Origin of the sequence: Streptomyces sp. NPDC090741 (genome assembly GCF_044769045.1) — a bacterium.
In the GTDB taxonomy this organism is placed as follows: Bacteria; Actinomycetota; Actinomycetes; order Streptomycetales; family Streptomycetaceae; genus Streptomyces.
Genome location: NZ_JBIVXF010000009.1, coordinates 56778 through 112913 on the forward strand (window position 1 = coordinate 56778; position 56136 = coordinate 112913).

At 73.0% G+C, this 56136-nt stretch carries 54 protein-coding genes, 1 pseudogene and 1 riboswitch (2 of these 56 running past the window's edge); of the genes and pseudogenes, 34 read left to right on the forward strand and 21 right to left on the reverse strand.

The window, feature by feature from the left end; genetic code table 11:
• Positions 1-676: the 5' portion of a rhomboid family intramembrane serine protease gene (locus ACIQU4_RS23925; protein WP_403734194.1), read on the reverse strand. 47 nt of this gene lie to the left of the window's left edge; 676 of the gene's 723 nt are visible here — the first part of the coding sequence; it begins with the start codon at positions 674-676; its stop codon lies off the left edge, out of view.
• Positions 677-803: 127 nt separating this feature from the next.
• On the opposite strand from ACIQU4_RS23925, the gene ACIQU4_RS23930 reads away from it, so the two are divergent.
• The 8 genes from ACIQU4_RS23930 to ACIQU4_RS23965 all read left to right on the forward strand — a co-directional run bounded on the left by ACIQU4_RS23930 (position 804) and on the right by ACIQU4_RS23965 (position 10085).
• Positions 804-1043 carry a hypothetical protein gene (locus ACIQU4_RS23930; protein ID WP_008738811.1) on the forward strand — a complete coding sequence of 80 codons (240 nt, stop codon included), beginning with the start codon at positions 804-806 and terminating at the stop codon, positions 1041-1043.
• 40 nt (positions 1044-1083) lie between these two features.
• On the forward strand, positions 1084-2448 hold the full coding sequence (locus tag ACIQU4_RS23935) for an NYN domain-containing protein (RefSeq protein ID WP_403734930.1): 1365 nt from the start codon (positions 1084-1086) through the stop codon (positions 2446-2448).
• 258 nt (positions 2449-2706) lie between these two features.
• Positions 2707-3741 carry an NlpC/P60 family protein gene (locus ACIQU4_RS23940; protein WP_403734197.1) on the forward strand — a complete coding sequence of 345 codons (1035 nt, stop codon included), beginning with the start codon at positions 2707-2709 and terminating at the stop codon, positions 3739-3741.
• A gap of 250 nt (positions 3742-3991) precedes the next feature.
• Positions 3992-5032 (forward strand): NlpC/P60 family protein, encoded by a 1041-nt coding sequence (locus ACIQU4_RS23945; protein WP_403734200.1) that lies wholly within the window; start codon positions 3992-3994, stop codon positions 5030-5032.
• Between the two features lie 57 nt (positions 5033-5089).
• On the forward strand, positions 5090-6220 hold the full coding sequence (locus ACIQU4_RS23950) for a hypothetical protein (RefSeq protein WP_403734202.1): 1131 nt from the start codon (positions 5090-5092) through the stop codon (positions 6218-6220).
• Between the two features lie 58 nt (positions 6221-6278).
• Entirely contained in the window at positions 6279-7421 is a 1143-nt protein-coding gene (locus ACIQU4_RS23955; protein WP_403734205.1) for a glycosyltransferase family 4 protein, read from the forward strand.
• A gap of 188 nt (positions 7422-7609) precedes the next feature.
• Positions 7610-8371, forward strand: a complete 762-nt coding sequence (locus ACIQU4_RS23960; protein WP_403734933.1) for an SDR family NAD(P)-dependent oxidoreductase — start codon at positions 7610-7612, stop codon at positions 8369-8371.
• Positions 8372-8468: 97 nt separating this feature from the next.
• Complete coding sequence (locus tag ACIQU4_RS23965; protein ID WP_403734208.1) at positions 8469-10085, forward strand: GMC oxidoreductase; 1617 nt, start codon at positions 8469-8471, stop codon at positions 10083-10085.
• Between the two features lie 12 nt (positions 10086-10097).
• On the opposite strand, the gene ACIQU4_RS23970 is transcribed toward ACIQU4_RS23965, so the two are convergent.
• Positions 10098-11894 (reverse strand): AMP-dependent synthetase/ligase, encoded by a 1797-nt coding sequence (locus ACIQU4_RS23970; RefSeq protein ID WP_403734210.1) that lies wholly within the window; start codon positions 11892-11894, stop codon positions 10098-10100.
• Between the two features lie 229 nt (positions 11895-12123).
• Here ACIQU4_RS23970 and ACIQU4_RS23975 point away from each other — a divergent pair, with 229 nt between their 5' ends.
• The 6 genes from ACIQU4_RS23975 to ACIQU4_RS24000 all read left to right on the forward strand — a co-directional run bounded on the left by ACIQU4_RS23975 (position 12124) and on the right by ACIQU4_RS24000 (position 17102).
• Positions 12124-12906, forward strand: coding sequence for a metallophosphoesterase (locus ACIQU4_RS23975; protein ID WP_403734213.1), 783 nt, complete (start codon positions 12124-12126; stop codon positions 12904-12906).
• A gap of 100 nt (positions 12907-13006) precedes the next feature.
• Positions 13007-13447 (forward strand): SRPBCC family protein, encoded by a 441-nt coding sequence (locus ACIQU4_RS23980; RefSeq protein WP_403734215.1) that lies wholly within the window; start codon positions 13007-13009, stop codon positions 13445-13447.
• A gap of 3 nt (positions 13448-13450) precedes the next feature.
• A complete protein-coding gene (locus tag ACIQU4_RS23985) occupies positions 13451-14707 on the forward strand; it encodes an ArsA family ATPase (protein WP_403734217.1) in 1257 nt (418 codons plus the stop codon).
• A gap of 91 nt (positions 14708-14798) precedes the next feature.
• Complete coding sequence (locus ACIQU4_RS23990) at positions 14799-15284, forward strand: DUF5304 domain-containing protein (protein WP_403734220.1); 486 nt, start codon at positions 14799-14801, stop codon at positions 15282-15284.
• 61 nt (positions 15285-15345) lie between these two features.
• Entirely contained in the window at positions 15346-16287 is a 942-nt protein-coding gene (locus tag ACIQU4_RS23995) for an ROK family glucokinase (RefSeq protein ID WP_403734222.1), read from the forward strand.
• A 59-nt stretch (positions 16288-16346) separates the two neighbouring features.
• The gene (locus ACIQU4_RS24000; RefSeq protein ID WP_403734225.1) at positions 16347-17102 is read left to right on the forward strand and encodes an endonuclease/exonuclease/phosphatase family protein; all 756 of its coding nucleotides are present in this window, start codon (positions 16347-16349) and stop codon (positions 17100-17102) included.
• A 168-nt stretch (positions 17103-17270) separates the two neighbouring features.
• Here the strand turns inward: ACIQU4_RS24000 and ACIQU4_RS24005 are convergent, their stop codons facing one another.
• Positions 17271-17855 (reverse strand): hypothetical protein, encoded by a 585-nt coding sequence (locus tag ACIQU4_RS24005; protein ID WP_403734228.1) that lies wholly within the window; start codon positions 17853-17855, stop codon positions 17271-17273.
• Positions 17848-18627: an alpha/beta hydrolase gene (locus ACIQU4_RS24010; RefSeq protein WP_403734230.1), complete on the reverse strand. Its 780-nt coding sequence runs from the start codon at positions 18625-18627 to the stop codon at positions 17848-17850. Before ACIQU4_RS24010 ends, ACIQU4_RS24005 begins: the two co-directional genes overlap by 8 nt.
• A 160-nt stretch (positions 18628-18787) precedes the next feature.
• Here ACIQU4_RS24010 and ACIQU4_RS24015 point away from each other — a divergent pair, with 160 nt between their 5' ends.
• The 6 genes from ACIQU4_RS24015 to ACIQU4_RS24040 all read left to right on the forward strand — a co-directional run bounded on the left by ACIQU4_RS24015 (position 18788) and on the right by ACIQU4_RS24040 (position 24132).
• Positions 18788-19516, forward strand: coding sequence for a lysophospholipid acyltransferase family protein (locus tag ACIQU4_RS24015; RefSeq protein WP_403734935.1), 729 nt, complete (start codon positions 18788-18790; stop codon positions 19514-19516).
• Between the two features lie 35 nt (positions 19517-19551).
• Entirely contained in the window at positions 19552-20763 is a 1212-nt protein-coding gene (gene macS / locus ACIQU4_RS24020; RefSeq protein WP_403734232.1) for a MacS family sensor histidine kinase, read from the forward strand.
• Between the two features lie 44 nt (positions 20764-20807).
• Positions 20808-21452: a response regulator gene (locus ACIQU4_RS24025; protein WP_403734938.1), complete on the forward strand. Its 645-nt coding sequence runs from the start codon at positions 20808-20810 to the stop codon at positions 21450-21452.
• Between the two features lie 177 nt (positions 21453-21629).
• Entirely contained in the window at positions 21630-22658 is a 1029-nt protein-coding gene (locus ACIQU4_RS24030; protein ID WP_403734235.1) for a 6-phosphofructokinase, read from the forward strand.
• Between the two features lie 121 nt (positions 22659-22779).
• Positions 22780-23778, forward strand: coding sequence for a 2-hydroxyacid dehydrogenase (locus tag ACIQU4_RS24035; protein WP_403734238.1), 999 nt, complete (start codon positions 22780-22782; stop codon positions 23776-23778).
• A 69-nt stretch (positions 23779-23847) separates the two neighbouring features.
• Positions 23848-24132, forward strand: coding sequence for a hypothetical protein (locus ACIQU4_RS24040; RefSeq protein WP_403734252.1), 285 nt, complete (start codon positions 23848-23850; stop codon positions 24130-24132).
• A 53-nt stretch (positions 24133-24185) separates the two neighbouring features.
• Here ACIQU4_RS24040 and ACIQU4_RS24045 read toward each other — a convergent pair whose 3' ends face one another.
• Positions 24186-26093: an anthranilate synthase family protein gene (locus tag ACIQU4_RS24045; protein ID WP_403734258.1), complete on the reverse strand. Its 1908-nt coding sequence runs from the start codon at positions 26091-26093 to the stop codon at positions 24186-24188.
• 291 nt (positions 26094-26384) lie between these two features.
• On the opposite strand from ACIQU4_RS24045, the gene ACIQU4_RS24050 reads away from it, so the two are divergent.
• Positions 26385-27749 (forward strand): class II 3-deoxy-7-phosphoheptulonate synthase, encoded by a 1365-nt coding sequence (locus ACIQU4_RS24050; RefSeq protein ID WP_384706323.1) that lies wholly within the window; start codon positions 26385-26387, stop codon positions 27747-27749.
• Positions 27750-27934: 185 nt separating this feature from the next.
• Positions 27935-28174, forward strand: coding sequence for a bacterioferritin-associated ferredoxin (locus ACIQU4_RS24055; RefSeq protein ID WP_030863597.1), 240 nt, complete (start codon positions 27935-27937; stop codon positions 28172-28174).
• A 39-nt stretch (positions 28175-28213) separates the two neighbouring features.
• On the opposite strand, the gene bfr is transcribed toward ACIQU4_RS24055, so the two are convergent.
• Positions 28214-28693, reverse strand: coding sequence for a bacterioferritin (bfr, locus tag ACIQU4_RS24060; RefSeq protein WP_030156056.1), 480 nt, complete (start codon positions 28691-28693; stop codon positions 28214-28216).
• A 202-nt stretch (positions 28694-28895) separates the two neighbouring features.
• Here bfr and ACIQU4_RS24065 point away from each other — a divergent pair, with 202 nt between their 5' ends.
• A complete protein-coding gene (locus tag ACIQU4_RS24065; protein WP_403734263.1) occupies positions 28896-29528 on the forward strand; it encodes a sulfite oxidase-like oxidoreductase in 633 nt (210 codons plus the stop codon).
• A gap of 22 nt (positions 29529-29550) precedes the next feature.
• Here ACIQU4_RS24065 and ACIQU4_RS24070 read toward each other — a convergent pair whose 3' ends face one another.
• The 6 genes from ACIQU4_RS24070 to thiO all read right to left on the reverse strand — a co-directional run bounded on the left by ACIQU4_RS24070 (position 29551) and on the right by thiO (position 35151).
• The gene (locus tag ACIQU4_RS24070) at positions 29551-29970 is read right to left on the reverse strand and encodes a DUF4396 domain-containing protein (protein WP_403734266.1); all 420 of its coding nucleotides are present in this window, start codon (positions 29968-29970) and stop codon (positions 29551-29553) included.
• Between the two features lie 20 nt (positions 29971-29990).
• Complete coding sequence (locus tag ACIQU4_RS24075; protein ID WP_403734269.1) at positions 29991-30860, reverse strand: deoxyribonuclease IV; 870 nt, start codon at positions 30858-30860, stop codon at positions 29991-29993.
• Positions 30861-30864: 4 nt separating this feature from the next.
• A complete protein-coding gene (gene pknB, locus ACIQU4_RS24080) occupies positions 30865-32787 on the reverse strand; it encodes a Stk1 family PASTA domain-containing Ser/Thr kinase (RefSeq protein ID WP_403734272.1) in 1923 nt (640 codons plus the stop codon).
• A 113-nt stretch (positions 32788-32900) separates the two neighbouring features.
• Positions 32901-33695, reverse strand: coding sequence for a thiazole synthase (locus tag ACIQU4_RS24085; RefSeq protein ID WP_403734275.1), 795 nt, complete (start codon positions 33693-33695; stop codon positions 32901-32903).
• 5 nt (positions 33696-33700) lie between these two features.
• A complete protein-coding gene (gene thiS, locus ACIQU4_RS24090) occupies positions 33701-33901 on the reverse strand; it encodes a sulfur carrier protein ThiS (RefSeq protein WP_403734276.1) in 201 nt (66 codons plus the stop codon).
• Entirely contained in the window at positions 33898-35151 is a 1254-nt protein-coding gene (gene thiO, locus ACIQU4_RS24095) for a glycine oxidase ThiO (RefSeq protein WP_403734279.1), read from the reverse strand. Before thiO ends, thiS begins: the two co-directional genes overlap by 4 nt.
• A riboswitch (TPP riboswitch) is annotated at positions 35149-35261 on the reverse strand. It overlaps the preceding gene by 3 nt.
• Positions 35262-35365: 104 nt before the next feature.
• Between thiO and ACIQU4_RS24100 the strand changes: the two genes are divergently transcribed.
• The 5 genes from ACIQU4_RS24100 to ACIQU4_RS24120 all read left to right on the forward strand — a co-directional run bounded on the left by ACIQU4_RS24100 (position 35366) and on the right by ACIQU4_RS24120 (position 39895).
• Positions 35366-36586 (forward strand): NAD(P)/FAD-dependent oxidoreductase, encoded by a 1221-nt coding sequence (locus ACIQU4_RS24100; protein WP_403734280.1) that lies wholly within the window; start codon positions 35366-35368, stop codon positions 36584-36586.
• A gap of 91 nt (positions 36587-36677) precedes the next feature.
• The gene (locus tag ACIQU4_RS24105) at positions 36678-37043 is read left to right on the forward strand and encodes an Rv2175c family DNA-binding protein (RefSeq protein ID WP_403734284.1); all 366 of its coding nucleotides are present in this window, start codon (positions 36678-36680) and stop codon (positions 37041-37043) included.
• A gap of 144 nt (positions 37044-37187) precedes the next feature.
• Entirely contained in the window at positions 37188-37850 is a 663-nt protein-coding gene (gene thiE / locus ACIQU4_RS24110) for a thiamine phosphate synthase (protein ID WP_403734287.1), read from the forward strand.
• Between the two features lie 92 nt (positions 37851-37942).
• The gene (metF, locus tag ACIQU4_RS24115; protein ID WP_403734289.1) at positions 37943-38860 is read left to right on the forward strand and encodes a methylenetetrahydrofolate reductase [NAD(P)H]; all 918 of its coding nucleotides are present in this window, start codon (positions 37943-37945) and stop codon (positions 38858-38860) included.
• Positions 38861-38911: 51 nt separating this feature from the next.
• Complete coding sequence (locus ACIQU4_RS24120; RefSeq protein WP_403734292.1) at positions 38912-39895, forward strand: hypothetical protein; 984 nt, start codon at positions 38912-38914, stop codon at positions 39893-39895.
• Positions 39896-39962: 67 nt separating this feature from the next.
• Here ACIQU4_RS24120 and ACIQU4_RS24125 read toward each other — a convergent pair whose 3' ends face one another.
• The 5 genes from ACIQU4_RS24125 to ACIQU4_RS24145 all read right to left on the reverse strand — a co-directional run bounded on the left by ACIQU4_RS24125 (position 39963) and on the right by ACIQU4_RS24145 (position 44277).
• Positions 39963-41375 (reverse strand): phytoene desaturase family protein, encoded by a 1413-nt coding sequence (locus ACIQU4_RS24125; protein WP_403734295.1) that lies wholly within the window; start codon positions 41373-41375, stop codon positions 39963-39965.
• 75 nt (positions 41376-41450) lie between these two features.
• Positions 41451-42086 (reverse strand): DUF4126 domain-containing protein, encoded by a 636-nt coding sequence (locus tag ACIQU4_RS24130; protein WP_403734297.1) that lies wholly within the window; start codon positions 42084-42086, stop codon positions 41451-41453.
• Positions 42087-42214: 128 nt separating this feature from the next.
• Complete coding sequence (locus tag ACIQU4_RS24135; RefSeq protein ID WP_030156028.1) at positions 42215-42616, reverse strand: DUF3040 domain-containing protein; 402 nt, start codon at positions 42614-42616, stop codon at positions 42215-42217.
• Between the two features lie 308 nt (positions 42617-42924).
• Entirely contained in the window at positions 42925-43698 is a 774-nt protein-coding gene (locus ACIQU4_RS24140; protein WP_403734300.1) for a methyltransferase, read from the reverse strand.
• Positions 43699-43785: 87 nt separating this feature from the next.
• On the reverse strand, positions 43786-44277 hold the full coding sequence (locus ACIQU4_RS24145; protein ID WP_403734302.1) for an SAV_6107 family HEPN domain-containing protein: 492 nt from the start codon (positions 44275-44277) through the stop codon (positions 43786-43788).
• A gap of 194 nt (positions 44278-44471) precedes the next feature.
• Here ACIQU4_RS24145 and ACIQU4_RS24150 point away from each other — a divergent pair, with 194 nt between their 5' ends.
• The 3 genes from ACIQU4_RS24150 to ACIQU4_RS24160 are packed head-to-tail and all read left to right on the forward strand — an operon-like array spanning position 44472 to position 48020.
• The gene (locus tag ACIQU4_RS24150) at positions 44472-45293 is read left to right on the forward strand and encodes an ATP-binding cassette domain-containing protein (protein ID WP_403734305.1); all 822 of its coding nucleotides are present in this window, start codon (positions 44472-44474) and stop codon (positions 45291-45293) included.
• Positions 45265-47349 carry a YhgE/Pip family protein gene (locus ACIQU4_RS24155; protein ID WP_403734308.1) on the forward strand — a complete coding sequence of 695 codons (2085 nt, stop codon included), beginning with the start codon at positions 45265-45267 and terminating at the stop codon, positions 47347-47349. The genes ACIQU4_RS24150 and ACIQU4_RS24155 overlap by 29 nt, the downstream gene beginning before the upstream one ends.
• Before the next feature lie 44 nt (positions 47350-47393).
• Entirely contained in the window at positions 47394-48020 is a 627-nt protein-coding gene (locus ACIQU4_RS24160; protein ID WP_403734310.1) for a TetR/AcrR family transcriptional regulator, read from the forward strand.
• 349 nt (positions 48021-48369) lie between these two features.
• Here ACIQU4_RS24160 and ACIQU4_RS24165 read toward each other — a convergent pair whose 3' ends face one another.
• The 4 genes from ACIQU4_RS24165 to ACIQU4_RS24180 all read right to left on the reverse strand — a co-directional run bounded on the left by ACIQU4_RS24165 (position 48370) and on the right by ACIQU4_RS24180 (position 53875).
• Positions 48370-50799 (reverse strand): DUF3488 and DUF4129 domain-containing transglutaminase family protein, encoded by a 2430-nt coding sequence (locus ACIQU4_RS24165; protein WP_403734312.1) that lies wholly within the window; start codon positions 50797-50799, stop codon positions 48370-48372.
• Positions 50796-52178, reverse strand: a complete 1383-nt coding sequence (locus tag ACIQU4_RS24170) for a DUF58 domain-containing protein (protein ID WP_403734314.1) — start codon at positions 52176-52178, stop codon at positions 50796-50798. The genes ACIQU4_RS24165 and ACIQU4_RS24170 overlap by 4 nt, the downstream gene beginning before the upstream one ends.
• Positions 52178-53188 carry an AAA family ATPase gene (locus ACIQU4_RS24175; RefSeq protein WP_403734317.1) on the reverse strand — a complete coding sequence of 337 codons (1011 nt, stop codon included), beginning with the start codon at positions 53186-53188 and terminating at the stop codon, positions 52178-52180. Before ACIQU4_RS24175 ends, ACIQU4_RS24170 begins: the two co-directional genes overlap by 1 nt.
• Positions 53189-53323: 135 nt before the next feature.
• Positions 53324-53875: a beta-class carbonic anhydrase gene (locus tag ACIQU4_RS24180; RefSeq protein WP_403734320.1), complete on the reverse strand. Its 552-nt coding sequence runs from the start codon at positions 53873-53875 to the stop codon at positions 53324-53326.
• Between the two features lie 341 nt (positions 53876-54216).
• Between ACIQU4_RS24180 and rsmH the strand changes: the two genes are divergently transcribed.
• The 3 genes and pseudogenes from rsmH to ACIQU4_RS24195 form a co-directional block, all read left to right on the forward strand.
• A complete protein-coding gene (gene rsmH / locus ACIQU4_RS24185) occupies positions 54217-55146 on the forward strand; it encodes a 16S rRNA (cytosine(1402)-N(4))-methyltransferase RsmH (RefSeq protein ID WP_376021195.1) in 930 nt (309 codons plus the stop codon).
• Positions 55143-55709: a hypothetical protein gene (locus ACIQU4_RS24190; protein ID WP_403734322.1), complete on the forward strand. Its 567-nt coding sequence runs from the start codon at positions 55143-55145 to the stop codon at positions 55707-55709. Before rsmH ends, ACIQU4_RS24190 begins: the two co-directional genes overlap by 4 nt.
• 84 nt (positions 55710-55793) lie before the next feature.
• A pseudogene (locus tag ACIQU4_RS24195) lies at positions 55794-56136 on the forward strand (peptidoglycan D,D-transpeptidase FtsI family protein); its annotated part runs 1592 nt beyond the window's last position; the annotation flags it as partial.

The following is a 56136-nucleotide window of genomic DNA, read 5'->3' on the forward strand; positions in this document are numbered from 1 at the left end:
TAGTCGTACGCCGATAGCGCACCCACGCGTAGACGAAGCCCAGCGAGAAGCCCACCAGGTGGGCGAGGTATGCCACCCCCGGGCCGCTGCCCGCGCGGTGCGCCGCCACCCACTGGAGGGCGAACCAGAACAGCAGGACCATCCACGCGGGGAAGCGGAGCGGTAGGAAGAGGAGGAAGGGGAACAGGCTGGTCACCCGCGCCCGCGGGAACAGGCACAGGAAGGCTCCGAGCACCGCCGAGATCGCGCCCGACGCACCCACCAGCGTCTGCGCCGAGGAGGCGTTGGCCGCCGCGTACGCCGCCAGCGCCAGGTAGCCCGTACAGATGTAGAAGGACAGGAACTCCGGCCGCCCCATCCGCTCCTGCGTCATCACGCCGAAGACGTACAGGAACAGCATGTTGCCGAGCAGGTGCAGCCAGCCGCCGTGCACGAACAGGGCGGTCAGCGGTGTCAGCAGGGCCCGCGCCGAGCCGGTGAAGAGCTCGTCCGGGACCACGCCCCAGCGCCGGAAGTACGCGGTCCCGCTCTCCACCAGCCGCTCGCCCGTCCCGTACGAGGGATTCGTCCCCGAGGCCGGGCCGAGCAGGAACACCACGCAGCAGCCCGCGATCAGCGCGTGGACGACCACCGGGCCCCGGGCGGCCTCCCGGAGGGCCTGCCACTTTACGATCATGCGATCGAGCATGACCCAAGTGGACCCGCCCCGAGCACCGGCAGGCCGTAGGGTTACGTGCTGCGGTCCGCCGATTGACGCGGACGGCGGCTTTAATTGAATCAGCTACGAAGGAGAGAGCGGCCTGATGACGGTTCCCCTGCCGACCGACACCACCCGGTGGCGCTGCACGCTGTGCGGCAACCTCACGCGTTTCGACGTCACTCGTTCGTCGAAGGTCGTGGAGTACGTCCACCTGGATCTTGCCGGGGAGCCCAAGGTCGAGGAGCGCGAGGTGGTCAATGAGACCATCGAGTCGGTCCGCTGCCGGTGGTGCAACGCGGTGGACCAGATCGAGCTCGTGGACAGGCCGGGCGCGGACTCCTGACGGAGCCCCGCCCACAGGTGAATGACGGTAGGGGTGACGGATTGTGGAGCCAGCAAGCGGCGCTGAGCCGGCCGACGCGGCCGGCGACGCCGCCGAGGTGCTCGACCGCCCGCTGCCGGAAGGCGTGCGGCGCCGGGTCGTCGCGCTCGTCTCGGACGCCTTCGGCGGACTGACGGTCGCGGACCTCCCGGCGCAGCTGCGCCAGTACGCCCGGTTCACCCCGACCCGGCGCGCCAAGTTCGCGGGCAACGCCATGGCCGCGGCGGTGGAGGCGGACGCCGTCTTCCGGGGCCGCGTCGCCGAGAAGCTGCGCGAGGCCCAGGCCGAGCTGGCCGGAGCGCTGGAGTCCGGCGCCCCGCCCGCCGCCGCGGACCCGCTGGACGTGGCGGCCGCCGCGTACGTACTGCGCCCGGTCGGCTGGGTGAAGCTGGTGGCCGCCGCGGGCGAGGAGGCGCAGCGCGCCGACGCCGAGCGGGTCGGCGAGGAGACCCGGCGCGAACTGGACCGGCTGCGCGAGGAACTGGCCCAGGCGCGGGACGCGCAGCGCCTCGGCGGCGAGCAGGTACGGGCCGAGCTGGACGCGGTGCGCAAGGAAGCGGAATCGCTTCAGCGCAAGCTGCGCAGCGCCCAGAGCGATGTGAAGCGCGGCGAGGCGGCCCTGCGCAAGGTCACCGCCGTGATCGACGGGATCCGGGGCGACGCGGCCGCGCAGGTGGCGGCCGCCGAGAGCGAGACCCGGCGCCTCAAGTCCCGCCTCGCGGAGGTCGAGACGGCGCTGGAGACCTCCCGCCGGGCCACCCGCGAGGGCCGCAGCGTCGAGGACATGCGGCTGCGGCTGCTGCTGGACACGGTGCTGGACGCTGCCCAGGGGCTGCGCCGCGAGCTGGCGCTGCCGCCGGTGTCGACGCGGCCGGCCGACACCGTGGACGCCGTGGAGCCGGGCCGGATGACCCCGAAGGACATCGCGGCACGCGCCCTGTCGGAGACGGATCCGGCGCTGCTGGACCAGTTGTTGGCGCTGCCCCAGGCCCATCTGGTGGTCGACGGCTACAACGTGACGAAGACCGGCTATCCGACGATGCCGCTGGAGAAGCAGCGGCTGCGGCTGCTGGGCGGGCTGTCGATGCTGGCCGCGCAGACGGGCGCGGAGATGACCTGCGTCTTCGACGGCGCGGAGCTGGCGGCCCCGGTGCTGCTGGCGCCGCCGCGCGGGGTACGGGTGCTGTTCTCCAAGCCCGGTGTGACGGCGGACGAGCTGATCCGCCAGTTGGTACGGGCGGAACCGCCCGGCCGGCCGGTGGTCGTGGTCTCCACCGACCGCGAGGTGGCCGACGGCGTGGCGAAGGCCGGCGCCCGGCCCGTGACGTCCGCTTTGTTGCTGAAGCGGCTTTCGCGCGTTTCGTAACTCGTCGACGGAATGCCCGATTTGGCAAGGCGGACAGGGAACGTACCGTCAAGTGCCCTGCACAGAGCGTGGGCTGTAGGTAAAGAACCTGGTCGGCAGCCAAGTTTTTTGCCTACAGGATTTGAACTGATCACAGCGAGGTCACTAGGGTCGGCTCAAACCTTCGTGCGGCAGTTCACTCATTCGGGGTGACGACGGAGGTGCGCTGCCGAGCCTGCGACTGTAATCGGCGGCTCCAGGCATAAGGAGCTCGCGTTCGTGGCGTCCCACCGTCGACCCAAGCCGCCGACCCGCACCCGCGTGAGCGTGCTCACCGCCCTCGCCACCGCGGCCGTCGCCCTCTCCTCCCAGTCGGCCATGGCCGCCCCGGCCAAGCCGAGCAAGGACGAGGTCAAGAGCAAGGTCGATGCCCTCTACGAGGAGTCCGAGCAGGCCACCGAGAAGTTCAACGGGGCCAAAGACCGCCAGGAGAAGCTGGAGAAGGAGATCTCGCAGCTCCAGGACCAGGTCGCGCGCGGCCAGGACGAGCTCAACGGCCTGCGCAACACGCTCGGTTCGATGGCGACGGCCCAGTACCGCGGCGGCGGCCTCGACCCGTCCATGCTGCTCCTGATGTCCTCCGACCCGGATGCCTTCCTCGACAAGGCCTCCACGCTCCAGCAGGTGAGCGGCAAGCAGGTCGAGGCGATAACGAAGATCCAGGCCAAGCAGCGCAGCCTCGCGCAGCAGCGTCAGGAAGCCACCGGCAAGCTCGCCGACCTCGAAGCCGTCCGCAAGGAACTCGCCGAGAAGAAGGCGGCCGCCCAGAGCAAGCTCGCCGACGCCCAGGCCCTCCTCAACACGCTGACCACCGAAGAGCGGGGCCAGTTGAAGAGTGACGCGGCCAAGGACGGCCAGGCCGCCGCGGACGCCGCCGGCGCCAAGGGTGCGGTGAAGGGCTCGGGCCGGGGCGGGGCGGCCCTCGCCGCCGCGATCACCCAGAAGGGCGACAGCTACCACATGGGCGACACCGGCCCCGACTCGTGGGACTGCTCGGGCCTGACTCAGTGGGCCTACGCCCAGGCCGGCGTCAAGATCAGCCGCGTCACCACCACGCAGGCCAACGACGGCACGCGCATCTACAGTCAGAGCGACCTCCAGCCCGGAGACCTGGTCCTCTTCTACGGCGACCTGCACCACGTGGGCCTCTACGCGGGCAACGGCCAGGTCTTCCACGCCTCCAACCCGACCGGTGGCGTCCGTTACGAGGCCATGAAGAACATGCCGTTCCAGTTCGGCGTCCGCGTCGGCTGACCCGCCCCGAGGGCCACGCGCCCGCCCCGGGACCCGCCGCACACCGCCCATCCGGGCGAATTTCGCGGCCCCGCTGTGACCACACGCCCCGCCGGTGACCTGCGTCTCCGGCGGGGCGTCGTCGTGTGCGCCCTCCGGGGGTCGTTGGCCGGCGCGTGGCGGCGCGGTTACTGTCTGCCAGCGCGGAACCCGGCACACGGCCGTCCACGGGGGCGGACCCGGTCCCGCGCAGCGGAAGGGAGCGGTTCCAGTGGCGTCCCATCGTCGGCCCGGGCTCGGCAGCCTCGACAGGAACACCAAGGTCACCGTCCTGACCGCCGCCGCGGCCGCCGCGGCAGCCATGACGGGCGCGACGGCGAGCGCGGCCCCCGCCCCGCCGCAGGATCCCGCGGCCGGCGCCCGCGCCCAGGTCGACCGGCTCTTCGAGGAGGCCGAACAGGCCACCGAGCGCTACAACCGGGCGGGCGAGCGGGCGGACCGGCTCCACACCGAGATCGACCGGGCGCAGGACGCACTGGCCCGCGGCCAGGACCGCATCAACACCATGCGCGGCCTCCTCGGCACCTTCGCCGGAGCCCAGTACCGCTCCGGCGGCATCGACCCCGCCTTCGAGCTGATGCTCTCCGAGAACCCGGACGAATACCTCGAAAAGGCCTCCCAGCTGGACCGGTTGACGGACCGGCAGGCCCGCCGGCTCTACGAACTGCGCAAGGAGCAGCGCCGGCTGGGCCAGCAGCGCCACGAGGCCTCGCAGAAACTCGCCGAACTCGACTCCGTACGGGCCGACGTGGCCCGCCAGAAGCGCACCGTCACCGCCAAGCTGGCCGCCGCCCGCCGGCTCCTGGACGCCATGCCCAGCCAGGAGCGGGCCGACTTCGAGCGGTCCTCGCGCTCCGGCGAGCGCCCCGAGGGCCTGCCCGAGCCGAACTCGCTCGGCCCCTCCTCGGGCCGCGCCGCGACCGCCGTGATGGCCGCCCGGGCCGCGGTCGGCCGCCCGTACATCTGGGGCTCCACCGGGCCCTCCGGGTTCGACTGCTCCGGGCTGATGGTGTGGTCGTACCGCCAGGCGGGCGTCTCCCTGCCGCGCACTTCGCAGGCGCAGCGGTACGCGGGCCGCCGGGTGCCGCTCTCGCAGGCGCAGCCGGGCGACCTGGTCACGTACCGCTCGGACGCCAGCCACGTCGGCATGTACGTCGGCAACGGCCAGGTGGTGCACGCCCCGTACCCGGGCGCGCGGGTGCGGTACGACCCGGTCGGGATGATGCCGGTGTCCTCCGTGACCCGTCCCTGAGCCGTCCCTGAGCCGTCCGTGAGCCGTCCCCGGTGGGGGCGTGCGTACGATCGTCGGATGTCCCCGGTCCACCGGTTCCTCGTACGCGTACTGCCGCTCCTGCTGAGCGCGCTGCTCGCGGGATGCGGGGCGCCCGCGGCGCGGGACGCAGCCGAGGGGGACATCCGGGAGGCCGTCGCCGCCTGGTCGCGGACGCCGCCCGCGCAGCTCGCCGGGATCCCGCTGGAGGGCTGGGCGTACGAGGTCTCCGCGGTCCGCCGGGACGGCGAGCGGGCCACGGCCCGCGCGGAACTGCGCTACCGGCTCACCGGCTACGACACGGCCCCGGCCGGGTCGGCGCGCGAAGTGCTGCTGAGCCGGGACGGCGCGGACGGCGGGCACTGGCGGGTCACCGGGGACCGGGCCGCGCCGGGCGCGCCGCCGCAGCTGTGGGACCAGGGCCCGGTGGAGGCGGTCAAGGGCGCCCACGCGCTGGTGCTCGGCGTCGGGCAGTCCCCGCAGACCCTCTCCGCGGTCGCGGCGGAGGCCGAGCGGGCGGTGCCCGCGGCGAGCGCCGCCTGGCCGGGGGCGTGGGCGGGCCGGGCGGTGGTGCTGGTGCCGGGCTCCCTGGAGCGGATGGCGGAGCTGCTGGGCCGGCCCGCCGCCGAGTACCGGGGCATGGGGGCGGTCACGACGGGCCGGGTGGGCGCCGCGAAGGCCCCCGCCGACCGGGTCGTCGTCAACCCGGAGGGCTGGGCGGAGCTCAGCGCGGCGGGCCGGGGAGTCGTCCTGACCCACGAGGTCACGCACGTGGCCACCCGGGCCGCGACCACCGCCCGGACCCCGCTGTGGCTGTCGGAGGGCTTCGCGGACTGGGCGGCGTACCGCGGCGGGGCCACCACCGCGCGGCAGGCCGCGCCCGCGCTGGGCCGGGCGGTGCGCCGCGGGGAGCTGCCGGCCGCGCTCCCCGCCGACGGGGCGTTCGCCTTCGGCGGCGACCCGGAGGCGCTGGCCCGCGCGTACGAGGGCGCGTGGCTGGCCTGCCGGCTGATCGCGGCCAAGTGGGGCGACGCCACGCTGGTCCGCCTCTACGAGCGGGCGGGCCGCGAGCCGCTGGCGACGGCCCTGGAGGAGACCATCGGCGGTGATCTGCCCGGCCTGACGCTGGCCTGGCAGGCGGGCCTGCGCGAGGAGCTGGGCGGCGGGTAGCCGCGCCCGCGGCTGGGGGCGGAGCCGCGCGGGGGGCGTCCGGTACTGTCGGCAGGCGATGCACAAGACGCTGATCGTGACCAACGACTTCCCACCGCGACCGGGCGGCATCCAGGCCTTCCTGCACAACATGGCACTGCGGCTGGATCCCGACCGGATCGTCGTCTACGCCTCCACCTGGAAGCACGGCGCGGAGGCCCGCGAGGCCACCGCCGCCTTCGACGCCGAGCAGCCGTTCCAGGTCGTGCGCGACCGTACGACGATGCTGCTGCCGACCCCGCGGGTGACCCGGCGGGCGGTCGGGCTGCTGCGCGAGCACGGCTGCGGGTCGGTGTGGTTCGGGGCGGCGGCCCCGCTGGGGCTGATGGGCCCGGCGCTGCGCCGGGCCGGGGCCAAGCGGATCGTGGCCACCACCCACGGGCACGAGGCGGGCTGGGCGCAGCTGCCGGCGGCGCGGCAGCTGCTGCGCCGGATCGGCGAGGGCACGGACACGCTGACGTACCTCGGCGAGTACACGCGCTCGCGGATCGCCTCGGCGCTGACGGACGCGGCGGCGGCGCGGATGGTGCAACTCCCGCCGGGGGTGGACGAGAAGACCTTCCACCCCGGGTCGGGCGGCGCGGAGATCCGGGCCCGGCTGGGGCTGTCGGACCGGCCGGTGGTGGTCTGCGTCTCGCGGCTGGTCCCGCGCAAGGGGCAGGACACGCTGATCGAGGCGATGCCGCGGATCCTGGCCGCGGTGCCGGATGCCGTACTGCTGGTGGTCGGCGGGGGCCCGTACGAGGCGGACCTGCGGGCGCTGGCCGTCTCCGCCGGGGTCGCGGACTCGGTGGTCTTCACGGGCGCCGTCCCCTGGGCGGAACTGCCCGCGCACTACGGCGCCGGGGACGTCTTCGCGATGCCGTGCCGGACCCGGCGGGGCGGGCTGGACGTGGAGGGCCTCGGGATCGTCTACCTGGAGGCCTCGGCGACCGGCCTGCCGGTGGTCGCGGGCGACTCGGGCGGGGCGCCGGACGCGGTGCTGGAGGGCGAGACGGGCTGGGTGGTCCGGGGCGGAGTCCCCGAGGACGCGGCGGACCGCGTGATCACCCTGCTCCAGGACCCTGAGCTGCGCCGCCGCATGGGGGAGCGGGGCCGCACCTGGGTCGAGGAGAAGTGGCGCTGGGACCTGCTGGCCGACCGCCTGCGCGAGCTGCTCTGACCGACCCGGGCGGACGGGCCCGTCGCGGGGCAGCGCCGCAGGGCACCGCCCACCGCCCACCGCCCGCGCCGCGCCATTACGCCGACCCGGGCGCGTCGGCGCCACGGCCGTGCATGTGCCGACGGACACGGAAGGCATGTCTGCGGACGTGCCCGACCGCGGCGCGCCGGCGAGGAGTGGTGAGGACGATGGACGACGTGCTGCGCGGCACCGTGGCCCTGGTGACCGGTGCTTCGAGCGGGATCGGCCGGGCGGCCGCCCTGACGCTCGCCGGAAAGGGCGCCGCCGTCGCGCTCACCGCACGGCGCGCGGAGCGGCTCACGGAACTGGCGGCCCAGATCGAGGCCGGCGGCGGCACCGCGCTCGTCCTGCCCGCCGACATCGCCGACGAGGCCGAGGCCGCGCGCGTGGTGGAGCGTACGGTCAAGGAGCTCGGGCGCCTCGACACCCTGGTCAACAACGCGGGCCTGATGCTCCTCGGGTACGCCGCAGAGTCGCCCGTCGCCGACTGGAAGCGCATGGTGGACGTCAACCTGACCGCCCTGATGCACACCACCCACGCTGCCCTGCCGCACCTCGTCAGCGCCGCCGGGGACGGCCCCCGGAAGGTGGCCGACATCGTCAACGTGTCCTCCCTGGCGGGCCGCCGGGCCGTGGCCACGGCCACGGCGTACTGCGCCACGAAGTTCGGAGTGGTCGCCTTCAGCGAAGCCCTGCGCCAGGAGCTGGCGCCGCAGCACGTGCGGGTCTGCGTCGTCGAGCCCGGCGCCGTGGACACCGAGTTGCGCGGGCACAACTCCCCCGAGATGCAGCAGGCGCTGGAGCAGATGTTCGGGGGCATCGACCGGCTGGAGGCGCAGGACATCGCGGACGCGATCGCGTACGGGGTCACGCGGCCGCGGCGGGTCGCGGTGCCGGAGATGGTGGTCCTGCCGACCGAGCAGGTGTGAGGCCGGGCCCGTGATCCTCCGCCACACCTGACTGTTCCTCAGATATCTGTCAACACCGCCTCTGGGTGGACGGCCCGATTCCGCCCATGATGCGGCCATGACACCTCAGCTGACGCGCCGTCACTTCCTGGGTATCGGCGCCCTCCAGACCGCCGCAGCCCTCGGCTTCACCCGCATAGGGCTCCAATCGGCGGCCGCCGCCGAGCCCCCCGCCGCGCAGTACGCCCCCGCCATCGTCGTGGGCTCCGGCTACGGCTCGGCCGTCGCCGCCCTCCGGCTCGGACAGGCCGGCGTACGGACCGTCGTCCTGGAGATGGGCCGGCTCTGGAACACCCCCGGCCCGGACGGCAAGGTCTTCCCCTCCACCTCAGCGCCCGACCAGCGCTCCATGTGGTTCCGCACCCGCACCGAGGCCCCGCTGGCCCAGTTCCTCTGGCTCGACGTCGTCAACCGCGACATCAGCCCCTACCCCGGCGTCCTCGACCGGGTGAACCACGGCGACATGTCCGTCTACGTCGGCCGCGGGGTCGGCGGCGGATCCCTCGTCAACGGCGGCATGGCCCCGACGCCCCGGCGCTCGTACTTCTCCGAGGTGCTGCCCCAGGTCGACGCCGACGAGATGTACGGCACGTACTACCCGCGCGCCCGCGCGATGCTCGGCGTCAACGACATCGACCCCGGCTGGTTCGAGTCCACGGAGTGGTACCGGTTCGCCCGGATCTCCCGCAGGCACGCCCAGAACACCGGCCTGAAGACCACCTTCGTGCCCAACGTGTACGACTTCTCGTACATGCAGCGCGAGGCCGCCGGCACCGCCACCCGCTCGGCGCTGGCCGGCGAGGTCATCTACGGCAACAACTTCGGCAAGAAGAGCGTCGACAAGACCTACCTCGCGGCCGCGATCGGCACCGGCAACGTCACCATCGAGACCATGCAGCGCGTCGTCGGCGTGCGCCAGGACCCGGCCGGCGGCTACGTGCTCACCGTCCGGACCAGCGATCTGACGGGAAGGGTCACCGAGGTCAGGGAGCTCGGCTGCAAGCAGCTCTTCCTCGGTGCCGGCAGCCTCGGCACCACCGAGATCCTGCTGCGCGCCCGCGAGCGGGGCACCCTGCCCGGGCTCAGCGAGAAGGTCGGGCTCGGCTGGGGCCACAACGGCAACATCATGACCGCCCGGGCCAACCACCTGTGGGACACGGTCGGCTGCAACCAGGCCACCATGCCCGCCCTGGGCATCGACGACTGGGACAACGCCGCCAACCCGGTGTTCGCCGAGATCGCCCCGCTGCCCATGGGCTTCGAGCACTGGATCTCGATGTACCTGGCCATCACCAAGAACCCGGAGCGCGGGCACTTCACGTACGACGCGGCGACCGACTCGGCGCGGCTGAACTGGCGCCGCGACCAGAACACCCCGTCGGTCCAGGCCGCCAAGAACCTCTTCGACCGGATCAACCGGGCCAATTTCACGATCTACCGGTACGACCTGTTCGGCGACAACAGGAACTTCGCCGACAACTTCACGTACCACCCGCTCGGCGGCTGCGTCCTCGGCGACGCGACCGACAACTACGGCCGCGCCAAGGGCCACCAGGGGCTGTACGTGGTCGACAGCTCCCTGATCCCGGGCTCCCTCGGGGTGAACCCGTTCGTCACCATCACCGCGCTCGCCGAGCGCAACATGGCGCGGATCCTCGCCGAGGACCCCCGGTAGCGCACGAGGGGCTCAGCCCCGGTACAGGGCCTCGATCTCGTCCGCGAAGTCCTTCGCCACCACATTCCGCTTCAGCTTCAGCGAAGGCGTGATGTGACCCGACTCCTCCGTGAACTGGGAGGGCAGAATGCGGAATTTCCGCACCGATTCCGCCTTGGAAACCGCCGCGTTGCCGTCGTCCACGGCCTGCTGGACGGCGGCGATGAGGTCCGCGTCCTCGCGCAGCTCCGCCGCCGTGACCCCGGCCGGCTTGCCGTGCTCCGCGGCCCAGCGGCCCAGGAACTCCTCGTCGATGGTGACCAGTGCGGCCACGAACGGCCGCGCGTCGCCGACCACCATGCACTCCGCGACCAGCGCGTGCGCCCGGATCCGGTCCTCGATCACCGCGGGGGCCACGTTCTTGCCGCCCGCCGTGACGATGAGCTCCTTCTTGCGCCCGGTGATCGCGAGGTAGCCGTCCTCGTCGAGGGTGCCGACGTCACCGGTGTGGAACCAGCCGTCGGTCAGCGCCTCGGCGGTCGCCGTCTCGTTCTTCCAGTACTCCTTGAAGATGTGCTCTCCGTGCAGCAGCACCTCGCCGTCGTCGGCGATGCGCACCACGGAGCCCGGCAGCGGCTGGCCGACCGTACCGATCTTCGTACGGTCCCACGGGTTGAACGCGGTGGCCGCGCACGACTCCGTCAGGCCGTAGCCCTCCAGGACCGTGAAGCCGATGCCGCGGAAGAAGTGGCCGAGCCGCTCGCCCAGCGGGGCGCCGCCGGAGATCGCGTACTCGCCGCGCCCGCCGAGGACCGTGTGCAGCTTGCTGTAGACCAGCTTGGAGAACAGCTTGTGCTTCAGCTTCAGGCCGAAGGACGGCCCGCCCGGGGCGTCCAGCGCCCGGCTGTACGCGATGGCCGTCTCGGCCGCCGCGTCGAAGATCTTGCCCTTGCCGTCGGCCTGGGCCTTGGCGCGCGCCGAGTTGTAGACCTTCTCGAAGACGCGCGGCACGCCGAGGATCAGCGTGGGCCGGAAGGACTGCAGCTCGTCGGTGAGGTTCTTGATGTCCGGTACGCAGCCCAGGCGGATCGGCGCCAGTACGGCCGCCACCTCCACCAGGCGCCCGAAGACGTGCGCGGCGGGCAGGAAGAGCAGCACGGAGCATTCGCCGGTGCGGAACAGCGGGCTCAGGCGCTCCACCACGTTGCCGCACTCGGCGAAGAAGTTGCGGTGGGTCAGCACACAGCCCTTGGGGCGGCCGGTGGTGCCCGAGGTGTAGACGATGGTGGCCGGGTCGTCGGCGTTCGCGAGCGAACTGCGCTCGTCGACCTCGGCGTCGCCGACCTCGGCGCCGGCGGAGTTCAGGGCCGCGATCGCGCCCTGCTCGATCTCCCAGACCTCGCGCAGTTCCGGCAGCCGGTCGCGCAGCGAGGCCACGGCCGCGCTGTGCGCGGGGCTCTCGACGATGACGGCGACGGCGCCGGAGTCGCCGAGGATCCACTGGATCTGCTCGGGCGAGCTGGTCTCGTACACGGGGACGGTGACGCCGCCCGCGCTCCAGATCGCGAAGTCGAGGAGCACCCACTCGTAGCGGGTGCGGGAGATCAGTGCGACGCGGTCGCCGGGCCGGATGCCGGCCGCGATCAGGCCCTTTGCGGCGGCGCGCACCTCGGCGAGGAATTCGGTCGCCGTCACGTCCTGCCAGCCGCCGTCGACCTTGCGGCCCATGACGGCGGTGTCGGGATGCTGCGCGGCATTGCGGCGGATGAGATCCGTCAGGTTCCCGTCCGACGGGACCTCGTACAGGGCCGGAAGGCTGAACTCGCGCAAGACTGCTGCTCCTCTGGGCGCCATCGCCACCATGTGGACCGACCGGACGTTACCCACCGGTAGTGGGTTCCGGATAGAGGGAACCGGCCAGATGTTCCGTGCGTCACATGACGCGGCCGTGCCATGCCGACAGTAGTCGACCCCGTTTGCGACTCGGAAGTAACCGCAGGTAGGCCGCCTGTGCCACCCCCTCTACCCGCGGCCCCCGGGCCCCCCTAGGGTGGAGCGCATGGGTGGCAGGAAAAGCAGCACGCGGGTCCACGTCGTCAGCGACGTCCACGGCAACGCCGAGGCGCTCGCCCGGGCCGGGGACGGTGCCGACGCCCTGATCTGCCTCGGTGACCTCGTGCTCTTCCTCGACTACGCCGACCACTCGCGCGGCATCTTCCCCGATCTGTTCGGCGTCGAGAACGCCGACCGGATCGTGGAACTGCGCACCGAGCGCCGCTTCGACGAGGCCCGCGACCTCGGGCGCCGGCTGTGGGCCGGACTGGACCGGGAACGCCTGATCGAGGGCGCGGTGCGCCGCCAGTACGCCGAGATGTTCGCCGCGTTCCCGCAGCCCACGTACGCCACCTACGGCAATGTCGACATCCCGGGTCTGTGGTCCGAGTACGCCGGACCCGGCACCACCGTCCTCGACGGGCAGCGGGTGGAGATCGGCGGCCGCGTCTTCGGCTTCGTCGGCGGCGGACTGCCCTCCCCGATGCGCACCCCGTACGAGGTGGACGAGGAGGAGTACGCCGCCAAGGTCGAGGCGCTCGGCGAGGTGGACGTGCTGTGCTCGCACATCCCGCCGGAGGTGCCGGAGCTCTGCTACGACACGGTCGCGCGCCGGTTCGAACGGGGCAGCGAGGCCCTGCTCGCGGCGATCCGGCGGACCAGGCCGCGGTACGCGCTGTTCGGGCACGTGCACCAGCCGCTGGCACGGCGGATGAGGATCGGCGCCACGGAGTGCGTGAACGTCGGGCACTTCGCCGCCACCGGAAGGCCCTGGGCCCTGGAGTGGTGAGCCCGGGCCCTGGAGTGGTGACCTCCGCACGCACGGTAGCCTGCACGCGGCGGCCGTAGGCCGCACACTTCCTCGAACACTCCCTGGAGGGGCGACCGCCATGGCCGAACACACCAGCTCGAGCATCACGATCGAGGCGGCGCCGGCCGACGTGATGGCCGTGATCGCCGACTTCGCCCGCTACCCCGAGTGGACCGGCGAGGTGAAGGAGGCCGAGGTGCTGGCCACCGACGCCGAGGGCCGCGCCGAGAAGGTCCGGCTGCTGCTCGACGCGGGCGCGATCAAGGACGACCACACCCTCGCCTACACCTGGAGGGGCGCGGACGAGGTCAGCTGGACCCTGGACAAGTCGCAGATGCTGCGCCAGCTCGACGGCTCGTACCGGCTCGCCCCGCTGGACGGCGGCAAGCGCACCGAGGTCACCTACCAGCTGACCGTCGACGTCAAGATCCCGATGCTCGGCATGATCAAGCGCAAGGCCGAGAAGGTCATCATCGACCGCGCCCTGGCGGGCCTGAAGAAGCGCGTCGAGTCGGCCTGATCCATGCGCATCCTGCTGATCACCGGTCCCGGCGGGGCCGGCCGGACCACCGTGGCCGCGGCCACGGCCGTCGCCGCCGCACGGACCGGGCAGCGGGTGCTGCTGCTCTCCGCAGACCCCGGTGATCCCCTGGCCGCACTGGTCGGGGAGGCGACGGGGGAGCCCGTCGAAGCCGCGCCCGGGCTGGCCGCCGTACCGGCCGCCGGGGTGCTCGTGGCCCGCGTGGACTCCGGCGAGGAGTTCCGCGAGGAGCTCGTCGCCCTCCAGGAGCGCGGATCGGCGCTCCTCGGCATGGTCGGGGCCCGGCCGCTCGGGGCCGAGGAGCTCACCGAGCTGCCCGGCGCCGAGCAGTTCGCCCTGCTGCGCGCCCTGCGCCGGGCCGCCGCCGCCCCCGGCACCGACCTCGTCGTCGTCGACCTGCCCCCGCTCCACCAGGCCGTCGCCACCCTCGCCCTCCCCGCGCAGCTGCGCCGTTACCTGGCCCGGCTGCTCCCGGCCGAGCGGCAGGCGGCCCGCGCCCTGCGGCCCGTACTGGCCCAGCTGGCCGGCGTACCCATGCCCGCGCAGTGGCTGTACGAGGCCGCCGCGCGCTGGGACGAGGAGCTGGCCGAAGTCCAGGCCGTCGTGGAGGCCGCCGCCACCTCGCTGCGGATCGTCGCCGAGCCGGGACCGGGCGCCGACGCCGCGCTGCGGACCGGGCTGCTCGGCCTCGCCCTCGAACAGCTCCCGGTCGGCGCGATCGTCGCCAACCGGATGGTGCCGCAGGGCTCGCCCGACCCCTGGCTGGCCGGGCTCGCCGCCCAGCAGGAGAAGTACGCCGCCCAGTGGGCCGGTGCCGAGTGGGCCGGTGCCGAGTCGGTCGGGGCCGAGTCGGGCGGAGACGTGCCCGTGCTGCCGGTCGGCCACCTCGGGCGGGACCCGGCGGGGCCGGAGGACCTGATCGGCCTGGCTGGGGCGGAGGGGCTCGTTCCGGGGGCCTCCGAGGCCCGGGTGCGGGCGCGCCCCGCGTGGGTGGTCGAGGACAGGCTCGCCGACGACGGGGTACTCGTCTGGGTGGTGCCGCTGCCCGGCGCCCACAAGCGGGACCTCGACCTGGTCCGGCGCGGCGACGAGCTGCTGCTCGCGGCGGGCCCGTACCGCAGGATCGTTCCGCTGCCCTCGGCGCTGCGCCGCTGCACGGTGTCCGGCGCCGCCCTCGCCGGCGGGGTGCTCCGGATCCGCTTCACGCCGGACCCGGACCTGTGGCCGCGCAGGCCCTGAACGCCGCGCAGGCACTGAAACCGGGTACCCCCGTTCGGGTACCGTCGAAGGTAGTACGTACCGCCCAGCAGCTGCCGCAGGAGAGTCCGCCATGAGCGAGGCCACCGACCGTCCCACCGACGACGACGCCTGGGCCAAGGCCTGCGCCGAGGACCTCGCCGCGGAGCAGGAGCGCCGCCGGGCCCGCCAGGGCGGCGCGGGCGCGGGCGCCGGGAGCGGCGCCGGGACCGCCGCCGAGGAGCTGTTCAAGCTGTTCGAGGCCGTCGCCGACAAGGTGTCCGGGCTGAACAACCCGCTGCTCGGCGCCGCCGCCCAGGGCGCCGTACGCCAGTTCGTCAACCAGGCGAAGGCCGCCGCCAAGCCCGTCGTCGAGCGCAACCCCGAGGTCTTCGACCACCTCGCGGCCGCCGGCTCCGAGCTGCTCGCCGCGTACCGCTCTGCCGTCGAGGGCCACGAGCGCCGCTGGACCCGCGACGAGCCCGCCCCCGGCACTCCCTCGGACCGCCCCTCCGGCGACCATTCCGACCCCCGCGACGAGGGCGGGAGCGGTCCGACGCAGCGGATCGATCTCGACTGAGACGCCGCTGCCCTCGGGTACCGTTGGCCGTGGCGGGGTTTGACCGGAAACCGAGGGACTAATGGCACTCACCATCGGCGTCGACATCGGCGGCACGAAGATCGCGGCCGGCGTGGTCGACGAAGAGGGCACCATCCTTGAGACGTACAAGGTGCCCACCCCGCCGACCGCGGACGGAGTGACGGACGCTATCTGCGCCGCAGTGTCCGAAGTCAGCAGCAACCACACCATCGAGGCCGTCGGCATCGGCGCCGCCGGATACGTGGACGACAAGCGCGCGACGGTGCTCTTCGCACCGAACATCAACTGGCGCCACGAGCCGCTCAAGGACAAGGTCGAGCAGCGCATCGGCCTGCCGGTCGTCGTCGAGAACGACGCGAACTGCGCGGCCTGGGGCGAGTACCGCTTCGGAGCCGGCCAGGGCCACGACGACGTCATCTGCATCACGCTCGGCACGGGCCTGGGCGGGGGCATCATCATCGGCAACAAGCTGCGCCGCGGACGCTTCGGCGTGGCCGCCGAGTTCGGGCACATCCGGGTGGTCCCGGACGGCCTGCTGTGCGGGTGCGGGAGCCAGGGCTGCTGGGAGCAGTACGCCTCCGGCCGCGCGCTCGTCCGGTACGCGAAGCAGCGCGCCAACGCCACCCCCGAGAACGCGGTGGCCCTGCTCGCGCTCGGCGACGGTACCCCCGAGGGCATCGAGGGCAAGCACATCAGCGAGGCGGCACGGGCCGGTGACCTGGTGGCCATCGACGCCTTCCGCGAGCTGGCCCGCTGGGCGGGCGCGGGCCTGGCCGACCTGGCCTCGCTCTTCGACCCGTCGGCGTTCATCGTCGGCGGCGGGGTCTCCGACGAGGGCGACCTCGTCCTCGACCCGATCCGCAAGTCCTTCAAGCGCTGGCTGGTCGGCGGCGCCTGGCGCCCGCACGCGCAGGTGCTGGCCGCGCAGCTCGGCGGCAAGGCCGGGCTCGTGGGCGCGGCGGACCTGGCCCGCCAGGGCTGACACCGGCTGTTGTCCGAACTGCCCGCCGCGCCCTCTGTGGCACGGCGGGCAGTCTGGCTATGTTGCCGTCCATGCTGCCGAACTCTGTGACGGAACCCGACGGTTCCGCGGTGATCCGAGCCCTCAGCTACAACATCCGCTCGATGCGGGACGACGAGGAGGCGCTGGCCCGGGTGATCCGCGCCTGCGCCCCCGACCTGGTCTTCATCCAGGAGGCCCCGCGGTTCTTCCGCTGGCGCAAGCACGCGGCGCGGCTGGCCGCGAAGACGGACCTGGTGGTGCTGAGCGGGGGCGCCACGGCCGCGGGCCCGCTGCTCCTGTGCTCGCTACGGGCCTTCGTGGAGCGGACGGAGGACGTCCTGCTGCCCCCTACGCCCGGTCTGCACCGGCGGGGCTTCGCCACGGCGGTGGTCCGCTTCGGGGCCGCGCGGGTGGCGGTGCTCAGCGCGCACCTGTCGTTGGACGGGGCGGAACGCCGGGCCCAGGCCGACCTCTTGCTGGACCGCCTCACCGCGATGGGCGCGCCGTACGGGATCGCGGCCGGCGACATCAACGAGGGCCCGGCCGGGCCCTCGTTCACGCGGCTGGCCGGTGTGCTCCAGGACTGCAGGGCCGTCGCGCCCTGGGGCGGGGGGCCGACCTTCCCTTCCCGGGCCCCGGAGCGGCGGATCGACGCCGTCTTCGCCACGAAGGGCGTGGAGGTGCTGGCCTGTGGCGCCCCGGTGGACCTGCCGGGCCTGCTCCCCGCAGACCTCGCCGCGGCTACGGACCACCTTCCGGTCCTGGCCGCGCTTCGCCTCCCGGTCCCGACGTAGCCGACCACCCGGGGCTCCGCCCCAGACCCCGGGGAACCAGGGAAGGGCGGGGGTTGCGGCTCCGCGCAGCGGCACCGAAACTCCCGCCCTTCCCTGGTTCCCGGCGGACGGAGCCCGGCGCAGCCGCGCGAGCGGCGCGTCGGGAAGGCAGCGGCGCGTCAAGAAGGGTCAGACCACGGCTCCGCGCCCCGGATCGTCGTCCTCGTCATCGCCCTGCGACATCCGCGCGACGAGCGTCGCGAAACCGCCCAGGAACCCGCCGATCCCCAGCGTCGTGAGCCACCACGTCATGTCCCACTGCAGCAGCACCGCCACCAGCAGCAGCAGCGGCCCGCCCACCACCGCCAGCCACGCGAACTTCGCCGTCGTGTCCGCCGGCGGCAGCTCCGGCTCCGGCGGGACGAAGTGCCCCTCGTCCTTCTCGTCCGGCTCCGCCGGGGTGTGGTCCCGGGGTCCGTTCCCGGGCGCCGAACCGCCGACGCCCACCCCCGGCGCGAACACCACCGAGCTGCCCAACACCGTCGGCGCCGGCGGAGGCTCCGCCGGCGACTCCGCGGACGGCTCCGCAGACGCCGCAGCCGGAGGCTCCGGCTCGACGTCCTCCTCCGGCAGCATCAGGTTCTCGATCGGCCGGAACGGCCTCGCCCCCGGCGGGTCCGGCGGCTCCTGGCCGTACCCGGCGACGATCGCCGCCCAGGCCGCCTCCTCGTCCAGCGGGGGGACACCCCCCGGGGACTCCTCGTGCTCAGCCACCGCTGGCCGCCCCCTCCCTGCCGACGCTCTCCGCGAGCCGCCCGACGAACGCATAACTGTCCGCGAAGATCTGCTCCGCGTCATGGTCCAACGTCGCGACGTGGTAGCTCTGTTCCAGCAGGGTCTCGGTGACGTCCGTCGACGAGATCCGCGCGAGGATCCGCGCCGAGTCGGCCGGGTTCACGACGTGGTCCTGCACGCTGTGCAGCAGCAGCACCGGCTGCGTGACCTGCGGCAGCTCGGTGTCGACCAGCCTCAGGAACTGCCGCAGCGAGGCCGCGGCCCGGGTCGGGACCCGGGTGTAGCCGACCTCGGCGACGCCCGGCTTGGCGATGTCGCTCGCGATGCCCGGGGTGGACCGCAGGAAGTGCTGCGCCACCGGAAGGGCGAAGGCCATCGGGTCGTTGATCTTGTTGACCGGGTTGACCAGGACGATGCCGCGCACGGCGTCCCCGTGCCGGGCCGCCAGCCGCAGGGTCAGCGCCCCGCCCATCGACAGCCCGAAGACGAACACCTGCGTGCACGTCTCCAGCAGCTCCCGCAGCGCCCGGTCCACCTCGGCGTACCAGTCCTGCCAGCCGGTGAGCTGCATGTCCTGCCACCGCGTCCCGTGCCCGGGCAGCAGCGGTACGGAGACCGTCAGACCCCGCCCGGCCAGGTACTCCGCCCACGGGCGCATGGACTGAGTGGTACTGGTGAAGCCGTGGCAGAGGAGGACACCGACCTCTCCGCCCTCGTGGCGGAACGGCTCGGCTCCAGGGAGGACGGGCACCAGGGTCTCCTTCGACGGGTGGGGGGTGCGTAGCGCTGTGTGACTTCACCGTACGCGACGGGGGTGACACCGACCAGGGTCGTCGCCCCCTCCGCCCCGAGCCAGGGGATATGGTCTGTTCGACAGACACAGGAAGGCTTTCGAGTTGATCTACGGCGCAATGAAGTTCTCCATCGGGGGGTCCCTGAAGCTCGCCTTCAGGCCGTGGGTGGAGGGCCTCGAGAACATTCCCGCCGAGGGGCCGGCGATCCTCGCGAGCAACCACCTGTCCTTCTCGGACTCCTTCTTCCTGCCGGCCGTGCTGGACCGGAAGGTCACCTTCATCGCGAAGGCGGAGTACTTCACCTCCCCGGGCGTCAAGGGCAAGCTGACGGCCGCCTTCTTCAAGGGCGTCGGCCAGCTCCCCGTGGACCGCTCCGGTGCGCGCGGTGCGGGCGAGGCCGCGATCAAGAGCGGTATCGACGTCATCGAGCGCGGGGAGCTGTTCGGTATCTACCCCGAGGGGACCCGTTCACCCGACGGCCGCCTCTACCGCGGCAAGCCCGGCGGACTGGCCCGCGTGGCCCTGGCCACCGGGGCGCCGGTGATCCCCGTGGCGATGATCGACACGGAGAAGATCCAGCCGCCCGGCAAGGTCGTCCCCAAGCTGATGCGCCCCGGCATCCGGATCGGCAAGCCGCTGGACTTCAGCCGCTACCAGGGCATGGACGGCGACCGCTTCATCCTGCGCTCGGTGACCGACGAGGTCATGTACGAGATCATGAAGCTGTCCGGCCAGGAGTACGTCGACATCTACGCGACGGCCGCCAAGCGGCAGATCGCCGACGCGGAGAAGGCCGAGAAGGCCGCCAAGGCCGCCGCCGAGAAGAACGACAAGGCCGCGGAGTAGAGCACGGGCGGCATCGCCCGCACGGGGTGGGGGAGATGGCGAAACGCGAGCGTGTCGTGCGCATGTCGGTCGAGCAGCCGCTGTGGCGGGCGCTGACCGCCTACCGGCTGATCACCGCGGTCTACGCGGGCCTGCTGTTCGCCTCGGCGTACCGGGACTTCGACCGGCCCTGGGTCGCGGCCGGCTACCTCGCCGTACTCGCCGTCTGGACCCTGGCGACCCACCGCCGGGTGGCGAACGCGGCCAGCTGCACCAAGCGCTTCCTCGGCGCCGACCTCACCGTCGCGCTCGTCGGCATCCTGCTCACCCCGCTCGCGGACACCCACGCGCGGATCGCCGGGGGCGGCCCCACCCTCCCCTCCATCTGGACGGCGGGATCCGTCCTCGCCTTCGCCATCAAGGGCGGCTGGCGCTGGGCCTGCTTCGCCTCGACCTTCGTGGCCGTGGCGAACGTCGGCATCCACGGCGGCGAGCCCACCCGCGACACCCTGCACAACGTGCTGCTGGTCTGGGTCGCCTCCATAGCCATCGGGTACGTCGTCGAGGTCGCCCGGGCCAGTGAGGCCACCCTGGCCCGCGCCCTGGAGATCGAGGCCGCCACCCGCGAGCGCGAGCGGCTCGCCCGCGACATCCACGACGGGGTCCTCCAGGTCCTGGCCATGGTCCAGCGGCGCGGCACCGAGCTGGGCGGCGAGGCCGCCGAGCTCGGCCGGATGGCCGGGGAGCAGGAGGTGGCGCTGCGCACCCTGGTCTCCAGCGGGCTGATGCCCGCCTCCCGGATCTCCCGGGACGAGTCGCTCGGCGCGCTGGTGGACACGTACGAGGTGGAGGAACCCGGCGCCGACGAGGGCGAGCTGGACCTGCGGTGCCTGCTCGCGCCGCACGCCGGATCCCGGGTCAGCTTCGCCGAGCCGGGTGCGCCGGTGCCGCTGCCGGTGCCCGCGGCGAAGGAGCTGGCCGCGGCCGTCGGGGCCGCCCTCGACAACGTGCGCAAGCACGCCGGGGACGGGGCCCGGGCGTGGATCCTGGTCGAGGACTGGGGCGACGAGGTGATCGTGACCGTCCGCGACGACGGCCCGGGCATCCCGGCGGGCCGGCTCGACCAGGCCGAGGGCGAGGGCCGGATGGGCGTGGCCCTGTCCATCCGCGGCCGGCTGCGGGACCTCGGCGGCAGCGCCGAGCTGGTGTCCGTCCCCGGGCAGGGCACCGAAGTGGAACTGAAAGTACCGAGGGGGAGAACCCAGTGAGCAAGACCGCCGAGCCGCAGCCGCAGCCGCACGAGATCAAGGTGATGGTCGTCGACGACCACCCGATGTGGCGGGACGCGGTCGCCCGCGACCTCGCCGCCGCGGGATTCGACGTGGTCGCCACGGCCGGCGACGGCCCCGAGGCCGTCCGCCGGGCCGTCCCGGCCGCCCCCCACGTCCTGGTCCTCGACCTCAACCTGCCGGGCATGCCCGGGGTGCAGGTCTGCAAGGAGCTCGTCGGCGCCAACCCCGCGCTGCGCGTCCTGGTCCTGTCCGCGAGCGGTGAGCACGCCGACGTCCTGGAGGCGGTGAAGTCCGGGGCCACCGGCTACCTGCTGAAGTCCGCGGGCGCCCAGGAGCTGATCGACGCCGTGCGCCGCACCGCGGCCGGCGACCCGGTGTTCACCCCGGGCCTGGCCGGGCTGGTGCTCGGCGAGTACCGGAGACTGGCCACCGACCCGGCGCCCGCCGCCGCCGACGAGCCGAAGGTCCCCCAGCTGACCGACCGGGAGACCGAGGTGCTGCGGCTGGTGGCCAAGGGGCTCTCGTACAAGCAGATCGCGGAGCGCCTCGTCATCTCGCACCGCACGGTGCAGAACCACGTGCAGAACACCCTGGGCAAGCTCCAGCTGCACAACCGGGTGGAGCTCGTCCGTTACGCGATAGAGCGTGGCCTCGACGACGCGTAATGGGGGACGTTCACCGTCTCGTACGTCGTACTCATGTCCTCGTACGAGTGAACGGGGGGACGCAACACCCCGTGATTTCACCGGAATTGACCCTTCCCAGGCCCTTGCTGTGACCTGAGTCACCACTAGCGTGACCGTCATGCGGGCTCAGTGGGCCCTGTGGCGAAGGGAGATTCCATGAAGGTCGGAGTGCTGACGGGCGGCGGCGACTGCCCCGGTCTCAACGCGGTCATCCGGGCCGTCGTCCGCAAGGGCGTCCAGGAGTACGGGTGCGACTTCGTCGGGTTCAAGGACGGCTGGCGCGGCGCGATCGAGGGCGACACCGTCCCGCTCGGCATCCCCGCCGTCCGCGGCATCCTGCCGCGCGGCGGCACCATCCTCGGCTCCTCGCGGACCAACCCGTTCAAGCAGGAGAACGGGGTCCGGCGGATCAAGGAGAACCTCGCCAAGTACGAGGTCGAGGCCCTCGTCGCGATCGGCGGCGAGGACACCCTGGGCGTGGCCGCGCGGCTGTACGGGGAGTACGGCATCCCGTGCGTCGGCGTCCCGAAGACCATCGACAACGACCTGTCGGCCACCGACTACACCTTCGGCTTCGACACGGCGGTGGGCATCGCCACGGAGGCCATCGACCGGCTGCACACCACGGCCGAGTCGCACATGCGGGTGCTGGTCGTGGAGGTGATGGGCCGGCACGCCGGCTGGATCGCCCTGCACTCGGGGCTGGCGGGTGGCGCCAACGTGATCCTCATCCCGGAGCAGCGCTTCGACCTGGACCAGGTGTGCGCGTGGGTGACCTCCCGGTTCAAGGCGAGCTACGCGCCGATCGTGGTGGTCGCGGAGGGGGCCATGCCCAAGGACGGGGAGATGGTGCTGAAGGACGCCACGACCGACTCGTTCGGGCACGTCCGGCTGTCGGGCGTGGGGGAGTGGCTGGCCAAGGAGATCGAGGCGCGGACCGGCAAGGAGGCGCGGACCACGGTGCTCGGGCACGTCCAGCGAGGCGGTACGCCGAGCGCGTTCGACCGGTGGCTGGCGACGCGGTTCGGGCTGCACGCGATCGACGCCGTGCACGACGGCGACTTCGGGAAGATGGTCGCGCTCAAGGGGACGGACATCGTGCGGGTGCCGATCGCGGACGCGACGGCGAAGCTGAAGACGGTGGACCCGGCGCTGTACAAGGAGGTCGGGGTGTTCTTCGGCTGATCCGGAGCGGGTGAGTCGGGGCAGCTGACCCGGGGCGGGTGCGCGGGCTGTGGGTCGTATCGGACGTAAAGTGACGAAACGACCCATGGTCCGTTTGGTTGTGCACAGCACGGGAGCGAACGTGGAAATCCTGGCATTCGGGGTGCAGGGCGACGAGAGGCCGCTGATCGAGAGGGCGTTCGCGGCCGCCGGACAGCACGAGGTGCGCTGCCTGGACGTCTTCCTCACCGAGGACACCGCCCCCATCGCGGCCGGGTACGAGGTCGTCTCGTCGAGCGTGAACGCGGACCTGGGCGGGCGGGTCCTGCGGACCCTGGCCGGGGGCGGGACGAGGATGATCGCCCAGCGCTCGACGGGCTTCAACAACATCGACCTGGACGTCGCCCGGCAGCTCGGCATGACGGTGAGCCGGGTGTCGTACTACTCCCCGTACTCCGTGGCCGAGTTCGCGTGGACCCTGGCGATGGCCGTGAACCGGCGGATCGTCCGGGCCTCGAACCGGACACGGGACTTCGACTTCCGGCTGAACGGGCTGATGGGCCGCGACATGCGCGGCCGTACGGTGGGGGTGCTCGGGACCGGCAGGATCGGCGAGGCGTTCACGCGGATCGCGCACGGGTTCGGCACGAACCTGCTGGGCTGGGACGTCGCGGAGAACCCGGCGTGCGTGGAGCTGGGCATGAAGTACGTGGACAAGGAGGAGCTGCTCACCTCGGCGGACCTGGTCAGCCTGCACGTACCGCTGCTGGAGTCGACGCACCACCTCATCGACGCGGCGGCGCTGCGGATGATGAAGGACGACGCGATCCTGGTGAACTCCAGCCGGGGCGGGCTGATCGACACGGATGCGCTGGTGTCGGAGCTGCGGGCGGGGCGGTTCGAGGGGGTGGGGCTGGACGTGTACGAGGCGGAGGCCGGGCTCTTCTTCCTGGACAAGTCGCTGGAGGCCGTCGAGGACGACACCATGGCGCGGCTGATCACGTTCCCGAACGTCGTGGTGACCTCGCACCAGGCGTACTACACGCACGATGCGGTGGGCCAGATCATCGAGACGACGGTCCGGAACGTGGCGGACTACGTGGCGGGGCGGAGGTCGGAGAACACGTTGGTCCCCGAGTGACGCGAGTTCGCCCCGAGTTCAGGCCGGGGCGATGCGCGCGGCGCGGGCGCATGGCCTAGATTCGCCCCCGTGGACATACCTTCCGCGGGCCGCTGGATCCTGCTCACCTTCGCCGCGATACAGCTCGTGCACGCCGTATGGGCCCTGCGGCCCGCGCTCCGTTCCCGGCCGGGGGAGCGGGTGGACCCGTGGCTGGAGTTCGCGGATCCGGCCGTCGGCGTACCGGTGGCGCTGGCACTGGCCTTCGGGAACCTCACGGCGTTCCTCGTCGGCATGGCGGTGCTCGGCCCGATCCTGGCCGCCCAGCTGGTACGGAGCTTCGCCGCCCGCCGCAAGAACCCCACCTCGGCATAACGGCTCCGGCTGTGCGGGGGCCGGGGACGGCCCCCGCACGGCGGGCCCGGGCTCTACGCCGGGGCGGCGGCGCGCAGGCCCGCCAGCAGCTCGTGCAGCAGCTGCGCGCCGCCCAGGGTGAGGATGGACTCCGGGTGGAACTGGACTCCCGCGAAGGTGGGGGCCCGGAGGGCGTGGACCTCCGCCGTCGCCGGGTCGCGGGAGATCTCCACGCCCTGGTCGGCCAGCCGGCCGGCCGCCTCGTCGGGGCAGTGCGCCGTGTACGTGTTGTAGAAGCCCACCACCTCCTCCCTGCCGAAGAAGTCGATCCGGGTCTGCGCCCCCTGCGCCGGCTCCGCCTTGCGGATCAGCGGCAGGCCCAGTTCGGCCGCCAGCAGCTCGTGGCCCAGGCAGACGCCGAGCAGGCCGTGCCGGTGTCCCGCGAGCAGTTCGCCGGCCAGCGCGCGCAGCATCCGCATCTTCGGGTCGGTGGTGTCCGCCGGGTTCCCCGGCCCCGGGCCCATGACGATCGGGCCGGTCCACGACAGGGCCGCCTCCCGCAGCCCGGGATCGTCGTAGCGGCGTACGGTCACCTCCAGCCCCGTCACCCGCAGCACGTGCGCCAGCATCGCCGTGAAGGTGTCCTCGCCGTCCACCACCAGGGCGTGGCCGGTCACGGCCGCCGGCCGCTCCTGCATCCGCAGCCAGAACGGGGCCAGGTCCGCCCGCCGGGCCGCCAGCGCCGCCTGGACCCGCGGGTCCTCCCCGAGCCGTGCCCCCTCGAAGGCCGCCCGCGGCGCCGCCGGGCGGACCCCGAGCGCCGCCAGCACCCCCGCGGCCTTCGCGTGCGTCTCCGCGACCTCGCCCGCCGGGTCCGAGTGCCGCACCAGCGTCGCGCCCACCGGCACCCGCAGCGCGCCGTCCGCCGCGATGTCCGCGGTCCGGATCAGGATCGGCGAGTCCAGCGTCTGGGAGCCCGAGGCGTCCACGCCCAGCAGGGCCAGCGCACCCGCGTAGTAGCCGCGCCCGCCCGCCTCGTACCGCTCGATCACCCGGCAGGCGTTCTGCACCGGCGATCCCGTCACCGTCGCCGCGAACATCGTCTCGCGCAGCACCTCCCGTACGTCCAGCGAGGACCGGCCGCGCAGCTCGTACTCGGTGTGCGCGAGGTGCGCCATCTCCTTCAGCCGCGGCCCGACGACGACCCCGCCCCGGTCGCCGACCGTGCACATCATCTTGAGCTCCTCGTCCACGACCATGGACAGCTCCTCGGTCTCCTTGCGGTCGCCGAGGAAGGCGAGGAGGGACTCGGCGGTCGGGCCCCCGGCCGGATAGCGGTACGTCCCGCTGATCGGGTTCATCACCACCGTGCCACCGGACATCCGTACGTGTACCTCCGGGCTGGCCCCGACCAGCGTGTTCTCCCCGGTGTGGACGACGTACGTCCAGTACGCGCCCCGCTCGCCCACCAGCAGCCGCCGGAACAGCGCGAGCGCGTCGGCCCGCCCGAAGCCGTCGATCCGGCCCTCGTACGTGCGCCGGATGACGAAGTTCGCCCCCTCGCCGCGGCCGATCTCGTCCCGGATCACGCGCTCGACGGTGGCCGCGTACTCCTCGTCGGGCACGTCGAAGCCGCCGTCCTCGACCCGCACCGGGTGGTCCGGCAGCGCGGCCAGCGCCTGCGCGAGGGGGATCTCGTACGCCTCCTCGGCGCTCAGCACGGCCAGCGGCGTGCCGTCGTCGCGTACGTCGAACCCGCGCTCGCGGATCTGCCGGAACGGCACGAGGGCGAGGGTGGGCAGCTCCCGTACGGGCAGCTCGGCGAGGCGCCCGGCCTCGTGCACCGGGCCGATCAGCACCTCGACGGTGTCGTGGTCGCGGCCGGGGGTCCGGCGGCGCAGCAGGGCGAACGGCGGGCAGGACTCGTCGTCGAGCAGGCGGCGGAGCGGGTCGGGCGTGCTGCTGGTGCTGGTGGGTTGCATGGGGTGGCGTCCTTCTCCGTGAAGCGGGGTGAAGGAGGAGCGGCCGGGCCCGGAAAACACCGAAGGCCGCCCCTCGGGCGGCCTTCGCGTCGTGCGTGTCAGTGGGTACGCGCGAGAAGTGGGCCGCCGGGAGCGGGCCACCACCAGTTCTGGTTCGAGTGCGCGTACATGCCGCCGACGATAGCCCACCCGTGAGCCCGCCTGCGAGCCCCCACGCGTCCCCGCGCGTCCGCAGAGACACCTGTCTCACGGAGTGGGCGCCGGGCTGGACGTGGCGCAAGACGCCGTAATGTGTACGAGGTGACCGTGAACGCTGAAACCCAAGCCCCCGCCGCCAAGGCGACCTGGCGAGACCTTCCCGCGGCGCAGCAGCCTTCGTACCCCGATGCCGAGGCACTGCGCGCTGTCGTCGCGGACCTCGAGTCGTATCCTCCGCTCGTTTTCGCGGGCGAGTGCGACCAGCTGCGCGCCCGTCTGGGAGCCGTCGCCAAGGGCGAGGCGTTCCTGCTGCAGGGCGGCGACTGCGCCGAGGCCTTCGACGCCGTGTCCGCCGACCACATCCGCGCCAAGCTGAAGACGCTGCTCCAGATGAGTGCCGTCCTGACGTACGCGGCCTCCGTGCCCGTCGTCAAGGTCGGACGCATCGCCGGCCAGTACTCCAAGCCGCGCTCCAAGGACACCGAGACCCGCGACGGCGTCACCCTGCCGACCTACCGCGGCGACTCCGTCAACGGCTTCGCCTTCACCGAAGAGGCCCGGATCCCGGACCCCGAGCGGCTGAAGCGCATGTACCACGCGTCCGCGTCGACGCTGAACCTGGTGCGCGCCTTCACCACCGGTGGTTACGCCGACCTGCGCCAGGTGCACGCCTGGAACCAGGACTTCGTGAAGTCCTCCCCCTCGGGGCAGCGCTACGAGCAGCTCGCGCGGGAGATCGACAACGCGCTGAACTTCATGAAGGCGTGCGGCACCGACCCGGCCGAGTTCAAGGCCGTCGAGTTCTACGCCTCCCACGAGGCGCTGCTGCTCGACTACGAGGGCGCGCTGACCCGTACGGACTCCCGCACCGGGAAGCTGTACGACACCTCCGGCCACATGGTCTGGGTCGGTGAGCGCACCCGCCAGCTGGACCACGCGCACATCGAGTTCTGCTCGCAGATCGCCAACCCGCTCGGCATCAAGCTCGGCCCGACCACCACCGTGGACGAGGCGCTGACGTACATCGACCGCCTGGACCCCGAGCGCGAGCCGGGCCGGCTGACCTTCGTCGTCCGCATGGGCGCCGACAAGGTCCGCGACAAGCTCCCCGAGCTGGTCGAGAAGGTCACGGCCTCGGGCGCGACCGTCGCCTGGGTCACCGACCCGATGCACGGCAACACCTTCGAGGCGGCCTCCGGCCACAAGACGCGCCGTTTCGACGACGTGCTCGACGAGGTCAAGGGCTTCTTCGAGGTCCACAAGGCCCTGGGTACCCACCCGGGCGGCATCCACGTCGAGCTCACCGGTGACGACGTCACCGAGTGCGTGGGCGGCGGCGACGAGATCTTCGTCGACGACCTGCACCAGCGCTACGAGACGGCCTGCGACCCGCGGCTCAACCGCAGCCAGTCCCTGGACCTGGCCTTCCTGGTCGCCGAGATGTACCGCGACCAGTAGGCGGATCAGTACGTAGGGCGGATCCCTCTGTAGATACGTACGACTGTGGGGCACGGATCGATGTGATCCGTGCCCCACAGTCGTTTCCAGGGCTTTTAGGTAGGCCTCACTTTAGGTACGGTTAGGTAAGCCTCACCGAATACGGGATGGCTGCAGAAGCCATTCCTGTCAGGGAGGTGAACCGCGTGTACGTCTGCTCTTGCTTCGGGATCACCGACAAGCAGGTCAAGGACCACGCGGCCGCCGGGGCCTGCACCCCTCGCCAGATCGCCTCGGTCACCAAGGCCGGCACCGACTGCGGATCCTGCGTACGCACCATCCAGGGCATCCTGGGCCGCGGGGCCTGCCCGCGCCGGGAGCTGCTGGAGAAGGGCAACGCGGCCGCCGTGCTGGCCGCCGACCCGGAGCTCGCGGAAGCCGCGTAAGGCCCGGGCGCGGGGGCTCGGCCGGGGTTCGGCCGGGGCTCAGCTCTCCGGCTGCTCGATCTGCTGCGCGATGTAGAGCGGCTCCCCGATGCTCTCGATGAGCTCCAGCTGGGTGTCGAGGTAGTCGATGTGGTGCTCCTCGTCCGCCAGGATGTCCTCGAAGAGCCGCGCCGAGGTCACGTCGCCCTTGCCGCGCATCACCTCGATCCCCCGCTTGAGGCGGTCGATGGCCTCGACCTCGACCTGCCGGTCCGCCTGGAACATCTCCGTCAGGGTCTGGCCGACCCGGACGTGGAAGAGCCGCTGGTAGTTCGGCAGCCCGTCCAGCATCAGGATGCGCTCGGTGATCTTGTCCGCGTGCTTCATCTCGTCGATGGACTCGGCACGGGTGTAGTGCGCGAGCTTCGTCCAACCCTTGTTGTCCTGGATCCGGTAGTGGAGCCAGTACTGGTTGATCGCCGTGAGCTCGCCGGTCAACTGCTCGTTCAGAAACTCGAGGACCTCGGGGTCGCCCTGCATCGCAGAGGCTCCTTCCAGGCAGTGTCAGCTACGTGACGGGGCTGGGGGTATCGCCCCAGCCGTGACTGGGGGAGTGCGCGCATCCTTGCACCGCCGCAGGGGGCCGTCCAGTAAGTGCCTCCTTAGTGTGAGTTGGCGTGACTTGCCCGTATAGGGGCATACCTGGTCGTGACCACCCTGCCGCGTCTGTCACCATGGAGGTATGGGTCAGCCGGAAAGCCGGGAATCTCCGGGAGCAGAGCAACTGGAGCTTCCTCCGGGGCAGCGGCTGCAGCGCGGCTGGCCGGTCACCCACTACGGCCCGGTCCCCAAGTTCAAGCCGGACCGGTGGGAGTTCCGCGTCTTCGGGGCCACCGCCGACGGTGAGAAGCGCTGCTGGAACCACGAGGAGTTCACGGCCCTGCCGTTCGAATCGGTCGTGGCGGACCTGCACTGCGTGACGAAGTTCAGCATGCCGGGCGCGGAGTGGGGCGGGGTCCTCGCCAGCGACATACTCGCCCTGGCACCGCCGTCGCCGCAGGTCACGCATGTGATGGTGTGGGCCGAGTACGGCTTCAGCTCCAATCTGCGGCTGGCTGACTTCGCCACCGACCGGACCGTCTTCGCCACCCACGAGGGCGGCGAACTGCTCACCGCCGAACACGGTTTCCCGGTGCGGCTCGTGGTGCCGCACCTGTACGCGTGGAAGGGCCCGAAGTGGGTCCGCGGCATCGAGTACATGACCGCCGACCGCCGCGGCTTCTGGGAGGAGCGCGGCTATCACAACATCGGCGACCCCTGGCGCGAGCAGCGCTACTCGTACCAGGAGGAGCCGGGGGACGGCCCCGAGCTGTAGGCCATGTCGTCCGGCGGGCCCGTCAGTGGTACTGGTGGACGACCGCGTGGCCCTTGCCACGGCCGATCAGCCATTTGTTGACCGGGGTCGTCACGACGAAGGCGAGCGCGAGCGAGATCGCCGGCGCGATCCAGAACAGCCCCTCCGAGAGGTGCGCGTCCATCGCTCCCGGCCAGAGCGCGATCACACCGTTGTCGATCAGCTCCATGACGGTAATCGAAAGGGTGTCCGCCGCCAGCGCCCCCCGGACGGCCGTACGCAGGTCCACGCCCGCGGCGAGGATCCCGCGCAGGGTGAGCGCGTAGCCGAAGAAGAACGCCAGGACGATCGCCAGGATCATCGTCGGAACGTTTCCCCAGCCCAGTGCCGTGCCGATGACCATGCCGAGCACCTCGCCGACGGCGCATCCGGTGAGGCAGTGGAGGGTGGCCTTGGCGGCCATGGCCCAGCTCGCCCTGTCCGTCAGTGAAGCCCGCGCAGTTCCTTCAGCAGGGCCACGTCCGCCGCGTGGCCCTCCTTCCCGCCCGGAGTTTCGGTGATCAGCGGGACGCCCGCCATCGCGGGGTGCGCGAACAGCTCGGCGAAGGCGTCCCGGCCGATGTGGCCCTGCCCGATGTTGGCGTGGCGGTCCTTGTGGGAGCCCACGCCCTCCTTCGAGTCGTTCGCGTGGATCAGCTTCAGCCGCCCCTCGCCCACCGTCTCCACCAGCAGGTCCAGCGTCTGTTTCGTCCCGCCCGGCTCCGCCAGATCGTGCCCGGCGGCGAAGACGTGGCAGGTGTCCAGGCAGATCCCGAGCTTCGGGTGGTGGTCGAGCGCCTCGAAGTACGGACCGAAGTCCCAGGTCCGCGAGCACAGCGAGGACCCCTGCCCGGCCGTGGACTCCAGCAGCAGGAACGGGTCGTCGTCGTGCGTCAGCTCGTCCAGCAGCGGCAGCATGTGCTCCCTGACCTGTGCGTACGCGGCCTCGCGCGGGCGCCCTCCGGTCGCCGAACCGGTGTGCACGACGACCCCGAGCGCGCCGATCTCCCGGCCGCGGCGCAGCGAGTGCCGCAGCGACTCCACCGACTTCTCGACGGTCGCCTCGGTGTGCGAGCCGAAGTTGATCAGGTACGGGGCGTGGACGTACGCCGGGATCGACTCCTGCGCGCACTGACTGCGGAACAGCTCGTCCTGCGCCGGGTTCCCCACCGGAGTGGCCCAGCCGCGCGGATTGGCGACGAAGACCTGGACGGCCTCGGCGCCCATCTCCCGCGCGTACGTCAGCCCCACCGAGGCGAGCCCGCCGGCGACGGGGACGTGCCCGCCCACAGGATTGCGCGTTTCCTGACCCATACCGCTACAGCCCCTTGGTCCGCAGGACGATCGTGCTGCCCTCGGGGGCGCTCTGGCCGCCCGGCACCGACTGGGCGTCCACCGTGTTGCTGAAGGACAGGAACGGCCGCTCCACCTTCACCTTGAAACCGGCCGCCTCCAGCGTCTTGCGGGCCACGTCCGCCTCCTGGCCGACCACGTTCGGCACCGGGATCTGCCGGGGGCCCTTGGACACGGTGAGCGTCACCGTGTCACCGGTCGCGGCCTGGGCGCCGGCGCCGATCGACTGGTTGGCGACCGTACCGGCCGGGAACGGCGAATTGACCTGCTCGGCGGCCGTCTCGACCTTGAGGCCGAGGTCCTGCAGGGCGGCCCGCGCCTGGTCCAGGGGGCGTCCGACCACGTTCGTCACCTGCACCGGCCGGCCCTTGCTGACCACGAGCGCGACCGCCGTGTCGGTCGACCGCTTCTGCCCGCCCTTCGGGTCCGTGGAGATCACCGAACCCTGGGCGATGTCCTGGCTGAACGCCTGCGTGACCATGCCGGGCGCCAGACCGCTCTTGGTCAGCTCGGCCTTGGCGTCCTCCAGCGGCCTGCCCGTCACGTCCGGTACGACGACGACCTCCGGGCCGCGCGAGACCGTGAGCACCACCGCGCCGTTGCCGCGGATGCGCTTGCCGCTCTCGGGGTCGGAGTTCATCACCGTCCCGCGGTCGAAGCTGTCGCTGAACTTACGGTCGACCCGCTTCACGCCGAGGCCGGCCGCGGACAGCTCGGACTTGGCCTGCGCCTCGGTCTTCCCGAGCAGATTGGGGACCTTGGTGAACTGGCCCGAGCCGATGTACCAGACCCCGGTGCCGATCCCGAGCGCGAGCAGCACACCGACGATGACGAGCAGCGTGCCGCGGCGCGGTCTGCGCGAGGCGGGTGCCCGGGTCTGGGAGTGGGCCGGCGCGGCCTCCGGGCGGTCGGGGCGCTCCAGCCGGGACGTCTGCTGTACGGGCGGCTGCGCCGCGAGGGGCCGCGGGATCACGCTGGTGCGGTCCTCGGTGGGGCTCCGGTCCTCGGCACGCGCCTGCGGCGGCACCGCGTCCAGCTCGGCGTCGCCGAGCAGCGCGCGGGCGTCGAGCACCAGCCCGAGCAGTCCGGCGGCGTCGGTGGGCCGCAGCTCCGGATCGCGGGCGGTGGCGTACGTGACGAGCTGGTCCAGGATGGCGGGCAGCCCCGGGACGGCGGCCGACGGGGGCGGCACGTCCTCGTGGAGGTGCTGGTAGAGCACCTGGGCGGGGGTGCCGCCGGTGTGCGGCTTGGAGCCGGTGAGCATCTCGTACAGGACGACACCGCAGGCGTAGACGTCCACGCGGGTGTCGGTGACGCCGTTCTCGATCTGCTCGGGGGCGAGGTAGGAGACGGTGCCGAGGACGGCGCCGGTCGTGCTGGTGACGGTGTCGACGCTGCGGACCAGGCCGAAGTCCGCGACCTTGACCCGGCCGTCGTCGCCGATCAGGACGTTCTCGGGCTTCATGTCGCGGTGCACGAACCCGGCGCGGTGGGCGGCACCCAGGGCGGCGAGGACCGGCTCCACGATGTCGAGGGCCGCGCGGGGCTGGAGCGCGCCGCGCTCGCGCAGCACGTCGCGCAGGGTGCAGCCGGAGACGTACTCCATGGCGAGGTACGTGTAGGGCCCGTCGGTTCCCTGGTCGAAGACGGCGACGACGTTGGGGTGCGCGAGGCGGGCGACGGACTTGGCCTCCCGGATGAAGCGGTCGACGAAGCCGGCGTCGGCGGCGAGCGCCGGGTGCATCACCTTGAGGGCGAGTACGCGGTCGAGGCGGGTGTCGACGGCCCGGTAGACCGTCGCCATGCCGCCGGCCGCGATGCGGGCGTCGACGCGGTAGCGGCCGTCGAGCGTCTGGCCGACGAGGGGGTCATCCAGGGTCGTATCCACCCGGCGATTCTACGAGCGTCTGCGCAGCGGCCGACCAGGGGCGGGTGCGGTTGCAGCGCAGCTGTGACGTGAGGGGAACGTACGAGCTCACGCGCGTGAGCTCGTACGCCCCCTCAGAACGCCGGGCGCTCCGGGTCCAGGGCGGCTCGGCCTCGGGCCGGGGACGAGGCCTCCGCGAAGCGGCGCTGGGGGATGCGGCCCGCCCGGTACGCCAGGCGGCCCGCCGAGACGGCGTCCCGCATGGCCGCCGCCATCAGGACCGGCGCCTGCGCCCGGGTCACCGCCGAGGCCAGCATCACCGCCGCGCAGCCCAGCTCCATCGCCAGCGCCACGTCCGAGGCCGTGCCCGCCCCCGCGTCCAGGATCACCGGAACCCCGGCACGCTCCGCGATCAGCTCGAAGTTGTGCGGGTTCCGGATGCCCATCCCGGAGCCGATCGGGGACCCCAGCGGCATGATCGCCGCGCAGCCCACGTCCTCCAGCTTGCGCGCCAGCACCGGGTCGTCGTTCGTGTACGGCAGGACCGTGAAGCCCTCGTCCACCAGCGTCTCCGCCGCGTCCAGCAGCTCCACCCCGTCCGGCAGCAGGGTCCGCTCGTCGGCCACGACCTCCAGCTTGATCCAGTCCGTGCCCAGCGCCTCCCGCGCGAGGCGCGCCGTCAGCACCGCCTCGCCCGCCGTGAAGCACCCGGCGGTGTTCGGCAGCACCGCGATCCCCAGCCGGGTCAGCACCGACAGGACCGAGCCCTGGACCGTCGGGTCCAGCCGCCGCATCGCCACCGTCGTGAGCTCCGTACCGGACGCGATCAGCGCCCGTTCCAGGACGTCCAGGCTCGGCGCCCCGCCCGTCCCCATGATCAGACGGGACGAGAAGGTCCGGCCGCCCAGTACGAAAGCGTCGTCCGCCATCGCGCTCAGCCTCCCTGTACCGCGGTGAGGACCTCGACCCGGTCGCCCTCGCCGACCGGCGTGAGCGGCCACTGCCCGCGCGGGACCACGGTCTCGTTCAGTGCGGCCGCGACGCCGGACGGCGCCGCGGTCAGGGTGGCGACCACCGCGTCGAGCGTGGTGCCGGCCGCGATGTCGCGCGGCTCGCCGTTGACGGAGATGGTCATGCGTACGACTCCTGACGTGCGGCGGAGAACCGGCGCGGGGTGAACGGTCGGGCGATCTCCGGCAGCGTGCCGGTGGTCAGCAGCTCCGCCATCACGTCGCCGGTGAGCGGGGTCAGCAGCACCCCGTTGCGGTAGTGCCCGGTGGCCAGGTGCAGGCCGGGCAGGTCGGTCGGGCCGAGCAGCGGGGCGTTGTCCGGGGACCCGGGCCGCAGTCCGGCCCGGGTCTCGGTCAGCGGCAGTTCGGTGATGCCGGGCACCAACTCGTGCGCATCGCGCAGGAGCTCGTACACCCCGCCGGCAGTGACCGTGGTGTCCCAGCCGAGTTCCTCGCTGGTGGCCCCGATGACGAGCTCGCCGTTCTCGCGCGGCACCAGGTACACGTGGCTGCCGCGGACCACCGCCCGTACCGTCCGCGACAGGAACGGCGCGTATGCCGCCGGCACCGCGAGCCGCAGCACCTGCCCCTTCACCGGCCGTACCGGAGGCAGCACCTGCGCCGGTACGCCGGCCAGCCGGCCGCTGAGCGAGCCCGCGGCCAGGACCACCTGGTCGGCGCGCAGCTCCGTACCGTCGTCGAGCCGTGCGCCGACGGCTCGGTCGGCGGCGGTCAGCAGCCGTTCCGCGGCCGTCCGGCGGATCTCCACGCCGGCGCCCTCGCAGGCGGCCAGCAGCGCGGCCGCCAGCCGGCGCGGATCGACCTGGTGGTCGCCGTCCACGCGCAGCCCGCCCCGCACGCCGGGAGCCAGCATCGGCTCCAGGCGGCGGCACTCGCGGCCGGTGAGCCATTCGGACTCCAGACCGCAGCGGCGCTGGAGGGCGTGCAGTTCGCGCAGGTGCAGCCGGTCGTCGGCGTCGAGGGCCACGGCGAGGGTGCCGCAGGCGCGGTAGCCGATGTCCATCCCGCCGCTGGCCTCGGCCAGCTCGGCGGCGAACTCGGGGTAGCGGGCGGCCGAGGCGACGTTGAGGCCCAGCAGGGTCTCCTCGCCGTAGTGCAGCTCCGTGACGGCGGCGAGCATGCCGGCCGCGACCTGTGCGGCGCCGCCGCCGGGCGCCGGATCGGCGAGTACGGTCCGCAGCCCGCGCCGGGCCGCCCGCCAGGCGGTGACCAGGCCGATGATCCCGCCCCCGATGACGAGGACGTCGGATCCCGTGGCCCCTGTGGACCTCGTGGCCCGTGTGGCCGCTGTGGACCCTGTGGACCCTGTGGACCCTGGGGATCCCGCTTCGGATCCCTTCCGAGATGAGTGCATGGGCGTCCAGCCCCTCCCTTCGCCGGCATGACCCGGATCAGGTTCGTACGGTCGGAGGCCGCTCAGCCTCCCTCTCAGCCCGGTCCGCCCGGACTCCCGCGATAGGTACGGGCGCCAGCCTAACCCCGGCGCCGGGGGCGGGTAAGGCTGCCTCCCCGGCCGCCGCGCCGGGCCGCTGTTCCTGACGAAGCGTCAGATCGCTAGGGTGGGCGGTGTGAGCGAGCAGACGGAACAGACTCAGAGCGGCGTCGTCATCGTCGGCGCCGGAATGGCCGGGGTGCAGACCGCGGTCGCGCTGCGGGAGCAGGGGTGGCGCGGTCCCGTGACCCTGCTGGGCGCCGAGCCCCACCAGCCCTACGACCGGCCGCCGCTGTCGAAGGCGGTGCTGCTCGGCAAGGCCGAGGACTCCGCGTTCGACGTGGACTTCGAGGGGCTCGGCGTCGTGCTCCGGCTAGGGGTGGAGGTCACCGGGCTGCGGGCCGCCGAGCGCGAGCTGGACACCGAGGCGGGGCCGGTCCCGTACGAGGTGCTCGTCCTGGCGACCGGCGCCGAACCGCTGACCCTGCCCGGGTCCGAGGGCGTCCAAGGCGTGCACCTGCTGCGCACCCTGGACGACGCGGCCCGGCTGCGGCCGGTGCTGGCCCGGACCCCGGCGACCGTGGTGGTCGGGGCGGGCTGGATCGGCGCCGAGTTCGCCACCGCGGCGCGCACGGCGGGCTGCGCGGTGACGGTGGTCGAGGCGGCGGACCGGGTGCTGGCCGGGGCGCTGCCCGCGGAGGTCGCGGCCCCCATGGCCCACTGGTACGAGGAGGCCGGGGCCGCCCTGCTGACCGGGGCCAGGGTCTCCTCGGTGGAGTCCGGGCGGGTCCTGCTCGCGGACGGGCGGGAGCTGCCCGCGGGCGCGGTGGTGGTGGGCATCGGGGCCCGGCCGGCGACCCGGTGGCTGGCGGACTCGGGGGTCGAGCTCGGGCCGGACGGCGCGGTCGTGGCGGACGAGTACCTGCGCACCTCCCTGCCCGGGGTGTACGCGGTCGGCGACTGCGCGTCGTTCCCGTCGGCCCGCTACGGGGCGCGGCTGCTGGTGCACCACTGGGACAACGCCCTGCAGGGGCCGCGGGTGGTCGCGGCGAACATCGTGGCGGGGACCGCGGCGCAGGTCTACGACCCGGTGCCGTACTTCTGGTCGGAGCAGTTCGGGCGCTTCGTGCAGTACGCGGGGCACCACGCGGGCGCCGACGAGCTGCTGTGGCGCGGGGACCCCGCCGAGGCGGCGTGGTCGGTGTGCTGGCTCCGGGACGGGGCGCTGGCCGCGGTCCTGGCGGTGGGCCGGCCGCGCGACCTGGCGCAGGGGCGGAAGCTGATCGAGACGGGGGCCCCGGTGGATCCGGCCAAGGTCGCCGATCCCGCGGTCCCGCTGAAATCGGCGCTGGTCTAGCACCGTACGAGCCGGGTGCGGAGGAGGTCCGGGGGCCCGGACGGGTCGGCTCGGGTACCGGGTGTCGGTCCGAGGTGGCAGGCTTGTCCCCGTGACCGAGATTGACGCAAAGATCGATGCCCTTGTCCCCGCCTGGCTGTACGTCCCCGACATCGCCGAGATGCTCGACATCGAAGTGACCCGGGTCCGCCAGCTGGTCAAGGAAGGTCAGCTGATCGCCGTACGCCGGGGCGAGAACCGTTCGCTCCAGGTGCCCGCCCCCTTCATCGACGGCGACAAGATCGTCAAGGGCCTGGTCGGCCTGCTGACCGTGCTCCGCGACGACGGCTTCTCCGACCAGGAGATCCTGGAGTGGCTGTTCACCCCGGACCCGACCCTGCCCGGCACCCCCGTCCAGGCGCTGAGCGAGAATCGCGGCACGGAGGTGAAGCGCCGCGCTCAGGCGCTCGCCCTCTGACCCGAGCGACCCGAGCGACCCGAGCGACCCGAGCACCGGAGCGCCGGAGCACCCCGGCGGCCCGGGTGATCCGAGCCGCCTGATCCATCCGCGGTGCGCGGGCTCTGGACGGCCCGTGCACCGCATCCACCCCGGGGGGTACCCATGTCCGCGAACGTGTCCGCGAGCGCCCAGCTGTCCGACGCCCGGCTCTACCTGTGCACGGACGCCCGCAAGCGGCAGGGGGACCTCCCCGAGTTCCTCGACGCGGTCCTGGCCGGCGGCGTGGACATCGTCCAGCTCCGGGACAAGGGCATGGAGGCCGGCGAGGAGCTCGAACACCTCCAGGTGTTCGCCGACGCCGCGCGCCGCCACGGCCGGCTCCTCGCCGTGAACGACCGCGCCGACGTCGCCCACGCCATCGGCTCCGACGTGCTGCACCTGGGCCAGGGCGACATCCCGGTGCCCGCCGCCCGCGCGATCCTCGGCGAGTCCGTCCTGATCGGCCGGTCCTGCCACGCCGAGTCCGAGGTCGACGCCGCCGTCGCCGAGCCGGGTGTGGACTACTTCTGCACCGGCCCCTGCTGGCCCACCCCCACCAAGCCCGGCCGGTACGCCCCCGGCCTCGACCTCGTCCGGTACACGGCCTCGCTGGCCCCCGCCCGCCCCTGGTTCGCCATCGGCGGCATCGACGCCGGCAACCTCGACGAGGTCCTCGACGCCGGAGCCACCCGCATCGTGGTCGTCCGCGCGCTGACCGAGGCCCCGGACCCGGGCGCGGCCGCCGCCGACCTGGCCAAGCGGGTCCGCGAGCGCGTTTCCGCCTAAGTCTTCTCGGGGCGCCCGTGCAGGTGTCCAAAAACGTGTCCAAAAGGCGGACACGGCTTCGGCGTCCGCGAAGGCGCGTCTAACCTGCCCGTATGGCCCTTGGTACCGCTTCCACCCGCACGGACCGTGCACGCACGGTCCGCGACCTGCTGGCGTCCGGGAGCCCGTCGTACTCCTTCGAGTTCTGGGCCCCCAAGACGGAGAAGGGCGAGCGCAATCTCTGGAACGCGCTGCGCCGGATCGAGGCGGTGGGCCCGAGCTTCGTCTCCGTGACCTACGGGGCCGGCGGCTCCACCCGCGGCGGCACCGTCAAGGCCACCCAGGAGATCGCCGCCGACACCACCCTGACACCCGTCGCGCACCTCACCGCGGTCGACCACTCCATCGCCGAGCTGCGCCACGTGATCGGTCAGTTCGCCGACGCCGGCATCCGCAACATGCTGGCCCTGCGCGGCGACCCGCCGGGCGACCCCATGGGTCCCTGGGTCGCGCACCCCGAGGGCGTCCACTACGCCGCCGACCTGGTCCGGCTGGTCAAGGAGTCCGGCGACTTCTGCGTGGGCGTCGCGGCCTTCCCCGACATGCACCCGCGCTCGGAGGACTGGGACACGGACATCCGTCACTTCGTGGACAAGTGCCGTGCCGGCGCCGACTATGCGATCACCCAGATGTTCTTCGATCCGGAGAATTATCTGAGGCTGCGCGACAGCGCCCAGAAGGCGGGCTGCGAGACCCCGATCATCCCCGAGGTCATGCCTGTTGTGGGCGTCAAGCAGCTCGACCGGCTGCCACAACTCAGCAACGCAGTCTTCCCCGCGGCCGTGAAAGAGCGCATGCTCGCCGTCAAGGACGATGCAGCCGCTGTACGCTCCATTGGGATCGAGTTCGCCACGGAGTTCTGCGCGCGGCTGCTGTCCGAGGGTGTCCCGGGGCTGCACTTCATCACGCTGAACAATTCCACGGCGACTCTCGAGATCTACGAGAACCTGGGCCTGCACCAGCGGGCCTGATCGGCTGGCCCCCGTTTCCTGGGCGGTTGGCCGTACCGAGAGGTGCCACGCATGGGAATGACGGTCCTCTACATCGCGTTCGGTTTCGTCGCGCTGTGGCTGCTTGCCGAGGTCCTGATGCAGTACAAGGCCCGGCTGCGCTGGCGGTTGCTCGCGTTCGCCGGGTTCCTCGGTGTGGTCGCCGGGGTGGTGCTGCCGTCGGTGGCGGTCATCGGCATCGGCGCGGCCGCGTTCGCCGTGGGCCAGACCCTGGTGACGCTCTCCTTCCGCAAGGGCTTCGAGGCCGGCTGGGCGCTGCGCCGCGGCGGCGAGCCCGTACGGAAGCAGAACCGGCGCCGCCGGGCGGGCGGTGCGCGCCCCGAGCCCGCGCTCCAGGTGACCGCGCTGGAGTACGGGCCCGACGGGACGGCGCCGGACGCCGAGGGGGCGGACCGGGCCGACGCGCCCGACCAGGCGCAGCCGGAGCCGCAGTTCCAGGCCGCGACCGAGGATTTCTACAGCCCGGAGCCGCTGCCCGAGGACACGGGCTCGTACGGGATACAGAGCTTCGCCCCCACCGCCGACGCGGGCCGGACGGCGGCGTTCGCCTCGCCGTTCTCCACGGCCGAGCAGGACGCACACCAGTACGCGGCCTACTACGACGGACAGGGCTACGACCCGCAGGGCCAGGGCGGCTACGACTACTCCGCGGGCTACCCGGCGGGCGGCGAACAGCAGGTCTACGCCGCCTACTCGGACCCGTACATCGGCACGGGCGGGGCCGTGATCCCGCAACAGCCGTACGACTACACCCCGTACGCCGCCTACTCCGGCGCCGACCCGTACGCGAGCGCGGGCGGGCAGCAGCAGTACTCGATGGACACCCCGCCCGGCGGGGTGTGGGTGCCGCAGCAGCGCTCGACCGAAGGGGCGGCCGCGGGCTACCCCGGGGACGACCAGAGCCAGTACCCGCAGCAGCAGCAGCAGCAGCAGCAGCCGCAGCAGCAGCAGTACCCGTACCAGGGCTCCGGCGAGTACGAGCAGTACCGCTACTGAAGTACGACGGGTACCGCGGTACCGAGACGGGTGAGCCCCCGGGGAACGTTCCCCGGGGGCTCACCCGTCACTGGGAGCCGCGGAACCCCGCGCCCTCCACGATCAGCCCGGCCACCAGGGCCCCGGTCATCCCGGCGTGCGCGAGCCCGCCGCCCGGGTGCGCCCAGCCGCCCGCGAGGAACAGCCCGGGCAGGGCGGTGGTGTTGGCGGGGTAGAGCATCGCGCCGCCCGCTCCGGCGAGGGCGGGCGGGGGCACCGCACCGCCCTGTGCGCCGGTGTCCGCCTCGATGTCCGCCGGCGTGCGCTCGTGCGTCCACAGCAGCCGCTCGCGCAATGCGGGCACCGCCCGGGCCGCGAGGTCCAGCAGCTCCTCCGCGCGGGGCGCAGGGGCGCTCCCAGGGCCGCAGAGGGCGCTCACGGTGACCGCCTCGTGGTCCGCGTCGGGCCGCACGGCGGGGTCGTCGGGGCGCAGCACGGTCAGCTGGGCGCCCGGGGAGTGGACCAGGGTGCGGTGGACGGCGTCCGCGGGGCGCGCGCCGCGCAGCGCGAGCAGCAGGGTGAGCCGGCTGGCCACCCCCGGCCCGCGGGCGGGGACGCCGGCGGCCGGCAGCGGGGCCCGCAGCCGGCGCGGGTCGACCCCGCAGACCACGAGGTCGGCCGGGGCCTCGGTACCGTCGGCCAGCAGCAGTCCGGCCGCCCGGCCGCCTCGCTCCAGGACCTCCCGTACCGGTGCGTCGAAGACGAAGGCGACCTTCCGCTCCAGGCAGCGCTCGTACACGGCGGTGGCCAGTGCCCGCATCCCGCCGCGCACGTACCAGCTGCCGAAGGTCTGCTCCATGTACGGGAGCACGGCCGCCGAGGCGGGCGCGGTGGCGGGGTCGACCCCGTACGCCCGCACCCGGGCGGCGAGCAGTTCGCCGAGCTCCCCGCCCAGCTCGCGCCCGGCCACCTCCGCGAGGGTCGGGGGGCGGCGGCGCAGCAGCCCGCTCTTGCGCAGCGCCGGGTACGGATCGTCGCCCAGCACTTGCCAGTCGGGGCGCAGCGGCTCCTCCAGCAGGGGGCGGCGGGTGGCGTTCCAGGCGTCCCGGGCGCGGCCCAGGACCCCGTTCCAGCGCTCTCCCGCGCCCGCGCCGAAGGCCTGGTCGAGGACGGCGGCGCCGCCGCCGCGCGAGCCGCCGGGGAGGGTGACGGCGGTGCCGTCGGCGAGGAGGTGCCGGAGGGCCGGGTCGGCCTGGACCAGCTCGACGCAGTCCTCCAGGGGCCGCTTGCCGGTCTTGACGAACAGGTCGCGGTAGACGGCGGGCAGGTGCAGCAGCCCGGGCCCGGTGTCGAAGGCGAAGCCGTCGCGCTCGTACCGGCCGACGGAGCCGCCGTACGTGGACCCGCGTTCGTACACCGTCACCCGGTGTCCCGCCACGGCCAGCCGGGCCGCCGTAGCCATCGCGCCCATGCCGGCGCCGATCACCGCAATTCGTGCCATGCGGATGACCCTATCGAGCGGGATCGAGCGGGACCGGAGGAGGTCGGTGGGAGGTCGGTGGGAGGTCGGCCGAGGTCAGCGGGGTGGCACCGTGGCCCGCGCGGCAGCCTCGCGCTCCTCGGTGGCGAGCCGCCTCTCCTCACGGCGCTGGGCCCGGCGGCGCAGGAAGCGGCGGATCCGGCTCCACAGGAGGACGAGTATGGCCAGACCGGCCGCCAGCAGGACGGCCGCGATGATCGCGGCCGCCTGGGGGTTGAACATCGCGAAGGTGACGATGCCGGCCACGCCCAGGTCCTCGGCGGTGCTCAGCGCGATGTTACTGAACGGCTCCGGCGAGGTGTTGACGGCCATCCGGGTGCCGGCCTTGACGAAATGGCTGGCCAGCGCGGTGGAGCCGCCGACCGCAGCGGCGGCGAGGTCGGAGAGAGAGCCGCTCTGGCCGGCCAGCAGGGCGCCGACCACCGCCCCGGCCACCGGGCGGATGACGGTGTGCACCGTGTCCCAGAGGGAGTCCACGTACGGGATCTTGTCGGCGACGGCCTCGCACAGGAACAGCACGCCGGCGACGATCAGCACGTCGGTGCGCTGGAGGGACGCGGGTACCTCGTCGCTCACTCCGGTCGCGCCGAAGATGCCGAGCAGGAGGACCACGGCGTAGGCGTTGATCCCGCTGGCCCAGCCGCTGGTGAAGACCAGGGGGAGCACACTCACCGGGCCATCATGCCGCAGGACCCGGCCCCGGGACGGGCGATCGGGGAGACGGGGCGGATCGGCGCGGCAGAGCCGTGAGGGGACGGCCGCCGTACGGCGGCCGTCCCCTCACTCATGTCTGCGGAGGCCTACTGCCCCTGTTCGTCGCGGCGGCGCTGCCACCGCTCCTCGATGCGGGTCATCATCGACCGACGCTGCCGGTTGCGGCCGTGGGCCGAACCGCCTGCACTGCCGGAGACGGGCTGCTCGCCGGGCTTGGGTGCCTTGCGCCAACCGGTGACCACGAGGACCGTACAGCCGAGCATGACGAGGAATCCCACCACGCTGACCCAGAGTACGTTCGGAATGATCACACCGGTCATGAGGAGCGCGATACCCACCACAATGCCTGCGACTGCCTGGTAGACCCGTCGCCGGGTGTACGTACGCAGTCCGCTTCCCTCAAGCGCTGTCGCGAACTTGGGATCTTCGGCGTACAGCGCTCGCTCCATCTGCTCGAGCATTCGCTGCTCGTGCTCCGAGAGCGGCACGGGAGTCCTCCTCATCCGTCGGTCGCGGGGGGTAGCGACCAGGGGTCCCCTTCAGGATAGGCGGGGAATCGCCCCCGTGATACCCGCCCTCTACGCGAGGTTCCGAAAACGCTGCCCGAAATGGGCACCGCCCCAAAGGGCGCCGCCCGAGCAGAACCTTGCGTGAAACCGTACCGCCGGGTGGGCGGTCACTGAGGCGCTTATTCCCCACTGGCCCGTCCACCATGCCGGTCACTGCGCACGATCATACGGCGCCCAAGGCCTGAACGGAGGGTGTCCGGCGTACTCCCTGAGCGGAACTCCGCAGATCAGGCGCGCTCGTCGCCGGGACGCTTCTGACCAAGGACGTGCAACTGCGTGGCGACCGCGTGGAAGGCGGGCAGCTCGGCGGCGGCCTCCTCCAGGCGCAGCAGCGCCTCGACCGCGCCCGGTTCGGTGTCGACCAGGACGCCGGGGACGAGATCGGCGAAGACGCGGACCCCGTGCACCGAGCCGACCTCCAGCCCGGCCCCGCCGACCAGCTCGGCGAGCTGCCCGGCGGTGAAGCGGCGCGGTACCGGGTCGCCCGCGCCCCAGCGGCCCGCCGGGTCGGTGAGCGCCGTACGGGCCTCGGTGAAGTGGCCGGCGAGGGCGCGGGCGAGTACGGCCCCGCCGACGCCGGCGGCCAGCAGGCTGAGCGTGCCGCCGGGGCGCAGGGCGGCGACCGTGTTGGCCACGCCCTCGGCCGGGTCGTCCACGTACTCCAGCACGCCGTGGCAGAGCACCACGTCGTACGCGTCGCGCTCGACGACGTCCAGCAGGCCCTGGGCGTCGCCCTGCACTCCGCGGACCAGGTCGGCCACGCCCTCCTCGGCGACGCGGCGCTCCAGCCCGAACAGCGCGTTCGGGCTGGGGTCGACCACGGTCACCCGGTGGCCCAGCCGGGCCACCGGCACGGCGAACTTGCCGGTGCCGCCACCGGTGTCCAGCACGTCCAGCACATCCCGCCCGGTCGCCTTCACCCGGCGGTCGAGGGCCTCCTTGAGGACCTCCCACACCACGGCGGTGCGAAGAGAGGCACGGGGGCGGGAAGTGTCCGACACGGCTGATGACTCCTCGGCGCGACAGGGTGAGAGATGCGTCCCCCACCCTATTGCCTGGGAGATGCCGTGCCGGTCACCCCGGCCTGCTCAGCCCGCGTCCGGATGCTCCGGGTGCTCCGGGCGGGGCTGCGGCAGCGTCGGCGCCACCGGCTGGAGCGCGAGCATCCGCTCCACCAGCCGCAGGAACATCTCCACGGCACGCACCAGATCGTCCGCGTCCCGGACCGTCGCCGCGTCCGCTATCCCCGCCTCGGCCCGCGCCCGGCGGTCGGCGCCGGAGGCGAACAGCGCGCTCCACTCCGTCAGCTCCGGGGCTATCTCCGGCAGTACCTCCCACGCGCTGCGGATCCGGGGCCGGCGCCGGGCGCCGACCGGATCCGGCCGCCCGCGCGCGGCGAGCACGGCCGCGGCGGTGCGCAGCGCGGCGAGGTGGGCGGTGGCGTACCGCTCGTTGGGCCGGGTCAGCCGGGCGGCTTCGGCCAGGCCGGCGCGGGCCTTGGCGAGCAGATCGAGCGCGGCCGGAGGTGCTGCCGACCTGCGCGGGACGGGGTGGACAGGGGACGGGGACGGTGTGGCCATGACGAACCTCCTGTCGTTGCGTACTGCTGTGTCTGTGTTTGTGCCTGCCCTCATGGTGACGGTCGCCACTGACAATCTCGCTGACCTGCGGCTTTGCCCCCTACTTCCGGTCAACTGCCCCCTTCTGCGCGTGTGGTGCTCCCGAAAGTGCTAGTTTTTGAACTGACCAGTCAGTTCAAAAGGAGGGGGGCGGCGTGGACAGCCCGCACGGAGCGGCCGTCAAGGCCGAGAACTTCGGACTCAAGGGCCCGCGCGGCTGGGTGTTCCGGGGAGTGCGCCTCGACGCGGAGCCCGGCTCGCTCATCGCGGTGGAGGGCCCCTCCGGCAGCGGCCGGACCTGCCTCCTCCTCGCACTCACCGGACGCATGAAGGCCACCGAGGGCCAGGCAGAGGTCGCCGGCCACCAGCTGCCGCGGCACATGACAGCGGTCCGCCGGTTCGCCGCCCTCGGCCCGGTCACCGGCGTCAACGAGCTCGACCAGTCCCTCACCGTCGCCGAGCAGCTGCGCGAGGGCGCGCTGCTCCAGCGCCGCTACGAAGGCCCCGTCCGCGCCCTGCTGCGCCCGCGCGGTGAGCGCCGGACCGCAGCCCAGGCCCGGATCGACGGCGCCCTGGCCGCCGCCGGGCTGGATCTCGCCACCCTGCCCAAGGGCCCGCGCACCTCCGTAAGGGACCTGGAGCGCCTGGAGGCGGTCCGGCTGTCCGTGGCCATCGCCCTGCTGGGCGCGCCGCGGCTGCTGGCCCTCGACGACCTGGACCTCAAGCTCTCGGACTCCGAACGCGCCGAGGCCTGGACCCTGCTGCGCTCGATCGCCGCCGGCGGGACCACCGTCCTCGCGGTGTGCAGCGAGGCGCCGGACGAAGCGACGGTCCTGCGCACGGGCGCCGCCGCGGCCGAGCCGGCCGCCGAGGCCGAGCCCGCGGCGGACAAGAAGACCGAAGACACCGAAGACACCGAAGACACCGAAGACACGAAGGGGGCGGACGATGCGCTCGCCGAAGCTGGCCGCGCTTGAGCTGAAGCGGTTCGGGCGGGGGAAGCTGCCCGTCGCCGCTCTCATCGCGCTGCTCCTGCTGCCACTGCTGTACGGCGCGCTGTACCTGTGCTCCTTCTGGGACCCGTACAAGAACCTGGACAAGGTGCCCGTCGCCCTCGTCAACGCCGACAAGGGCGCCACCATCGACGGCAAGCACGTCGATGCCGGTGGCGAGATCGCCAGGAAGCTCCACGACAGCAAGACCTTCGACTGGCGCGAGGTCAGCGCGGACGAGGCGGCCAAGGGTGTGGAGAAGGGGACGTACTACCTCTCCCTCACCATGCCCGCCGACTTCAGTACCAAGATCACCTCAAGCGCGGGGGACGACCCCACCACCGGCGCCCTGCAGGTCCGTACGAACGACGCGAACAACTACATCGTCGGGTCGATCTCGCGCACCGTCTTCTCCGAGGTCCGCTCCGCGGCGTCCACCAACGCCTCCCGCGGCTTCCTCGACAAGATCTTCCTCTCCTTCTCCGACCTCCACGACAAGACCGCCGAAGCCGCCGACGGAGCCGACCGGCTCAAGGACGGAGCCGGCAAGGCCCAGCAGGGGGCCAAGGAGATCGCCGACGGCCTCGACACGGTCGAGGAGAAGAACGGGGAGATCACCGGCGGGCTGAAGAAGCTCAACTCGGCCGCGGGCAAGCTGGAGACCGGTACCACGGACATCGCCGACGGCACCCAGACCCTCGCCGACAAGGTCGGCGGCGCCGCCTCCCAGGCCAAGCCGTTCCTGAAGGACCCCCAGCAGATCGCCGACACGGCCATCCTCGTCGCGGACACCGCCAAGGTCGTCAACAACCACCTGGACACCTTCGCCAAGAAGGCCCCGGCCGCCGCCGCCGTGACCCAGCGCGTCTCCACCGGCTCCGCCGACGTCTACGCGAAGATCTGCACGGCCGGTACCCAGCCGGTGCCCGCGACCTGCCCCCAGCTGAAGAAGCTCAAGGACGACGCCGCCGAGGCCGCTCTGCTCGCCGGCGACGTCAACACCCTGGTCAAGGACACCAACGGTGACCTCGGCACGCTCAAGCGGCAGCTGACCGACTTGGAGAAGCAGGCCCGCAAACTCGCCGCGGAGGCGCCCGGCCTCTCCTCCAAGCTCGACGCCGCCGTCGCCCAGGTCAACGCCCTCAACACCGGCGCCCACAAGGTCGCCACCGGCATGGGACAGCTGCACACCGGTCTCGGCAAGGCCACCGACGGCTCCGAGGCCCTCGGCAACGGCGTCGGCAAGCTCGGCGACGGGGCCCACAGCCTCGACGGCGGCATGTACAAGCTCGTCGACGGCACCGGCGAACTCGCCGGCGGCCTGCACGACGGCGTCGGCAAGATCCCGGACTACGACCAGCAGCAGCGCGACACGCGCACCCAGGTCATGGCCGACCCGGTCAAGCTCGCCAACCAGTCGCTGCACAAGGCGCCCAACTACGGCACCGGCTTCGCGCCGTACTTCATCCCGCTCTCCCTCTGGGTCGGCGCGATGGTCGCCTACATGCTGATCGCGCCGATGAACCGGCGCGCCCTGGCCGCAGGCGCCTCGCCCTGGCGGATCGCCTTCGCCGGCTGGCTGCCCGTGGTGGGCGTCGGCGTCCTGCAGGTGCTCGCGCTGATGTCCGTACTCCACTGGTCCCTCGGCCTGGAGATGGCACGCCCCGCGTTGGCCATCGGCTTCCTCGTGCTGGCCTCCGCCTGCTTCGCGGCGATGGTCCAGTGGCTCAACGCGAAGTTCGGGGCTGCCGGCCGGATCCTCGTCCTCGTCGTGCTGATGCTGCAGCTGACCTCGGCGGGCGGTACGTACCCCGTTCAGACCAGCCCGGCCTTCTTCAACTGGATCCACCCGTACCTGCCGATGACCTACATCGTCGAGGGGCTGCGCCGACTCATCTCCGGCGGCGACCTCACCCGGGTCTGGGTCGGCTGCGCGGTCCTGGCGGCCTTCACCGTGGGATCGCTCCTCCTCACCGCGCTCGCCGCCCGAGGCAAGCAGGTGTGGACGATGGACCGGCTGCACCCGGAACTGAGCCTGTAGAGACCGGGCCCGTAGAGATCGGTTGACCTGTGAGAATCAGCGCCATGGAACACAGCAGCACCGGTACCGGCGGCGGCCGCCGGCAGGCGACCCGCCAGAAGCTCTACGAGGCGGCCGTCACCCTCATCGCCGAGCAGGGCTTCTCCGCGACCACGGTCGACGAGATCGCCGAGCGGGCGGGGGTCGCGAAGGGCACCGTCTACTACAACTTCGCGAGCAAGAACGAACTCTTCGAGGAACTGCTGCGGCACGGAGTGGGGCTGCTGACGGCCTCGCTGCGCGACGCGGCGGAGGAGACGGAGCAGCGCGGCGGCAGCCGGGTCGAGGCGCTCGACGCGATGATCCGGGCGGGGCTCGTGTTCATCGACCGGTACCCGGCCTTCACGCAGCTGTACGTCGCCGAGCTGTGGCGGACCAACCGGGCGTGGCAGTCCACGCTGATGGTGGTCCGGCGGGAGGCGGTGGCCGTCGTGGAGACGGTGCTGCGGGAGGGCGTGGAGCGGGGCGAGCTGAGCGCGGAGATCGACGTGCCGCTGACCGCCGCCGCGATGGTGGGCATGGTGCTGGTGGCCGCACTGGACTGGCAGTCGTTCCAGAGCGAGCGGTCGCTGGACGACGTGCACTCGGCGCTGTCGCTGCTGCTGCGGGGCCGGGTCAGCGGGAACCGCTGAGGGGGCGGCCCGGGGGTGGCCCCGGGTGACCCCCGATCGGCGGTGCCGCGGGGTGCCGGGACGGCGTAGAACTGGGGGGCGCCACCCGCTCCGCGTGACCCGCTCCGCGTGAGTACGCGTACCTAGTGACGGAAATGAGTACGTACGCGGATGGCCCCCACCTGGGCGAACGCCAGACTGGGGACACGGACGGGGACCCGGTCCGGACCGCCGACACGGGGCGGCCGGTGCGGACCGGGTACCTGACCGCGGCACGGCGGGGCTCGGGGGGAACGAGCCCCGCCGTTTCGCATCCGCGGGTGCCGGGCCGCTGCGCGGGCGGCGCGAAGCCGCCCGCGGGGCTACCGCCTCAGCCGCGGTTGCGGACGGGGATGCGGGCCCGCGTACGGGCCAGCAGGGTCGCGCCCCGGGCCGTCACGGCCGACCAGCGCGTTGCCGCCGACCAGCGCAGCCGGGCCGCCGAGCGGGGGAGGAGCACGGCGCGTGCGCGGCCGCCGCGGGTCAGCGGAGCCAGGAGCGCGGCGCGGGCCAGCAGGACGTCCGCCGCCAGACCGGCGTACGTCGCCTCCGTGCCGGGCGGGGCGTACAGCGAGCGCTCCACCGCCTCCGCGACCCGGTGCACCGCGTCCGCCGCCTCCGGTGTCAGCCGGCCCAGCTCCACCACCCGGGCCGCCGCCCGGCGCGGGGACAGCGCCTCGTCGGGGGCGATGCCCACGTCCCAGGCCGCGTCCGCCAGCTCCTGCCAGGCCACCAGCACCTGCCCCGCCGCCAGCCGCCGCTTGCGCAGCCGCGTCCGCCACAGGAGGGGGAGCACGGGCAGGGCCAGCAGGGCCAGGACCGACAGCGTCCAGGTCAGTACCGTCTGCGGCGACGGGCCGCCGGCAGCGGAACCCGCCTTCGGCTGCGGTGCCGCCGCCCCGCACTCACCCAGCTTCTTCTCCTCCGGCGGGCAGTCCTCGGCCTTCGACGGCGCCGCCGACGGCTGCGTCGCACCCTGCGAGGGCAGCGCCGTCGGCGCGGACGGCTGGGCCGCCGGGACCTCGGCCCGGGAGTAGTCCGGGATCGTGATGCCCTGGCGCGGCGTCGGCTCGAACCGGGTCCAGCCCACGCCCTCGAAGTACAGCTCCGGCCACGCGTGCGCATCTCGCATCGACACGTTCACGCTGCCGTCCGACTGCTTCTCGCCGGGAGTGAACCCCACCGCCACCCGCGCCGGGATCCCGAGCGAGCGCGACATCGCCGCCATCGAGAACGCGAAGTGGATGCAGAACCCCTCCTTGTCGGCGAGGAACCGGGCGATGGCCTGCGGCCCCGTACCCGAGGCCACCTTCGTGTCGTAGCGGAAGCCGCCGTTCACGGCGAAGTAGTCCTGGAGCTTCACCGCCCGCGTGTAGTCGTCCTTCGCGCCCTTGGTCACCTGGCGGGCCGTATCGCCGACCACCGCCGGCAGATTGTCCGGAATCTTCGTGTACTCGGCCTTGATGAGCGGATTCGGCTCCGGCGCCGCCTGCAACTGCTCCGCCGTCGGCCGCAGCAGCAGGCTCCGCACCGTGTACATCGCGCCCTGGACGTTCTGGAACCTGTCCCGGGCCAGCTGGTCCCCGACCAGCGTCCGGCCGGCCGGCTCGAACCGCCACTTGCCCGGGATGTCCACGGACGTCGCCGGGTACGGCATCGGCAGGTAGCGCTGCGCGTACGTGTCCGCCGCCGAGATGCTCGTCCGTATCTCGGTCCCGGTCGCCCGGACCTGCTCGCTCAGCCCCGGCGGGGCCGGCAGCCGCTCCGGCACGTCGGTCAGGGCCCGCCCCGAGGCCTCCCACTTGACGCCGTTGAACTCGTCCAGCGCCAGGATCCGCAGGTACTGCTCGCCGAGCTGCGGGCTGTCCGTGCGGTACTTCAGCACCACCCGGTTGTCCTGGGTGTTCAGACTGCCCTGCAGGGAGACCAGCGGGTTGACCGCCGAGATCGTCCCGCCGACCCCGACTCCGCCGTCTCCGGGCTCGCCGCCCTGCGCGCCCAGCAGCCCGCCGCCGAGCGCGGGCAGCGCCGCCGGCACCGCCAGCGCGATGCCCAGCGCCACCGCGCCGATCCGCCGCCCGGTGCGTACGGGGGCCAGCGCCTGGCCGGAGCCCGCGCCGACGCCCCCGTACCCGGAGCCCGCCGACGCCCGCCCGCTCGGGGCCGCGCCGAAGACCCGGCCCCACTGGGCGAGCCGGTCACGGCCCTCGGCCAGCAGCAGCAACAGGTAGCCGCAGCCGGCCATCAGGAAGGAGATCCAGGAGGCCCCGGAGCCGCTGGAGAGCCCCGCGGCGACCGAGTACAGCGCGAGCAGCGGCAGCCCGGCCGCGGCGGCGGTCCGCAGGGTCACCGCCAGCAGGTCCACCAGCAGCCCGATCAGCAGCACCCCGGACAGCAGCAGCAGCCGGATGCCGTCCGTCAGCGGCGCCGGGATCGCGAACTCGCCGACGTCCTGGACGCCCCGCTGGAACAGGGCGCCGAAGTCCGTCACCAGATAGGCCGTCGGCCCGGTCCCGGTGGACTCGCCCTTGCCCGCGAACAGGAACATCAGCACCAGCAGTGACACCAGCACCTGCGAGGCCACGGTGAGCGTGCGCCCCAGCGGCACCCGCCGGGCCCCGGCCCCCACCGCGCTCTGCACGGCCAGCAGGACCCCGGCCTCCAGCACCCAGCCCGACGAATCCACCAGCGCGGCCAGCGACCACGAGGTGAGCAGCGTCGCCAGCATCGCGAAGAGCGTCACGCGCGCCCGCCCGCTCATCCCCAACCTCCGGACGTACCCGTGCCGAGCGGAGCGTTCCCGGCCCGGCGCCACAGCTCCCCGAACGTCACCCCGGGCGGCACGGCCAGCGCCGTCCAGCCCGCGTCGCGCAGCCTGCCCACCCGTGCCTCCACCCGCGAGGGCCGCCCGGCCCAGAGCGCGGAGTCGAGTACGAAGGCCACCGCGGCCCCGCAGCGTCCGCGCATCTTGGCCGCCACTTCCGCCTGTACGTCGTCCAGGTCTCCGAAGAAGGCGATGAGGAGCCCGTCACCGCCGGCTCCGGAGAAGCCCCCGCCGCCGTGGCCGCCGCCGCTGCGCACCGCGTCGTACGCGCGCGTGAGGCCGGCGCCGTCGGAGTGCCCGACGACCGCGAGGGTGTCCATCATCAGCCCGGCGGCCTCGGCGGACTCCTGCCCGCCGGAGGAGGACCCGTACTTTTCGAAGCCGCTGCCGCTGCCGCCGCTGCCGGGCACCGAGGTGCCCGAGTCGGTCAGCAGCCGCGCCGAGAAACCCTGTTCGAGCAGGTGCACCAGGGTCGACGCGGCCCCGGACACCGCCCACTCGAAGGCGGAGTCCGGTCCGGCGCCCTCGAAGGCGACCCCGCGGGTGTCCAGCAGGACCGTGGCCTTGCTGCGCTGCGGCTGCTCCTCGCGGCGCACCATCAGCTCGCCGTAACGGGCGGTGGAGCGCCAGTGCACCCGGCGCAGGTCGTCGCCGCGCCGGTAGGTCCGCGGGATCACGTCGTCGTCGCCGCCCAGGGCCAGCGAGCGGCGGCCGCCGTCGCCGTAGCCGGAGGTCTCGCCGGTCAGCCGGACCGGGACCAGCGGCTCGGTGCGCGGGATGACGGTGAGGGTGTCGTACGTGCTGAACGAGCGGGTCAGCTCGACCAGGCCGAAGGGGTCGGTCAGCCGCAGCTGGAGCGGGCCCAGCGGGTAGCGGCCGCGCAGGTCGGAGCGGACCCGGTAGGAGACCTCGCGGCGGCCGCCCGGCTCGACCCGGTCCAGCACGAAGCGGGGCCGGGGGCCGAGGACGTACGGCACCCGGTCCTGGAGCATCAGCAGTCCGGTGGGCAGCCGGGAGACGTTCTCCATGCGCAGCCGGACCCGGGCCTCGGAGCCCGCGGGCACCCGCATCGGGGTCAGCCGGCGGTTGCCGGAGACCCGGTGGCGGGTGCGGTGCAGCGCGAAGACGCAGATCAGCGGCAGGACGGCGAGCAGCAGCCCGACCCGGAGCAGTTCGCCCTGGCCGAGCACGTACGCGCACAGCGCGGCGGCGACCCCGGCGGCCAGGAAGGACCGGCCGCGGGTGGTCAGCCCCGCCAGCGAGGCGCGCAGCCCGCCGCGGCCCTCGCCGGCGCCGCGCGGGGCACCGGCGCTCATCAGAAGCCCCGGATGCCCGCGCCGGGCGGCATCTCGCCGCGGGCGTGCGCGGCGGGGACGGGGGTGCGCTGGAGGATGTCGTGGACGACCTGCTCGGCGGTGCGCCGGTTCAGCTGGGCCTGTGCGGTCGGCAGCAGCCGGTGCGCGAGGACGGGCGCGGCCAGCGCCTGCACGTCGTCGGGCAGTACGTAGTCCCGGCCGGACAGCGCGGCGGAGGCCTTCACGGCGCGCAGCAGGTGGAGGGTGGCGCGGGGCGAGGCGCCCAGGCGCAGGTCCGGGTGGCTGCGGGTCGCGGAGACCAGGTCGACGACGTAGCGCCGGACGGGCTCGGCGACGTACACCTCGCGGACGGCCTCTATCAGCTTGACGATGTCGTGGGCGTGCGCGACGGCCTGGAGGTCGTCGAGCGGGGAGACCCCGCCGTGTACGTCGAGCATCTGGAGCTCGGCGTCGGGGCTCGGGTAGCCGACGGAGACGCGGGCCATGAAGCGGTCGCGCTGGGCCTCGGGGAGGGGGTAGGTGCCCTCCATCTCCACCGGGTTCTGGGTGGCGACCACCATGAACGGGCTCGGCAGCGTGTACGTCGTGCCGTCGATGGTGACCTGGCGCTCCTCCATCGACTCCAGCAGCGCGGACTGGGTCTTCGGCGAGGCGCGGTTGATCTCGTCGCCGATGACGATCTGCGCGAAGATCGCGCCCGGCTTGAACTCGAACTCGCGGCGCTGCTGGTCGTAGATGCTGACACCGGTGATGTCGGAGGGCAGCAGGTCCGGCGTGAACTGGATGCGCTGCACCGAGCAGTCGATGGACTTCGCCAGCGTCTTGGCGAGCATGGTCTTGCCGACGCCGGGGACGTCCTCGATCAGCAGGTGCCCCTCGGCGAGCAGCACGGTCAGCGCGATGCGTACGACCTCTGGCTTGCCCTCGATCACGCTCTCGACGGACTGGCGCACCCGCTCCGCCGTGCTCGTCAGATCTGCGAGGCTCGCTCGGTCGTCATACGTCGTCACCTGGTTCTCCTCGGCCCTTTCCGCAGGGCCGACGCCCTCAGCGCACTCCGGCCCACCCCGACACGGACGCCGGCCCGGACGGTTTTCCGGGCGGCGTCTTCCCGCATTCTTGACGGCGTTGTGGCCTTGTGTCACTCACGAGGCGGGATCGATCTCCCGCAGGAGTCCGGTGTGCACGTCGAAGACGAAGCCTCGCACATCGTCGCGGTGGGGCAGGAAGGGGTTCGTCCGGACCCGCTGCATCGACTGCCGGACGTCCTGGTCCACGTCCCGGAAGGCCTCGACGGCCCAGGCGGGGCGCTGGCCGACCTCGTCCTCCAGCTCGTGCCGGAAGTCCTCGGTCAGGCTTTCGAGGCCGCAGCCGGTGTGGTGGATCAGTATCACCGCGCGGGTGCCCAGGGCACGCTGGCTGATCGTGAGTGACCGGATGGTGTCGTCGGTGACGACGCCGCCCGCGTTGCGGATGGTGTGACAGTCGCCGAGCTCCAGGCCGAGCGCCTTGTGCAGGTCGAGGCGGGCGTCCATGCAGGCCACGACGGCCACGTGCAGGACGGGGCGGGCGTCCATGCCGGGGTCCGCGAATTCCGCGGCGTACTGCCGGTTCGCCGCCACCAGCCGGTCCGTGACGGAGCCGCCGCTGGATGCCTGGGGGGTGGACTCTGCGGGCAGGGATGCGGAAGTCGTCATGCATACGACGTTAGTGGTCACCGCTGGTAAAGGCATGGAGCGAGGGTGGACAAAGAACGTCAACCGTCCTTGTTGTGAGCTAACCCACAGGGGTGGGACGGCGGCGGCCGTTTGGGTGATTCGCGGCTTTTGTGGGTTCCGTACGAGTGGTGCGCACGGCGCGCGGGGCGGTTCGTTGACCGCGGCGACCGTTGCACTAAAGTGGCGCGAACCGGCCGGAGCCCGGCCCTGACCGGCCGCCCGGCCCCCTGGTAACACTCCGCGTGCGCGGCGCGGCGTATGCCTGCCGCGCCGTTATCTGAGAGGGCGCTTTGACTAGCGAGTCCCGACATGTCCCGGTGATGCTCCAGCGGTGCCTGGACCTGTTGGCCCCGGCGCTGGAGAGGCCCGGGGCCGTCGTCGTCGACTGCACCCTCGGCCTCGGCGGCCACAGCGAGGCCCTGCTGACCCGGTTCCCCGAGGCGCACCTGATCGGCCTCGACCGCGACAAGGAGGCCCTGCGGCTCTCCGGCGAGCGGCTCGCACCCTTCGGCGACCGCGCCACCCTCGTCCACGCCGTGTACGACGAGCTGCCCGAGGTACTCGACCGGCTCGGCATCCCCGCCGTCCAGGGCGTCCTCTTCGACCTGGGCGTCTCGTCCATGCAGCTCGACGAGGCCGACCGCGGGTTCGCGTACGCGCAGGACGCGCCGCTGGACATGCGGATGGACCAGACGACCGGGATGAGCGCCGCCGAGGTCCTCAACACGTACCCGCCGGGCGAGCTCGTACGGATCCTGCGCCAGTACGGCGAGGAGAAGCAGGCCAAGCGGATCGTCTCGGCGGTCGTCCGCGAGCGGGAGAAGGAGCCGTTCACGAACAGCGCGCGGCTGGTCGAGCTGATCCGCGACGCGCTGCCGCAGGCGGCGAAGCGGACCGGCGGCAACCCGGCCAAGCGGACCTTCCAGGCACTGCGCATCGAGGTCAACGGCGAGCTGTCGGTCCTGGAGCGGGCGATCCCGGCGGCCGTGGAGCGGATCGCGGTGGGCGGCCGGATCGCGGTGCTCTCGTACCACTCGCTGGAGGACCGGCTGGTCAAGCAGGTCTTCGCGGCGGGAGCGGCATCGACGGCGCCGCCGGGACTGCCGGTGGTCCCGGAGAAGTACCAGCCCAAGCTGAAGCTGCTCACCCGGGGCGCGGAGCTGCCCACGGAGGAGGAGATCGCCGAGAACCGCCGGGCCGCGCCGGCCCGCTTCCGCGGGGTCGAGCGCATCCGGGAGGCGCGGCTGTGAGCAGAGCCGGGGGACTGGGGCGGCTGCGCGGTGGCCCCTCGGGGCAGGCGGCGCGGATGCCGTTCGTCCTGCTGGTGGTGGCGCTGCTGGCCGGTGGGCTGATCAGCCTGCTGCTGCTGAACTCGGCGCTCAACCAGGGCTCCTTCCAGCTGAGCCGGCTGAAGAAGGAGACCACCGCGCTCACGGACGAGGAGCAGGCGCTGCAGCGGGATGTGGACGGGTACTCGGCGCCGGACGCCTTGCAGCGGCGGGCGCACGAGCTCGGCCTGGTCCCGGGCGGGAGCCCGGTCTTCATCGGCCCGGGCGGCAAGGTGACGGGCACGGCGGCCCCCGCGGAACCGCCGCCGCCTCCGAGCCCGGCCGCCGCCGCGGGCTCCGCCCCGGCAGGTACCCCCGGCCCGCCCCAGTCTCCCGCCCCGGGCGCCGCCCAGGCCGGCGCCGCGGGCTCCACCCCGGGCGGCGGGCCGGCCGGCACTCCGGCCGGTACCCCGGCGGGCGCACCGCAGGCCGGGCAGCCCGCGCCGGGCGGTGCCCCTCAGTCCAACCCGACCTCCGGAAGGTGACGTCGTGACGCGGACCCTCCCCCAGCTCCCGCCGGGGGTACCCCCGGCGGGACCTCCCCCCAGCACCGGTGCGGCGGTGGGGGCGTGAGCGCGCCGGGCGGGCGGCGGGTGCCCGGGCCCGGGCCGGGGCGGGCGCGAGCCACCTCGCGCCCCGCCACGCGGCGGCCCGGTCCCGCGAGGCAGCAGCACACCATCCGGCTCGGCAGCCCCAAGCCCCGGCTGCGGCTCGTCAGCGTCGGACTGACCCTCGTCATGGTGGCCTTCGTCGTACGGCTGCTCCAGGTGCAGGCCGTCGACGCCTCCGCGTACTCCGCGAAGGCCTCCGAGAACCGCTTCGCCAGCTACACCCTCGCCGCCGAGCGCGGCGAGATCACCGACCGCAAGGGCGTCGCCCTCGCGACCAGCGTCGACGCGTACGACATCACCG

Coding starts and splice junctions, on each gene's coding strand:
- macS (WP_403734232.1), top strand. CDS start 19,552: ATGGCGAAACGCGAGCGTGTCGTGCGCATGTCGGTCGAGCAGCCGCTG.
- thiO (WP_403734279.1), bottom strand. CDS start 35,151: ATGCACTCATCTCGGAAGGGATCCGAAGCGGGATCCCCAGGGTCCACA.
- ACIQU4_RS24180 (WP_403734320.1), bottom strand. CDS start 53,875: ATGACGACTTCCGCATCCCTGCCCGCAGAGTCCACCCCCCAGGCATCC.
- ACIQU4_RS23950 (WP_403734202.1), top strand. CDS start 5,090: ATGTCCCCGGTCCACCGGTTCCTCGTACGCGTACTGCCGCTCCTGCTG.
- ACIQU4_RS24170 (WP_403734314.1), bottom strand. CDS start 52,178: ATGAGCGCCGGTGCCCCGCGCGGCGCCGGCGAGGGCCGCGGCGGGCTG.
- ACIQU4_RS23930 (WP_008738811.1), top strand. CDS start 804: ATGACGGTTCCCCTGCCGACCGACACCACCCGGTGGCGCTGCACGCTG.
- ACIQU4_RS24025 (WP_403734938.1), top strand. CDS start 20,808: ATGGTCGTCGACGACCACCCGATGTGGCGGGACGCGGTCGCCCGCGAC.
- ACIQU4_RS23980 (WP_403734215.1), top strand. CDS start 13,007: ATGGCCGAACACACCAGCTCGAGCATCACGATCGAGGCGGCGCCGGCC.
- ACIQU4_RS24065 (WP_403734263.1), top strand. CDS start 28,896: ATGGGTCAGCCGGAAAGCCGGGAATCTCCGGGAGCAGAGCAACTGGAG.
- ACIQU4_RS24125 (WP_403734295.1), bottom strand. CDS start 41,375: ATGGCACGAATTGCGGTGATCGGCGCCGGCATGGGCGCGATGGCTACG.
- ACIQU4_RS24145 (WP_403734302.1), bottom strand. CDS start 44,277: ATGGCCACACCGTCCCCGTCCCCTGTCCACCCCGTCCCGCGCAGGTCG.
- ACIQU4_RS24085 (WP_403734275.1), bottom strand. CDS start 33,695: ATGGCGGACGACGCTTTCGTACTGGGCGGCCGGACCTTCTCGTCCCGT.
- ACIQU4_RS24155 (WP_403734308.1), top strand. CDS start 45,265: ATGCGCTCGCCGAAGCTGGCCGCGCTTGAGCTGAAGCGGTTCGGGCGG.
- ACIQU4_RS23975 (WP_403734213.1), top strand. CDS start 12,124: ATGGGTGGCAGGAAAAGCAGCACGCGGGTCCACGTCGTCAGCGACGTC.
- ACIQU4_RS24015 (WP_403734935.1), top strand. CDS start 18,788: ATGAAGTTCTCCATCGGGGGGTCCCTGAAGCTCGCCTTCAGGCCGTGG.
- rsmH (WP_376021195.1), top strand. CDS start 54,217: ATGCTCCAGCGGTGCCTGGACCTGTTGGCCCCGGCGCTGGAGAGGCCC.
- thiE (WP_403734287.1), top strand. CDS start 37,188: ATGTCCGCGAACGTGTCCGCGAGCGCCCAGCTGTCCGACGCCCGGCTC.
- ACIQU4_RS23965 (WP_403734208.1), top strand. CDS start 8,469: ATGACACCTCAGCTGACGCGCCGTCACTTCCTGGGTATCGGCGCCCTC.
- ACIQU4_RS24030 (WP_403734235.1), top strand. CDS start 21,630: ATGAAGGTCGGAGTGCTGACGGGCGGCGGCGACTGCCCCGGTCTCAAC.
- ACIQU4_RS24160 (WP_403734310.1), top strand. CDS start 47,394: ATGGAACACAGCAGCACCGGTACCGGCGGCGGCCGCCGGCAGGCGACC.
- ACIQU4_RS23995 (WP_403734222.1), top strand. CDS start 15,346: ATGGCACTCACCATCGGCGTCGACATCGGCGGCACGAAGATCGCGGCC.
- ACIQU4_RS23990 (WP_403734220.1), top strand. CDS start 14,799: ATGAGCGAGGCCACCGACCGTCCCACCGACGACGACGCCTGGGCCAAG.
- ACIQU4_RS24075 (WP_403734269.1), bottom strand. CDS start 30,860: ATGGGTCAGGAAACGCGCAATCCTGTGGGCGGGCACGTCCCCGTCGCC.
- ACIQU4_RS24045 (WP_403734258.1), bottom strand. CDS start 26,093: ATGCAACCCACCAGCACCAGCAGCACGCCCGACCCGCTCCGCCGCCTG.
- ACIQU4_RS24000 (WP_403734225.1), top strand. CDS start 16,347: ATGTTGCCGTCCATGCTGCCGAACTCTGTGACGGAACCCGACGGTTCC.
- ACIQU4_RS24165 (WP_403734312.1), bottom strand. CDS start 50,799: ATGAGCGGGCGGGCGCGCGTGACGCTCTTCGCGATGCTGGCGACGCTG.
- ACIQU4_RS24120 (WP_403734292.1), top strand. CDS start 38,912: ATGGGAATGACGGTCCTCTACATCGCGTTCGGTTTCGTCGCGCTGTGG.
- ACIQU4_RS23955 (WP_403734205.1), top strand. CDS start 6,279: ATGCACAAGACGCTGATCGTGACCAACGACTTCCCACCGCGACCGGGC.
- ACIQU4_RS23960 (WP_403734933.1), top strand. CDS start 7,610: ATGGACGACGTGCTGCGCGGCACCGTGGCCCTGGTGACCGGTGCTTCG.
- ACIQU4_RS24070 (WP_403734266.1), bottom strand. CDS start 29,970: ATGGCCGCCAAGGCCACCCTCCACTGCCTCACCGGATGCGCCGTCGGC.
- bfr (WP_030156056.1), bottom strand. CDS start 28,693: ATGCAGGGCGACCCCGAGGTCCTCGAGTTTCTGAACGAGCAGTTGACC.
- metF (WP_403734289.1), top strand. CDS start 37,943: ATGGCCCTTGGTACCGCTTCCACCCGCACGGACCGTGCACGCACGGTC.
- thiS (WP_403734276.1), bottom strand. CDS start 33,901: ATGACCATCTCCGTCAACGGCGAGCCGCGCGACATCGCGGCCGGCACC.
- ACIQU4_RS23985 (WP_403734217.1), top strand. CDS start 13,451: ATGCGCATCCTGCTGATCACCGGTCCCGGCGGGGCCGGCCGGACCACC.